Source organism: Polyangium sp. 6x1 (assembly GCF_029946515.1).
Classification (GTDB): Bacteria; Myxococcota_A; Polyangia; order Polyangiales; family Polyangiaceae; genus Polyangium.
In genome coordinates this window covers 115,344-172,863 of the sequence record NZ_JARZHH010000016.1, presented here as the reverse complement: position 1 = coordinate 172,863, position 57,520 = coordinate 115,344, and the positions used below count along the sequence as shown (strand labels likewise).

Annotated in this window: 49 protein-coding genes and 1 tRNA gene (2 of these 50 only partly in view); 15 read left to right on the top strand and 35 right to left on the bottom strand. The window is 70.1% G+C overall.

Going from position 1 to position 57,520, the window contains the following annotated elements; all coding sequences use genetic code 11:
* From QHF85_RS17750 to QHF85_RS17740, 3 genes are all read left to right on the top strand, one after another.
* A protein-coding gene (locus QHF85_RS17750; protein WP_281328391.1) for a sensor histidine kinase KdpD crosses the window boundary here: on the top strand, window positions 1–17 show its 3' portion. 2,689 nt of this gene lie to the left of the window's left edge; 17 of the gene's 2,706 nt are visible here — the last part of the coding sequence; its start codon lies off the left edge, out of view; the stop codon is at window positions 15–17.
* Entirely contained in the window at window positions 14–733 is a 720-nt protein-coding gene (locus QHF85_RS17745; protein WP_281328390.1) for a response regulator, read from the top strand. The genes QHF85_RS17750 and QHF85_RS17745 overlap by 4 nt, the downstream gene beginning before the upstream one ends.
* A gap of 96 nt (window positions 734–829) precedes the next feature.
* Window positions 830–1,120 carry a hypothetical protein gene (locus tag QHF85_RS17740; RefSeq protein WP_281328389.1) on the top strand — a complete coding sequence of 97 codons (291 nt, stop codon included), beginning with the start codon at window positions 830–832 and terminating at the stop codon, window positions 1,118–1,120.
* A 350-nt stretch (window positions 1,121–1,470) separates the two neighbouring features.
* Here QHF85_RS17740 and QHF85_RS17735 read toward each other — a convergent pair whose 3' ends face one another.
* From QHF85_RS17735 to QHF85_RS17720, 4 genes are all read right to left on the bottom strand, one after another.
* Window positions 1,471–2,793: an STAS domain-containing protein gene (locus QHF85_RS17735; RefSeq protein WP_281328388.1), complete on the bottom strand. Its 1,323-nt coding sequence runs from the start codon at window positions 2,791–2,793 to the stop codon at window positions 1,471–1,473.
* Between the two features lie 136 nt (window positions 2,794–2,929).
* Window positions 2,930–3,526, bottom strand: a complete 597-nt coding sequence (locus QHF85_RS17730; RefSeq protein ID WP_281328387.1) for an SRPBCC family protein — start codon at window positions 3,524–3,526, stop codon at window positions 2,930–2,932.
* Between the two features lie 111 nt (window positions 3,527–3,637).
* The gene (locus tag QHF85_RS17725) at window positions 3,638–4,699 is read right to left on the bottom strand and encodes a DUF2156 domain-containing protein (RefSeq protein ID WP_281328386.1); all 1,062 of its coding nucleotides are present in this window, start codon (window positions 4,697–4,699) and stop codon (window positions 3,638–3,640) included.
* Window positions 4,696–5,214 (bottom strand): MarR family winged helix-turn-helix transcriptional regulator, encoded by a 519-nt coding sequence (locus QHF85_RS17720; RefSeq protein WP_281328385.1) that lies wholly within the window; start codon window positions 5,212–5,214, stop codon window positions 4,696–4,698. Before QHF85_RS17720 ends, QHF85_RS17725 begins: the two co-directional genes overlap by 4 nt.
* 96 nt (window positions 5,215–5,310) lie before the next feature.
* On the opposite strand from QHF85_RS17720, the gene QHF85_RS17715 reads away from it, so the two are divergent.
* From QHF85_RS17715 to QHF85_RS17705, 3 genes are all read left to right on the top strand, one after another.
* Window positions 5,311–6,312: a zinc-dependent alcohol dehydrogenase family protein gene (locus QHF85_RS17715; protein WP_281328384.1), complete on the top strand. Its 1,002-nt coding sequence runs from the start codon at window positions 5,311–5,313 to the stop codon at window positions 6,310–6,312.
* Between the two features lie 348 nt (window positions 6,313–6,660).
* The gene (locus tag QHF85_RS17710; protein WP_281328383.1) at window positions 6,661–7,263 is read left to right on the top strand and encodes an HAD family phosphatase; all 603 of its coding nucleotides are present in this window, start codon (window positions 6,661–6,663) and stop codon (window positions 7,261–7,263) included.
* 251 nt (window positions 7,264–7,514) lie between these two features.
* Window positions 7,515–8,027, top strand: a complete 513-nt coding sequence (locus QHF85_RS17705; RefSeq protein ID WP_281328382.1) for a hypothetical protein — start codon at window positions 7,515–7,517, stop codon at window positions 8,025–8,027.
* Here the strand turns inward: QHF85_RS17705 and QHF85_RS17700 are convergent.
* The 17 genes from QHF85_RS17700 to QHF85_RS17620 all read right to left on the bottom strand — a co-directional run bounded on the left by QHF85_RS17700 (window position 7,993) and on the right by QHF85_RS17620 (window position 28,482).
* Complete coding sequence (locus QHF85_RS17700; RefSeq protein WP_281328381.1) at window positions 7,993–9,372, bottom strand: glycogen/starch synthase; 1,380 nt, start codon at window positions 9,370–9,372, stop codon at window positions 7,993–7,995. The two genes, QHF85_RS17705 and QHF85_RS17700, sit on opposite strands and share 35 nt — an antisense overlap.
* A 7-nt stretch (window positions 9,373–9,379) precedes the next feature.
* Window positions 9,380–10,840 carry a hypothetical protein gene (locus QHF85_RS17695; protein ID WP_281328380.1) on the bottom strand — a complete coding sequence of 487 codons (1,461 nt, stop codon included), beginning with the start codon at window positions 10,838–10,840 and terminating at the stop codon, window positions 9,380–9,382.
* A gap of 48 nt (window positions 10,841–10,888) precedes the next feature.
* Window positions 10,889–11,566 (bottom strand): hypothetical protein, encoded by a 678-nt coding sequence (locus QHF85_RS17690; RefSeq protein ID WP_281328379.1) that lies wholly within the window; start codon window positions 11,564–11,566, stop codon window positions 10,889–10,891.
* Complete coding sequence (locus QHF85_RS17685; protein WP_281328378.1) at window positions 11,566–12,351, bottom strand: hypothetical protein; 786 nt, start codon at window positions 12,349–12,351, stop codon at window positions 11,566–11,568. Before QHF85_RS17685 ends, QHF85_RS17690 begins: the two co-directional genes overlap by 1 nt.
* Window positions 12,351–13,961, bottom strand: a complete 1,611-nt coding sequence (locus QHF85_RS17680; protein ID WP_281328377.1) for a serine/threonine protein kinase — start codon at window positions 13,959–13,961, stop codon at window positions 12,351–12,353. The genes QHF85_RS17685 and QHF85_RS17680 overlap by 1 nt, the downstream gene beginning before the upstream one ends.
* Window positions 13,962–14,055: 94 nt before the next feature.
* Entirely contained in the window at window positions 14,056–15,213 is a 1,158-nt protein-coding gene (locus QHF85_RS17675) for an SUMF1/EgtB/PvdO family nonheme iron enzyme (RefSeq protein WP_281328376.1), read from the bottom strand.
* 40 nt (window positions 15,214–15,253) lie between these two features.
* Window positions 15,254–16,681 (bottom strand): carboxypeptidase-like regulatory domain-containing protein, encoded by a 1,428-nt coding sequence (locus tag QHF85_RS17670; protein WP_281328375.1) that lies wholly within the window; start codon window positions 16,679–16,681, stop codon window positions 15,254–15,256.
* 199 nt (window positions 16,682–16,880) lie between these two features.
* Window positions 16,881–16,953 (bottom strand) — tRNA-Phe (locus tag QHF85_RS17665).
* Window positions 16,954–17,015: 62 nt separating this feature from the next.
* Window positions 17,016–18,125, bottom strand: a complete 1,110-nt coding sequence (locus tag QHF85_RS17660) for a hypothetical protein (protein WP_281328374.1) — start codon at window positions 18,123–18,125, stop codon at window positions 17,016–17,018.
* Window positions 18,126–18,130: 5 nt separating this feature from the next.
* Window positions 18,131–20,194, bottom strand: a complete 2,064-nt coding sequence (locus tag QHF85_RS17655; protein ID WP_281328373.1) for a M1 family metallopeptidase — start codon at window positions 20,192–20,194, stop codon at window positions 18,131–18,133.
* Complete coding sequence (locus QHF85_RS17650) at window positions 20,191–21,750, bottom strand: hypothetical protein (protein WP_281328372.1); 1,560 nt, start codon at window positions 21,748–21,750, stop codon at window positions 20,191–20,193. Before QHF85_RS17650 ends, QHF85_RS17655 begins: the two co-directional genes overlap by 4 nt.
* Window positions 21,751–21,778: 28 nt before the next feature.
* On the bottom strand, window positions 21,779–23,608 hold the full coding sequence (dnaK, locus tag QHF85_RS17645) for a molecular chaperone DnaK (protein ID WP_281328371.1): 1,830 nt from the start codon (window positions 23,606–23,608) through the stop codon (window positions 21,779–21,781).
* A 75-nt stretch (window positions 23,609–23,683) separates the two neighbouring features.
* A complete protein-coding gene (locus QHF85_RS17640; RefSeq protein WP_281328370.1) occupies window positions 23,684–25,363 on the bottom strand; it encodes a DnaJ domain-containing protein in 1,680 nt (559 codons plus the stop codon).
* 41 nt (window positions 25,364–25,404) lie between these two features.
* Window positions 25,405–26,379: a lysophospholipid acyltransferase family protein gene (locus QHF85_RS17635; RefSeq protein ID WP_281328369.1), complete on the bottom strand. Its 975-nt coding sequence runs from the start codon at window positions 26,377–26,379 to the stop codon at window positions 25,405–25,407.
* Window positions 26,380–26,387: 8 nt separating this feature from the next.
* Window positions 26,388–26,978, bottom strand: coding sequence for a hypothetical protein (locus tag QHF85_RS17630; RefSeq protein ID WP_281328368.1), 591 nt, complete (start codon window positions 26,976–26,978; stop codon window positions 26,388–26,390).
* Entirely contained in the window at window positions 26,975–27,685 is a 711-nt protein-coding gene (locus tag QHF85_RS17625) for a hypothetical protein (RefSeq protein WP_281328367.1), read from the bottom strand. The genes QHF85_RS17630 and QHF85_RS17625 overlap by 4 nt, the downstream gene beginning before the upstream one ends.
* Window positions 27,682–28,482 carry an RNA polymerase sigma factor gene (locus QHF85_RS17620; protein WP_281328366.1) on the bottom strand — a complete coding sequence of 267 codons (801 nt, stop codon included), beginning with the start codon at window positions 28,480–28,482 and terminating at the stop codon, window positions 27,682–27,684. Before QHF85_RS17620 ends, QHF85_RS17625 begins: the two co-directional genes overlap by 4 nt.
* A 144-nt stretch (window positions 28,483–28,626) precedes the next feature.
* Between QHF85_RS17620 and QHF85_RS17615 the strand changes: the two genes are divergently transcribed.
* The 3 genes from QHF85_RS17615 to QHF85_RS17605 all read left to right on the top strand — a co-directional run bounded on the left by QHF85_RS17615 (window position 28,627) and on the right by QHF85_RS17605 (window position 31,966).
* Complete coding sequence (locus QHF85_RS17615) at window positions 28,627–29,517, top strand: rhomboid family intramembrane serine protease (protein WP_281328365.1); 891 nt, start codon at window positions 28,627–28,629, stop codon at window positions 29,515–29,517.
* A 134-nt stretch (window positions 29,518–29,651) separates the two neighbouring features.
* The gene (locus tag QHF85_RS17610) at window positions 29,652–30,365 is read left to right on the top strand and encodes a PA14 domain-containing protein (RefSeq protein WP_281328364.1); all 714 of its coding nucleotides are present in this window, start codon (window positions 29,652–29,654) and stop codon (window positions 30,363–30,365) included.
* A 116-nt stretch (window positions 30,366–30,481) separates the two neighbouring features.
* Window positions 30,482–31,966: a gliding motility protein gene (locus QHF85_RS17605; RefSeq protein ID WP_281328363.1), complete on the top strand. Its 1,485-nt coding sequence runs from the start codon at window positions 30,482–30,484 to the stop codon at window positions 31,964–31,966.
* A gap of 134 nt (window positions 31,967–32,100) precedes the next feature.
* On the opposite strand, the gene rodA is transcribed toward QHF85_RS17605, so the two are convergent.
* The 7 genes from rodA to QHF85_RS17570 form a co-directional block, all read right to left on the bottom strand.
* Complete coding sequence (gene rodA / locus QHF85_RS17600) at window positions 32,101–33,234, bottom strand: rod shape-determining protein RodA (protein ID WP_281328362.1); 1,134 nt, start codon at window positions 33,232–33,234, stop codon at window positions 32,101–32,103.
* On the bottom strand, window positions 33,231–35,180 hold the full coding sequence (gene mrdA / locus QHF85_RS17595) for a penicillin-binding protein 2 (protein WP_281328361.1): 1,950 nt from the start codon (window positions 35,178–35,180) through the stop codon (window positions 33,231–33,233). Before mrdA ends, rodA begins: the two co-directional genes overlap by 4 nt.
* A complete protein-coding gene (mreD, locus tag QHF85_RS17590) occupies window positions 35,177–35,704 on the bottom strand; it encodes a rod shape-determining protein MreD (RefSeq protein ID WP_281328360.1) in 528 nt (175 codons plus the stop codon). Before mreD ends, mrdA begins: the two co-directional genes overlap by 4 nt.
* Window positions 35,705–35,728: 24 nt before the next feature.
* The gene (mreC, locus tag QHF85_RS17585) at window positions 35,729–36,616 is read right to left on the bottom strand and encodes a rod shape-determining protein MreC (protein ID WP_281328359.1); all 888 of its coding nucleotides are present in this window, start codon (window positions 36,614–36,616) and stop codon (window positions 35,729–35,731) included.
* Between the two features lie 114 nt (window positions 36,617–36,730).
* Complete coding sequence (locus tag QHF85_RS17580) at window positions 36,731–37,765, bottom strand: rod shape-determining protein (protein WP_136930736.1); 1,035 nt, start codon at window positions 37,763–37,765, stop codon at window positions 36,731–36,733.
* Window positions 37,766–37,985: 220 nt separating this feature from the next.
* Complete coding sequence (gene rpmG, locus QHF85_RS17575) at window positions 37,986–38,147, bottom strand: 50S ribosomal protein L33 (protein WP_136930735.1); 162 nt, start codon at window positions 38,145–38,147, stop codon at window positions 37,986–37,988.
* Between the two features lie 235 nt (window positions 38,148–38,382).
* Window positions 38,383–39,282, bottom strand: a complete 900-nt coding sequence (locus tag QHF85_RS17570; protein ID WP_281328358.1) for a hypothetical protein — start codon at window positions 39,280–39,282, stop codon at window positions 38,383–38,385.
* Window positions 39,283–39,728: 446 nt separating this feature from the next.
* Here QHF85_RS17570 and QHF85_RS17565 point away from each other — a divergent pair, with 446 nt between their 5' ends.
* Complete coding sequence (locus QHF85_RS17565) at window positions 39,729–40,613, top strand: acyl-ACP desaturase (protein ID WP_281328357.1); 885 nt, start codon at window positions 39,729–39,731, stop codon at window positions 40,611–40,613.
* Window positions 40,614–40,683: 70 nt separating this feature from the next.
* Here the strand turns inward: QHF85_RS17565 and QHF85_RS17560 are convergent, their stop codons facing one another.
* A complete protein-coding gene (locus QHF85_RS17560) occupies window positions 40,684–41,655 on the bottom strand; it encodes a prolipoprotein diacylglyceryl transferase family protein (RefSeq protein ID WP_281328356.1) in 972 nt (323 codons plus the stop codon).
* A gap of 128 nt (window positions 41,656–41,783) precedes the next feature.
* Here QHF85_RS17560 and QHF85_RS17555 point away from each other — a divergent pair, with 128 nt between their 5' ends.
* The 3 genes from QHF85_RS17555 to glp are packed head-to-tail and all read left to right on the top strand — an operon-like array spanning window position 41,784 to window position 44,303.
* Window positions 41,784–42,536, top strand: a complete 753-nt coding sequence (locus tag QHF85_RS17555; RefSeq protein ID WP_281328355.1) for a patatin-like phospholipase family protein — start codon at window positions 41,784–41,786, stop codon at window positions 42,534–42,536.
* A gap of 4 nt (window positions 42,537–42,540) precedes the next feature.
* Window positions 42,541–43,101, top strand: coding sequence for a MogA/MoaB family molybdenum cofactor biosynthesis protein (locus tag QHF85_RS17550; protein WP_281328354.1), 561 nt, complete (start codon window positions 42,541–42,543; stop codon window positions 43,099–43,101).
* Window positions 43,101–44,303: a gephyrin-like molybdotransferase Glp gene (glp, locus tag QHF85_RS17545; protein WP_281328353.1), complete on the top strand. Its 1,203-nt coding sequence runs from the start codon at window positions 43,101–43,103 to the stop codon at window positions 44,301–44,303. The genes QHF85_RS17550 and glp overlap by 1 nt, the downstream gene beginning before the upstream one ends.
* Window positions 44,304–44,306: 3 nt before the next feature.
* Here the strand turns inward: glp and QHF85_RS17540 are convergent, their stop codons facing one another.
* Genes QHF85_RS17540 through QHF85_RS17525 form a run of 4 tightly spaced genes read right to left on the bottom strand, consistent with a single transcriptional unit; the run spans window position 44,307 to window position 47,054 of the window.
* The gene (locus QHF85_RS17540) at window positions 44,307–44,801 is read right to left on the bottom strand and encodes a molybdenum cofactor biosynthesis protein MoaE (protein ID WP_281328352.1); all 495 of its coding nucleotides are present in this window, start codon (window positions 44,799–44,801) and stop codon (window positions 44,307–44,309) included.
* On the bottom strand, window positions 44,798–45,736 hold the full coding sequence (moaC, locus tag QHF85_RS17535) for a cyclic pyranopterin monophosphate synthase MoaC (RefSeq protein WP_281328351.1): 939 nt from the start codon (window positions 45,734–45,736) through the stop codon (window positions 44,798–44,800). Before moaC ends, QHF85_RS17540 begins: the two co-directional genes overlap by 4 nt.
* A gap of 12 nt (window positions 45,737–45,748) precedes the next feature.
* Window positions 45,749–46,798: a GTP 3',8-cyclase MoaA gene (gene moaA / locus QHF85_RS17530; protein WP_281328350.1), complete on the bottom strand. Its 1,050-nt coding sequence runs from the start codon at window positions 46,796–46,798 to the stop codon at window positions 45,749–45,751.
* Window positions 46,799–46,802: 4 nt separating this feature from the next.
* Complete coding sequence (locus tag QHF85_RS17525) at window positions 46,803–47,054, bottom strand: MoaD/ThiS family protein (RefSeq protein WP_281328349.1); 252 nt, start codon at window positions 47,052–47,054, stop codon at window positions 46,803–46,805.
* A gap of 107 nt (window positions 47,055–47,161) precedes the next feature.
* On the opposite strand from QHF85_RS17525, the gene QHF85_RS17520 reads away from it, so the two are divergent.
* Window positions 47,162–50,683 carry a protein kinase gene (locus QHF85_RS17520; protein ID WP_281328348.1) on the top strand — a complete coding sequence of 1,174 codons (3,522 nt, stop codon included), beginning with the start codon at window positions 47,162–47,164 and terminating at the stop codon, window positions 50,681–50,683.
* A gap of 249 nt (window positions 50,684–50,932) precedes the next feature.
* Here the strand turns inward: QHF85_RS17520 and ftsH are convergent, their stop codons facing one another.
* Together ftsH and QHF85_RS17510 are read right to left on the bottom strand one after the other, a co-directional pair.
* A complete protein-coding gene (ftsH, locus tag QHF85_RS17515) occupies window positions 50,933–52,645 on the bottom strand; it encodes an ATP-dependent zinc metalloprotease FtsH (RefSeq protein WP_281328347.1) in 1,713 nt (570 codons plus the stop codon).
* Window positions 52,646–52,924: 279 nt separating this feature from the next.
* The gene (locus QHF85_RS17510; protein ID WP_281328346.1) at window positions 52,925–54,100 is read right to left on the bottom strand and encodes a hypothetical protein; all 1,176 of its coding nucleotides are present in this window, start codon (window positions 54,098–54,100) and stop codon (window positions 52,925–52,927) included.
* 34 nt (window positions 54,101–54,134) lie between these two features.
* Between QHF85_RS17510 and QHF85_RS17505 the strand changes: the two genes are divergently transcribed.
* A protein-coding gene (locus QHF85_RS17505; RefSeq protein WP_281328345.1) for a protein kinase crosses the window boundary here: on the top strand, window positions 54,135–57,520 show its 5' portion. The gene runs 1,084 nt beyond the window's last position; only the first 3,386 of its 4,470 coding nucleotides appear in the window; its start codon is at window positions 54,135–54,137; its stop codon lies beyond the right edge, outside the window.

Here is a 57,520-nt window from a genome sequence, read left to right as displayed (position 1 = left end):
AGGAGGCGCGGCCATGACGGATTTTCGTCCGCTGGTCCTCCTCGTCGAGGACGAACCCCAGATGCGAAGGTTCATGCGCGCGACGCTGACGTCGCACGGCTATCGGCTGCTCGAAGCAGGCACCTCCGCAGAGGCGCTCATGCTCGCGAGCACCCACAATCCCGAGCTCCTGCTGCTCGACCTCGGCCTGCCAGACGGCGACGGAATCGAGCTCACGCGCCGGATCCGCGAATGGGGTCGGATGCCCGTAATCGTCATCTCGGCGCGCGGGCGCGAGGACGACAAGGTCGCCGCACTCGACGCAGGGGCAGACGATTACCTGACCAAACCCTTCGGCGTGAACGAGCTACTCGCGCGGATGCGAGTCGCGCTGCGGCACGCGCGCGCGGGGGCAGCGCCAAGCGGGGCGCAAGCCATCGAGGTCGGAGAGCTCAGCGTGGATCTCGTGCGGCGCGAGGTAAAACGAGGGGGCCAAGAAGTGCACCTCACCCCCATCGAATACAAGCTGCTCGTCTTGCTCGCACAGAACGCCGGCAAGGTGCTGACCCACCAGCACATCCTGAAGGAGGTCTGGGGCCCGGCCTACGCAAACCAGCCCCATTACGTCCGCGTCCACATGGCCGAGCTGCGGAAGAAGATCGAAGCAAACCCAGCGCGGCCCAAATGGCTCGTGACGGAGCCAGGAGTCGGGTATCGGCTCCGGGATCGCAGCGTGGACGACGCAGGCGCCTGATACCGACGGACACGGAGGTCACGCGCGCCACAGGGCACCTCTTTTCGTCGCGGTGGCATACTCTCTGCTGCAACCGCGCGTCTGGAGGTCCGCCACGTGAAACCTTCCTTCACACGCTGGTTCGTCCTTTCCGTCGGAATGGTCGTCGCCTGGGCGGCCTGTGTGCCCGAGCCGAAATCCGTGCCATGCTCGAACCAGCGCGATTGCGAGGGCAAAAACGCGGCGTTCCAGTACTGCGTCGAAAACCACTGCGTCGAATGCCTGAGCGACGCAAGCTGCGGCATGGGCAATGCGTGTGTCGCCGGCGTCTGCGAGCGCTCCTGCAAGGACGGTCGCGATTGTCTCGACGGCTACGCCTGCACGAGCACCCGCTGCACACAGCTGTAAGCGTCGCGCCGGGGCGCTGCCCCGGACCCCGCGGGGGCTATTCGCCCCTCGACCCGAACCAGGGCCAGCCCTGGACCTTTGGGGGAAAAACTGCGCGATGCGCAGTTTTTCCCACAGGCCGTTGGCAAGACCATCGAGGGCGTCTCACGCTTCAACGGGCGTTGCCAGTCGAACCGTCGGCGAGGCTGTCTCGGCTGGCAGGATCGTGGCTGGTCTTGAACCCGGCTGTTCGATGAACTGCGCGGAGCGCAGTTCATCGACCCCGAGTCCAGCGCTTGCGCTGGTCCGGGTCCAGGGGCGGATAGCCCCGGTGGGGCCTGGGGCAAAGCCCCAGCGAAGCGCCTTCCAGCTCAATTCGACGCGAGCTGTCGAATCGCGAGACCGAGGCCGTCGCGCAGGGTGGCGAGCGTGCGCACGCGCGACAGGTCGAGGCCGAGAGAGATCATGGTCTGGGCGACGTTTGGCTTGATCCCGGTGATGATGCCTTCTGCCCCGAGGAGCCGGACGGCGCTGATGATGTTCAGCATGTGCCCGGCTGTGGCTGTATCGACCACCTCGACGCCTGTCAGGTCGAGGATTGCGAAGCGTGCTTGCGTGCGGGCCACCGAGGCGAGGAGGTCGTCTGTGACACGCGCGGCGCGACGGCTGTCGACGACGCCTACCATCGGGAGCGTGAGGACACGATCCCAGACCTGGATGATGGGCGTCTCCAGATTGAAGATGACCTCCTGCTGCCTTTGAATCAGCGCGAGCTTTGCCTCGAGGTCTGTCTTGATCTGGTGCGCCTCGTTGATGTTCAGGCTCATGCCGATGACGCCCGAGATGCGCTTGTCTTCCTCGGTCACCGGGATCATCCAGTGCTCCCAGACGACCCCGTCCGACTTGCCGATCACGTGGACGGGATGGCCCGCGAGCGCGCGGCGTACGTGCTCGTCGGATGCGATGAAATTTTGCCCGACGAGCTGACCGCGCGCGACGCCTGCCGAGAGTGCTCCGCGGCCGTCGTGGAAGTTGCAAATGCCTTTTTCGTCGGTCGCCCAGACGACCACGTCCAGGTTGTCGAGCAGCCCCTGGAGGATCCGCGCCATCCGAAGCCTGTCCTTTTCGGCGGCGATGCGTTGCTCGTCGGCGCGTCGCCGACGCTCGCGCTCGGCCTCGTATCGCTTCCGCTCGCTGATGTCGCAGAATACGACCACGGCGCCGACGAGCTCGCCCTTTTCGTCGCGAATGGGCCGGCCAGAGACCTCCATGGCCACGCCTTCGGGCCGCGCGTCGTTCCGCCCGAACATCTCCACGCCGTCCGTGACCTCTCCCCGCAGTGCGCGGGCGAGGGGAAGCTCGCCCGTCGGAAACGGGGTCACGCCGTCCGGCAGAAAGAGACCATATCGCTCGAACCAGTCCCAGGGCCCGGCGTCGCTCGCGCCTTTCCCGAGCATCATCATCGCCGCGTCGTTGAAGTGGACGAGCTTGCCCTCACGATCGCAAAGGACGACGCCCACGGCGAGGCTTCGCAACGCCGCCCGGAGAAGCATGATCTCGCCGTCCTGAGCGGACGCGCGACTTTCACGAGGCGGGCCGCCATCGGCGGGCGCTGCTTCTGCGAGGCGCGCCTCCAGCTCGGCGACCCGCGCGCGCAGCGCCGCGCACTCCTCTTCCAGTCCGGGGTACGGCATGAGGTCCCTCCCTGCGCCCGCGTTTGAATCGGTGGACACAGGAGCGGTTGACAATGCCAGGATATCCGCTTCTTCGTCAACGGACCGACGGTGCCAGAAACGTGCCCCCGTCACGGGCTCCGTCTTCGGGGGCCGGTCACTTCGGCGCGGCGGCGTTCACCGTCTCGGGCTCGGCAGGCGTTGGGGGCGCCTTCGCGGCCTCTTCGGCGACCTTTTTGAAGTTCCCGAGGCCATTCTCGAAGTCCTTCCCGATCATCGCGTCCATGTCCATGAAGAGGCCAAATGCCTTCCCGAGAAAATCGTTCTCGCCGCTCATGAACCACGTGATCTTGGTCTCCTTTCCTGCCGCCTCGACAGCGAATCCATTGTCGGCCTTGGACGCGAACGGCTTCAGGAACTCGAGCTTGATGTCCACGCGCTCGTTCGGCTTGACCGCGGCGATCGTCATCCGGCCCGCGCCGACGTCGTCGTTGCCCTCCCATTCGTACACGGCGCCGACCTCGCCTTGCTTGCCGTCGAACTTCGTCTTCATCTTCGGATCGAGCTTGGCCCACGGAGACCACGACGCCCACGTCCGGAAGTCCTTGACCTGGGCAAACACGAGGTCCACCGGCGCCGCAATGGTGGCATGACGCTCGACCCGGTACGTGGACGGGCGCGTCGCGATCACGATCAAGAGCACCACGATCACGGCCGCGAGCCCGATGCCCACGCGAATGGCGATTTTCTTCAACGAGGCCTCCGAGGTGTAGGGACAAACCTTCCTACGGTGGCTGGAAAGTCGCGTCAAGACTGGAACTGTCGCTGTCGATCGCGCACAGGTTCGTCCCGGTCAAACCGTGCGTCAGCCGGCCGGCGCTCCACCCGGCGCGCGTCGAGGCCGGCCTCTCCTGCCCTCGGCCCACGCGCGAAACGCAAAACGAAGGGGATGCCCGCCCGTGAGCGCCGAGGCCACGTCCCACAAGGCGACGATTTCACTCGTGTCGCGCGGGCGGACGAACCAGACCGGCTCCCACGCCTCGGGCGCAAAGCGGGCCCGGAATGCGCGCAGGCCCTCGAAATCGTAGACGTTGTGCCCGATGCGCCGCAGGAGCCGCAAGCCCTGCGGCAAGGGCCCCGCGAGCGGGACGAGGCCCATCGTCACGCGCCCGCACGCCGCCGCCCCGAGCCCCTTCATCGCCGCGTCCACGACGAGCTCCACGGTCCCGTTCGGCGCGTCGTCGGCGCGGAGGATGTCCTCGAAAAACCAGCCGCCCCGGCCAGGCACCGGCACCGCCGCGAGCACCGCGCAGAGGCGAGCGCCCCGCTCGGCGACGACGTAGAGCCGCTCGGAGGGCCTATAAAAGAGGTCCACCGAGAGCAAGAAGCCCAAGGCGCCGCCCCGCCGCCCCGCGCACCAGCGCGCCGAGAGGGCCGCGATCGCAGCGCCGAGCTCGCCCCCGAGCTCCTCGGCATTCACCACGCGCGCCCGCACGCCTTTGGCGCGCGCGCGGCGGATCTGCTCGCGAAGACTCCTCCGCCCGGCGAGCACGCGATCCCATTGCAGCGGATCCCATACCGGCTGCCGACCCAGGAGCAAACGCTCGAAGAACGCGTCGCGCGGAAAATCCTCGACCGCGCAGAACCCAGCGCGCCGGCCCACCCCGCGCGCAGCCTGCACGAACGCGCGCGCCGTCCGGCCCGTATGCTCGGGCGCGCAGAGCGGCGAGCCGACCGCGATCCACGCCCGGCCCGTGTCCGCGAACGCGACCCAACCCCCCGCGCCGTCACGCCACGCGCGCATCCCGGGCGCGAGGGACTGAAACGCCACCGTGTCGCGGCCGAAGCGATGCACCGCCTCGGCGAGCGTCGACGGGGCGGCAGGGCGTGGGGCGTGCAGCACCGAGGGCTCCGCGCAGGAGATCATGCCTTCCGCCGGGACGGGCGGTCCGACTCCGGCTCGAAGAACATGGGCGCAGGCCCCTCGGCGCCGACAGCGGCGGCCACGCGCCCGAGGCCACGCGTGAGGGCGGCAAGCTCGTCCGCGGGCAGGTCGGCGAGCGCGGCGATGAGCTTGAGCTGGACGGGCGGGGCGGCCTCGCGGAGCAGGACGCTGCCGGCGGGGGTGATGGCGATCTCGGCGCGGCGCGCGTCGTCCGGAGAGACGTGCCGGTCGACGAGGCCGCGCTGGACGAGGCGCGCGACCACGACCGAGACGGAGCTCGGGTCGGTGGCGGTGCGCGCCGCGAGCTCGGCGATGGAGTAGCGTTTTCCGCTGGCCAGCTCGCCGAGGACGAAGAGCTGCGCCCCGCTCACGCCGTGCGCCTTTTCCACGGCCGACGACGAGAGCCGAAGCGCCCGGATGATGTGACGGAGCGAGTCGAGCACGGCGGTCAGCTCGGCCTTCTCGGCGGACGGCGATTCCGATCCATGGGATCCCATGTTTTGACCCAACAGGGTAGAGCCGGACGGGCCCGCCGGCAACCACCCGGTGCGCGTGGGGGCTTGCGCGGCCCGTCTCCCGCCCATGTTGAAGGCATGCGCGCTCTCGTCCTGACCGAACCCCGCCGCCCGCTCGCGCTCCTCGAACGCCCCGAGCCGACGCCCGGACCGGGGGAGGTGCTGCTCGACGTGCGAGCCTGCGCGGTCTGCCGGACCGACCTTCACCTGGTCGACGGCGAATTGCCCGATCCGAAGCTACCGCTCGTGCCCGGCCACCAGATCGTGGGCGAGGTGCTCGCGGAGGTGCCGCAGCCGGGCCAAACGCCGCGCTTCGCCCGCGGGGCGCGCGTGGGCGTGCCCTGGCTCGGCTTCACCTGCGGAAAATGCTCGTATTGCCTTTCGGGACGCGAGAACCTCTGCGACGCAGCGCGCTTCACCGGCTACCAGATCGACGGCGGATTCGCCGAGCGGGCCGTCGCCGACGCCCGGTATTGTTTTCCCATTCCCGAGGGATATCCCGATCTGCAAGCTGCGCCGCTCCTTTGCGCCGGTCTCATCGGCTATCGGACGCTGCGCATGGCGGGGGACGCGGAGCGAATCGGCATTTACGGTTTCGGCGCGGCAGCGCACCTCGTGGTGCAGGTGGCGCGGCATCAGGGTCGTCGCGTCTTCGGCTTCGTGCGGGCCGGCGATGAAAAGGCAAAAGAATTCGCGCTCCAGATGGGAGCAGAATGGGCCGGCGCATCGAACGAGCCGCCGCCGGTGGAGCTCGATGCGGCCCTGATCTTCGCGCCCGCAGGCGAGCTCGTCCCGGCCGCGCTGCGCGCCGTGCGAAAAGGAGGGGCCGTGGTTTGCGGGGGGATCCATATGAGTGACATCCCCTCGTTCCCCTATTCGATCCTGTGGGGCGAGCGCGTTCTGCGGTCGGTCGCAAACCTGACGCGGAAAGACGGCGAGGAGTTCCTCGCACTCGCCCCTCGCGTGCCGCTACGAACCGAAGTGAACGTCTATCCGCTGGAGGAGGGCGCCAGAGCCCTCGCGGACCTCCGGCACGGGCGCTTCTCGGGGGCCGCGGTGCTGACGCCGAAGCGAGCGTAGGAGGCGTCGCGCCGGGGCGCTGCCCCGGACCCCGCGGGGGCTGTTCGCCCCTCGACCCGAACCAGGGCCAGCCCTGGACCATTTGGGGAAGAACTGCGCGATGCGCAGTTCTTCCCACAGGCCGCCGCTGTACCGCGTCGCCAGTTGAACCGTCAGCGCGGCTGTCTCGGGTTGCGGTCTTGACCTGGCCCGTTCGATGAACTGCGCATCGCGCAGTTCATCGACCCCGAGTCCAGCGCTTGCGCTGGTCCGGGTGCAGGGGCGGACAGCCCCTGCTGGGGCCTGGGGCAAAGCCCCAGCGAAACGCCTCCCCTTCCCCACCCCGACGCCCGCTGCCATCCTCCCGGCGTGTTTCCCAGGCCGCGGCTCGTCTTCTTCGACGTCATGGACACGCTCGTCCGCGACCCCTTCCGCGACGTCATGCCCTCGTTCCTCGGGATGAGCCTGCCCGAGCTGCTCCGGTGCAAGCACCCGACGGCGTGGGTCGACTTCGAGCTCGGGCGCATCGATGAGCGCGCGTTCCTCTCGATGTTCCTGCCCGGCCGCTCCTTCGACGCCGAGGGGTTTTGCAAGGTCGTCCGCGAGAGTTACGCGCTGCTGCCCGGCATCCGCGAGCTGCTCGCGGACCTCCGAACGAGCGCGCCTGACGTGCGGCTTTACGCGCTCTCGAATTATCCGCCCTGGTACCGCTGGATCGCGGAGCGCTGCGAGCTCGACATGCTGCTCGACGGCGCGTTCGTCTCGTACGAGACCGGCGCGCGCAAGCCCGATCCCGAGGCGTACCTCGTCCCTTGCCGGAGGCTCGGCGAGCGGCCCGAACAGGCGCTCTTCGTCGATGATCGCGAGAAAAACTGCGAGGGCGCCCGCGCCGTCGGCATGCAGGCAATCGTGTTCGACTGCGCCATGAAGCTCCGCGAGGCGCTCGCGCAGCGGGGGCTCGTCGCACCCTGAGGCTGCGCGCTTGACCCGGCCCGTTCGATGAACTGCGCATCGCGCAGTTCATCGACCCCGAGTCCAGCGCTTGCGCTGGTCCGGGTGCAGGGGCGGACAGCCCCTGCTGGGGCCTGGGGCAAAGCCCCAGCGCGACGCCCACGGAATCTTGCGGGCCTTCCGCCCCTGCTTCTATGCTGGCGCTGTTCTGCTGGGTTTTTGCGCGGAGAGCCATGTACGCGTCGCTGGTCGAGCACGTTGGGACGGGGAAGATGATTCGCCTCGAGCGACGTTTGTCGGGCGAGCCGTCGCTGCACGGGTACCTCCTCGGCCTTGGGCCCGAGCTTGGGCTCATCCACTGCTTCGATGACTTCGAACCCGACGGCTACACGCTCTTCCGCCTGGAAGACGTGCTCGCCCATGAGCGCGGCGCTCACGAGGAGCACTGGGATCGCATGCTCGAAAGCGAGGGGCTGCTCGGCGGGCTGCGCTTGCCGTTCGAGGTCGATCTGCGAGGTTTTCCCGCGGCGCTTCGCTCGATCCAGTCGCACCACGCGGACGTCATCATCGAGTGCGAGGACGAGGGCGAGGACGACGGCGACTTCTACCTCGGTCGGCTGCTCGAGGTCGGCGGTGAGACGGTCCTCCTGCACTACGTGGACGCGCTCGGGCGCTGGGACGAGTCGCCGACGATGATCTCGGTCGAGCGGATCACGAAGGTGCAGTTCGACACGCCCTACCTGCGGCGCTTCATGCGGTACACGGCCCCGTTCCCGACGCACTGAGCCGGCCGTAGAGGTGCGCGTAGAGGCTCGCTGGGCGATCCCATCCCGGTGAGGCGAGGAGCACGCGGCGGCGCAAGGACGCGCCTTCGGGGCCGGCGAGGTGCCCGAGGGCGCGGCGGACCGCGAGGACGAGGGCTTGTGCGCTCGGCGCGTCGAAGAGGAGGCCCGTGCCGCGGCCCGGATGCTCGTCTTCGTCGACGAGCGTGTCCGCGAGCCCGCCCGTGCGTCGCGCGACGGGCACTGCGCCGTAGCGCTGGGCTTCGAGCTGCACGACGCCGCAGGGCTCGAAGCGGGAGGGCATGATCAAGAGGTCCGCGGCCGCGAGCAGGCGGCGCGCGCGCGCGTCCGTGACGGCGCCGAGGAAGCGCGCATGTGCGGGGTGCGCCGCGGCTGCGGCGGTGAGGGCGCGTTCGAGTGGGTCGTCGCCGGCGCCGGCCACGACGACGGTCGCGCCGGCGCGGCAGAGGTCGGGGATCGCCGCGGCCATGAGGTCGGCGCCTTTCTGCGGCACGACGCGGCCGAGCGAGGCCACGAGCGGGCGCGTCGCGTCCGCGTCGAGGCCGGTCTCCGCGAGGAAGGCGCGCTTGCAGAGCGCCTTGCCGGCGAGATCGTCGGGGCCGAAGGGCGCGGCGAGGGCGGGATCACGCGTGGGGTCCCAGGCCTCGACGTCGATGCCGTTGACGATGCCGACGATGCCCTTTCCGTCGCGAGCGACGCGCGCGCGCAAGACGCCGTCGAGCAGCTCGCCGTGCGCAGGATCGAGGATCTCGCGCGCGTACGTGGGCGAGACCGTGGTGACCGCGTCGGCGGCGAGGAGGCCGGCCTTGAGCAGGTTCACGCGTCCGTGAAACTCGAGGGCATCGGGGCGGAAGTGCGAGGGGCCGAGGCCGAGGAACGCGAGCGTCTCCGGCGGGAAGACGCCCTGAAAGGCGAGATTGTGGATCGTGAGCACGGTGCGCGGCCTTCGGCCTCGGGCCTCGCGCACGAGGTACGGGACGGCTGCGCCCGGCCAGTCGTGCGCGTGGACGACGTCGAAGCCCTCGGCCATCGCGGCGGCGGCGCGCGCGAAGAAGGCGAAGCGGCGCGCGGTGTCGTGCTCGCCGTCGCCCTCGCGGCCGTAGATGCCGAGGTGCGCGGGGACGTCGGGAACCGAGACGACGCATGCGCGGACGCCGGGCGCGATCGGGATCTCCGGATCGAGGCGTTTGCCCGGCGGCGCGGGGATCACGACGGTGACGTCGTGCCCGAGGCGAGCGAGGGCGCGCGCGAGCCCGGCGACGCCGTCCGCGATGCCGCCGAAGCGGACGACGGGCGCGAGCTCGGCCGCGACGTGGAGGATCTTCACGGGCGGATCAGGGCGGGCACTTGCCGCAGTCCCCGGGGCAGGTGCACGCGTTCTCGCTGCCCACGGTGCAGACGCCGTCGCCGCACATGCCGGCGCACACGCCGCAGTCCCCGGGGCAGGTGCACGCGGTCTCGAAGGGCTGGCAGGTGCCGTCGCCGCAGATGCCAGAACAATCGGCCGGGCAGGTGACGGCCTCGCTGCAGTGACAGACGCCGTCGCCGCACTTGGGCCCGCAGTCCGCCGCGCAGCTCGAGCATGTCTCGCCGCTCTCGCACGAGCCGTTGCCGCAGCACGCGCCGGGGCAGTCCTTCGAGCAGGTCAGGCATGTCTCGCCGAAGTTGCACGTGCCGTCGCCGCAGCAGGCGCCGCAGTCCGCCGCGCAGCTCTGGCAGGTCTCGCTGCCGCCGCAGGACTTGTTGCCGCAGATCTCGCCGCAGTCCTTGGGGCAGTTCGACTTCGACTCGGTCCCGTTGCAGTTGCCGTTGCCGCAGCCGGCGGGGCAATCGGTCGGGCACTTGTCGTTGTTCTCGTAGTTCTGGCAGACGCCGTCGCCGCAGTTGGGGCACGCGCCGCAGTCCTCGACGCATGCGCCGCAGAGGATCTCTGCCGGCTCGCAGACGGCGTTGCCGCAGCAGTCGCAGTCGTCGTAACAGGTCGAGCACGTCTCGCCGAAGTTGCACGTGCCGTCGCCGCAGCAGGCGCCGCAGTCCGCCGCGCACGTCGAGCAGTTCTCGCCGAAGCTCGTGTCGCACGTGCCGTTCGGGCAGCACGCGCCGCAATCGCCCTCGCAATTCGCGCACGTCTCGCCGAAGCCCGTGTCGCACGTGCCGTTGCCGCAGCAGGGCTTGCAGTCGGCGGGGCAGTTCGCGCACGTCTCGGTGCCCTCGCAGGTACCGTCGCCGCAATTGCACGGGCAATCGGCGAGGCAGCTCCCGCACGACTCGCCGGGTACGCACGCGCCGTCGCCGCAGTTCGGCTGCGCGGCGCAGGAAGGCGTGCCGCTGCCCGGCGGATTCTCGACGCAGACGTACCCCGTCGGACAAGGATGCTCGAGGCAAACACACGGCAAGCTGAGCGGGACGACGCCCGTCGTGCCCGCGGGAAACTCGTTCACGACCGTCTCCGTGACGATCGAGGCATCGTCCCGCGCGAGGTCGAACGTGGCCGACGCGCGGTGCTTCGTCCCCTCGGGATCCGAGAGCGTGATCCGACGCGCGATCGGGAGCTCGGCGGCGCTCGTGACGGGGATCGTCTCGCTTTCGTCGACGCGCTCCCCGGTCTCGACCTTCATCGTGATCGAGCGAAGGCGCGCCGCGCATTCGGTGCCGACGCCCATCACGAGCGTGACGTCGGTGGTCGCCGAAGGCGCGACGTCACTGCCGCAATGCAAGCCGAACACGACGAGGAGAAACGCGAGCACCGCGACGACGGCGCCGCGCAGCGCGAGAGGAGCGGCCTTCCGGGACATGTCTCATCGTCGCGCCGATCGTGGGGCGCGCGCAATGTCCGGACGGGGCTAGCTCCCGAGCGCGCAAGCCGACGATACGGTCGTGCCGCAGCACGTCGAAGGTCCACACGCCTGACCCGTGGTCGTGAGGCCCGCGCCGCAGGAGAAGCCGGGGCTGCATCCACACGAGGACGGGCCCGCGTCGACGTCGCCCGCGTCGGTCGGGCCCGCGTCGCCAGGACCCGCGTCGGCGTCGTTGCATCCGCACACGGAGCCGACGTGGAAGACGAGCTTGCGCGTCGCGGCCTCGCAGAAGTCGATGTCGATGGTCTGCACGTCGCCGAGGACGGGCGGGAGCGCGGTCGGGCAAGCGAACTCCTTGCCCGGCCCGGCGTTCTCCTGGCCCTTCAGGGTCGCGAACGAGAGGACTTCGATGTTGACGCGGTCCGCCGCAGGTTTGCCCGCGTCGCGCTTGAGGACGAAGCTCGCGGGGCTGTCCCCCGCGAGGCTCACGCAGAGCGCGGCGATCTCCGCGCCCCCCTTGGTGACGACGACCCGCGCCGCGCCCGGCTTCGCGGGCGTCTCCACGGGAGCGAGCTCGACGAGGAGGTAACTCGGATCCTCGGAGACGTCCGATCCACACGCCGCGACGAGGCCGCCGGCCCCGATCGAGACGAGCGAGCCCACGGCGAGCGCGAGGGCCGCGCGCCGGCGAGGACGGGGCGTTTCGCGAGCGGCGTCCGGCATCAGAACCTCACGACGGCAGGAAAGACACGGTCGATGGTGCTCGTCGGAGGCCCGGCGACGGAGGACCCGTCGGGGCGCGTGACCACGACGATCACCGTGACCGCGGCGGCGCCCGCCGCGACGGCGCCGACGGTGCCCCAGAACCAGCCGCGCTTGTAGAAGGGCGTGTCCTTGGGCTTGGGCGCCTCCACGGTCGCGGCCCGCGGCGCGGTGAGCGTGAGGGTCGTGTCGCCCTGCGAGAGCGTCTTCGTGACCGTGGTCGTGTCGTACCCCTTGGCGCTGATCACGAACACGTGCTTGCCCGGGTCGAGGTCGACGCGGCCGTCTTCGGCGAGCTTGACGGGCGCGCCGTCGACGGTGACGTCGGCGTCCGTGGGGCTCCTCTGCAGCTCGATGCGCACGATCTTGCCGGCGACCTCTTCGCGGAGCTTGTCGATCTCGGTCTTCAGCGCGGGCTTGATGGGCGCCTTGCGCGCGTCGGCGTCGGCGACGGCGCCGTCGAGGGTGTCACGCGCCTCGACGTAGCGGCCGAGGGCGCGGAGCGAGGCGGCGATGTTGAAGCGGACGCTCGTCGAGGGGCTGATGTCGTCGGACTTGCGGAAGACCTCGAGGGCCTCGGCCCATTTGCCCTCGTCGCTGAGCGCGAGGCCCTGATCGAAGAGGGCGCGCGCTTCGCGTTGCTCGGGCGTGGGTTTGGCAGGGCCCGCCCCGAGCGCGGCAGGCGCGACGAACAAGCACGCGACGACAGGGGCGATGGCGAGCCATCGCAGCGGCGAACGACGCATCAATCGTAGCTCCGGACGAGAGGTCCGCCCTTCTTCACCGAGGTCGGGCCCGCCTTCGGGGTCGTCGTGCCGGGCTTCGTGGAAGGCTTGGCGGACGCGGCCAGGGGCTCCTGCGCGGCCGACGACGAGGGCGCGACGAGCGCGGCAGGGATCGTCGCGGGCGACGGCGCGGGCACGGGCGAGAGGGCCGACGGAGGCGCCGCGGCCGCCGCGAGCGTGTCGTCGCCCCGGCCGCGCGTGCTCAGGAGGAGGAGCGCGCCGCCGCCGAGGAGCAGCGTGACGAACACGCCGAGGAAGACGTGCAGCATCGACACGGCGCTCCGCGTTGGAGGCATGCCCTGCCCGAGCGCCTGCGGGTCGCTCTGCGCGAAGCCCGGGATCGACGAGCTCGACGTGCCGCTCTGCTCGGGGCCGAGCGGGAAAGGCACGTAGCTGCTCGGCGCCGGGGTATTTCCGTGCGGCGCGGGGATCTGCGGGGCCTGCCCGGGGTTCAGCGTGCCCAAGCGCGCCGACCCTGGGGCCGGCGTCGCGAGCCGCGCGGAGGGTTGCGACGGCGGCGGCGTGAACGAGCCTGGCGTGAGCGTGTTGATGCGCGGCGACGAGCTCATCTGCGCGCGCGTATGCGGCGCATTGCTCGCCACGCGCGCGAGCAGGGCCTTGCGCCACGCGCACCGGTCCCGGAACGTCTCGGCGATCCACGCCGCGGCCGAGGCGGCGTCGTGCGGGGCGCCGCGGGCGCGCGCCCACGCGCGGAGATCATTCTCCACGGCGAGGGCCGTCGGATATCGCTCGGCCCGCTCGCGCGCCATCGTGCGCATCACGATGGGATCGAGCGAGGCGTGGATCGCGTCGCGCACGTGGCTCGGCGGCTCCACGACCGCGCTCTGCAGGGCCATGATCGTCTCGAGATCCGAGTTCCGCGCGAAGGGCGAGTTGCCCGTGCAGAGCTCGTAGAGCATCACGCCGAGGCTGAAGACATCGACGGTCCGATCCACGTCCTGCCCGCGGAACGTCTCGGGGGCCATATACGGGAGCTTGCCTTTGAGCTCGCCGTGCGAGGTCTGCACCATGCGCTGCTTCGCCTTCGCCACGCCGAAGTCGAAGAGCATGGGGTGACCCGCGTCCGAGAGGATCACGTTGGAGGTCGAAACGTCGCGGTGGATGATCTCCAGCGACTCGCCTTCGAGGTTCTTCGCCTCGTGCGCGGCGTGCAGCGCGGAGGCGACCTCGGCGCCGATCCAGGCGACCATCCAGTCGGGGAACGCCGTCCCGTGGTTCTTCCGGATGTCCCGCAGCATGCGCTGCAGCGGGTCGCCGTTCGCGTAGTCGAGGACGACGAAGTGGTTTCCCGCCTCGGAGCCGACGTCGATCGTCGAAATGATGTTCGGGTGTCGTATCGCCGCAGCGACGTTGGCCTCGTCGTGCAGCATGTGGATGAAGGTCTCGTCCTCGGCGAGGAACGGGTGGATGCGCTTGACCGCCACGGGTTTGACGAACCCGCCGGGCGCGACGAAACGCGCGATGAAGACCTCACCCATGCCGCCGGACGCGAGCCGCTCTACGATCTCGTAGCGGCCGAGGCGCTCGGGGACGTCCTGGGACTCCGACATGGGAACGCCACGGTACACCTTTGGCGCTCTCGCCACAAACACCCGGCGATCCCGCCTCGGGGGCGGTCACTCGAATTTCCGGCTGACCCGACGGTCAGTGTTTCGCGTCGACCGCGCCAGGGCCGAGCAACGTGCCGCACATGGTCTTGCAGAGGATGTCGTGCGCGGCGCAGGTGCACTGGCCCTGCTTCTTCTGGTCGAGCTTCTTCTGCATCTCGGTGATGGTGAAACCGGCCCGCTTCTCGACCTTCTGGATCGTCCACTTGTCCCGGATCTGCCACGGCGTGCGCGGATCGGTGGCTTTGCCGTCGGCCTCGGCGCAGCAGCGGAAGCTCAGGAAGTAATAATAAAAGTCCTCGTCGTGCGTGTAGACCTTGGGGCGGCACTGGTTGCGGACGCCCTTGTACCAGGGGCCGCCGGTGTGGACGCTGTCGTAGAGCGCGTGCCGCGAGCCCTTGGGTTGCTCGCTCGCGACGACCTCGTCGGTGTTCGCCGGCATGTCGGCGACGCCGAAATCGCTGATGCAATTCGGCTGCGAGCCACTCGGCACGCCCTTCCAGAGCCGCGCGAGCTCGTCGCCGTCCCGCGCGGCGACCTTCTTCATGTTCGGATCGTCCCAGAGGTGGTCGCCGTTGCACTTGGCCGCGTCGCGCACGTAGCCGTGCGGGAACGGCTTCATCTCGGGGCCCTCGCACGCGAAGTTCCACTCCGACTCGGTGCACATGCGCTTGCCCACGGAGGCGCACTTGATCTGCGCCTGGTGGAAGCGGTTCATCACCTCGGGCCGCACGCCCTTCTGGTTCGGCCATTCATAGGTGTCGACGCAGTAGCGCTTCTTCACCTTCTTGCCGACGCATTTGCTGACCGGCTCGAACTCCTCGCAGACCGTCTTCTTGTTCGATTTGTCGAACCAGCTCTTCTTGCACTTGTGCTCGACCTCCGTGCAGTACTCGCCCTCGACGAGCTTCATGTCGGGCGGGCACGCCGAAGGCTCGGCCGAGGCCACGGGCGTCGGCGCAGGCGTGGCCATGGCGTTCGTCGTCGCCGGCGCAGGCTCTCCGGTCTTCGGGGTCGTGTCGGCGGGCGCCGCGTCCGCGGGCTTCTCGGTGGGGATCGCGGCCGCGGGCGGGGGCGCAAGCGGCGCGGGCGGCGGCGGAGGGCCGCCCGTCACGGGCTCGGGGGTCGCGGCGGAACACGCGGCCACGAAGACGACGGCCGCGACGATCGAAGGGAGGGACGAGACGATCCGCATACCCGCCCTCCCATAGTCGAGCGGGGATCGGGCGCCAGCCTCATTTCGGCGGGATGGGCGGCTCGTCGTCGGGCTGCACGCAGGCCGAGAGGTCGAAGAGCATGAAGAGCAGCGCCTTCTCCTGCGGCGAGAGATCAGTCGACTTGCAGCCGCTCGGGAACGCGACGCCGACCTCGTCCCCCGAGGAGACGTGAATGTCGCTGAAGACCACGCGCCCGCACTGGTTCTCCTCGGCCACGCCGATCGGCGTGTTGAACGTGAGGTACTGGACCGATCCCGGGTTTTCCCCGTAAATCCAGCGGCGCGAGATGGCCGGGTTGACCTCGTCGACCGTGTGCTGTCCTTCCTTGACGACGAGCTCGCCCGGGGTGGTCGAGGCGTTCACGTTGACGAGCCAGTCGCGGAGCGCGGCGCCCTTGGGGAAGGTGTCGTCGATCTTCGCGGTGAAGGGGTTTTCGAGGTCGGCCTGGTGGTTGAAGACCGCGGTCTGCGGGAAGGGCTCGGGGCCCTCTTCGAGCCAGTAATTGTGCCAGTGCGAGGCGAAGATGCGCCCGCCCTGCGAGGCGTAATCGAACATGGCCTGCCGGGCGGCCTGGGGCTTCTGCGAGCCGTTCTGGGCGGCCTCGCAGGCCATGAGGACGATGTCGTACTTCTTGAGGCTGTCGACGGTGCCCCAGAGCGTGGTCGCCGCGGCAAACGAGGCGCCGCCATTGAGCGACGCGGCGTACTTGTTCGAGCCGCCCGGGCCCGAGAAGAGCTGGACGCGGCCGCCGCCGTCCGCGGGCGTGAACTCGGCGTCGTCGATGCCGATCTTGCGCAGGAGGCACTCGAGCGGATCGGCGCCGCCCGTGGTGAGCGCGATCCGCGGGAGATCGCCCTCGGATTGGTTGCGCGGGAGGCGCGTGAGGTCGGGATCGGTGAGGGCGTTGTCGACGCACTCGGCGACCTCGGGCAGCACGATCTGCCGGCGCCACTTGCCGACCTGGATGACGAGCGGGATGTCCTTGCCGACCGGGACGTCTTCCAGGACGAACCTGCCCTGCGTGTCCGTGAGCGCGGTGACCACCGGGTCACCGGAGAGCACGGATCCGCATTGATCGCAGCTCGCGCCGTCGGGGAGCGGCTTCAGCGGCGCGTTCGGGATGTAGACGGTGATGTTGTAGAGCGGGGTTTTGCCGGCCGGATCATAGACCTTGCCGGTCACCGTGGTCTTCGCGCCGCCGGCGCAGCTCACCTGCTGGCATTCGAGGTTCGAGCAAGGCGGCCCGCCACCCGTGAAGGAGCCGCCGACGCCGTCGCCGCCCGTGCCGCCCTGGCCCATGCCGCCCTGCGCCACGCCGGTGCTGCTCGCCGTGCCACCCGAGCCCCCGGTCGCCGCGTCGCCGCCACCACAAGCGCCCGCAGAAAGCCCGATGAGGAGCGCGAAGGTCGCGCCGATCCCCACGCAAAGCGCGTGTTTGTTTCTCATGTTGCCGCCTCTCTCCCGGCGCCGCGGCGCCAAGCAAAGAACCCGAGCCGCGCCGAGCAAGCAGCGATCGTCGCTCACCCGGCCGTCATGCATTGTGCATGAGCCGAGGGAACGCTGCATCGCCGTCCTACGAAGGGCGTGGCCCCCCCGGGCCAGACGCCACCTCGATGGGGAGGCGGCGTCTGGAATCGAATCGTAGTGCCCAGGGTCGGAATCGAACCAACCACACGCGGATTTTCAATCCGCTGCTCTACCAACTGAGCTACCTGGGCATCACCGCGTGGGCCCTTGCGAGCTCCGCGGACCGCGTACGTTACGCGGAACGTCACCCAAGTCAAGCACCCAATTGTTCTTCCCCGACAACTTTTTCATCCGCGGGAAGAGGCAACGGGCCCGGGGCCTCCGACGCAGGGTTTTTCGCGGGGTCTCGGGCGAGGACGTCGAGCGACGCGGGGGGCTCGGCCGGACCAGCCGCGGAAGGAAGCGCGGCCCGCGGAGGGTCGGCGTCGTCTTCGGCAGGGGATTCGGAGGGCGAGGTCGGGTCGACGGGCTCGCTCGTCGCGGGGGTTTGGGGGTGGAGCTCGGCTTGGCTGGGCAGGACGCGATCGACGTGGCGGATGGCCGCCGCGAGCCAGGAGGCGCGGAGGAACAAGACCGCCAGCACGGATGCTTGGTGCACCAAGAATCCGGCGAAGACCTGCGACGTGCGCTCGACGCCGATGCGGGAGCCAACGACTAGCGCAGCGCCGAGCAGCGCAGCGCCGAGCGCGGCGCGCCAGGACCAGCCGACGAGGAGCGCGAGCGGAGCGCTCCGAACGGCGGCGAAGGCGCGCTTGATGGACGCGCGCACGCCGAGCTCGCCGCGCACGACCGCGACACGCGCGAGGTCGTGGAAGACGGAGACGAGCAGGACGAGGACGACCGCGCCAGCGACGAAGCCGACGCGGATCAGATCGGCGGCGCGCGTGTCGATCGCCTCCTTGCGCGCGACGGCGTTGCCGATGGCGATCACGACGCCGCCGAGGAGCACCTCCACGAGCGCCGCCGCGCCGAGCAGGAGCGAGAAGGCGCCGATCGGGCGGAGCGCCCACGCGCCGAGATCACGCGCGGCGACGCGGCCCTTCGCGCCGAGCGCGCCGAGGAGCGCGGCGAGCGGGAGGAGGCCGAAGAAGCAGACGAGGACGAAGAGCAGCAAGCTCGTCGCGCTCGAAGGGCGCAGGGCGCCGGCCGAACGGCGCATCGCTTCGAGGAGGAGCAGGCCGCCTTGATCGAAGAGCACGGCGTCGCCGCGCGGGTAACCGGAGACGGCGCCGCCGAGCGTGACGGCGAAGGGCCACGCGAGCAGCGCCGCCGCGACGAGGCGGAAGGCGTAGACGAGCAACACGACCCCGGGGCGCTTGCGCGCGAGAGGTCTCTCTTCGATCGTGCCTTGCGCGTGGTTCATGGTGCTCACGGAGCGAGGAGCCAGAGGAGGAGCTCGGCGCCGAACGTGCCACGCTCGAGCACACGCGAGCCGACCCCGCCGCCTCGCTCGCTCTGCGCGTTGTTCAGGAGGTTGTCGTCGAGCTGCACGCGATGCTCGGGATCGATGACGGCCGCGACGAGCTGGCGCTCGCCTTCGTAGTCGACGTCGTGCGTGACGCCCTTGCCGTCCCAGCGCACGCGCTTCGTCGAGCCGTCGTCCATCACGAGGTCGATGTCGACGGGGAAGACGAGCGTGCCGCGGCGCCGGACGAGGACACGGCCGCGGTAGCCGTACGTGTCGAGCACGGGCGCCGCCGAGGGTTTGTCCGGATCGCCGAACACGCCGCCGATGGGCTCCATCCGGCTCGAGCTGATCTCGGCGACGGAGTAGTCGACCCAGCCGCGCTCGAAGATCGCCTGGCGCGCAGCGAGCTCGGCGTCGGGCCCCATCGTGTCACGGAGGATGCCGAGCAGCTCCTCGGGCCCGGGGTGGCGGAAGCGGTAGCGACGCGTGTAACGGCCGATCGCCTCGCGGACGCGATCGGGGCCGTAGACGCCCGCGAGCGTGTTCAGGATGGTCGCCGTGCGCGAGTAGACGAGCGAGCCGTAGTCGCTGCCGCTCGCGAAGCGCGCGGCGGACTGCGCGACGGCCTCGTTGTGCTCGACGTCCGCGGCGGCGACGCGGTGGACCGCGGGGAGCGCGAAGCCGAAGCCTCCCGGCAAGCGGGCGCCCGAATTCTCGGGCCAGCGCGCCTCCATGGACTCGCCCTCCGCGTACGTGTTGAGGCCCTCGTCGAGGAACGGGAAGGCATGCTCGTTCGTCGCGACGAGCCCGTAGAACCACTGATGTCCGAGCTCGTGGATCGTGACGCCTTCGATGGCGCGCACGCCCGTCTCGGGCGTCCACCACGCGCCGCCCGTGGTGATCAGCGTGGGGTACTCCATGCCGCCGGCCCCGCCGGCGCCGCGCGGCGGATGCACGATCGTGACCGTGCCGTACGGGTATTTTCCGTAGGCCGCGCCGAAGTGCTCGAGCCCGTACCGGACCGCGTCGAGCTCGATCGTCGCGACGCGATCGAAGCCCGGCGGATAGAGGCAACGGAGCGCGACGCCGTCCGCCGTCGTCGCCGAGACCTCGCGGAAGTGATCCCACGCGGTGAACGCGAAGTCATGCACGTCCTCCTGCAGGAAGCGACGCTCGACGCGGCCGTCCTTCGCCGTCTCCTTGTCGAGCCTGCCGGTCGCGCCGATCACGAAGCGCTCGGGGGCGTCGATGGTGACGTCGTAGTTGCCGTAGTCCGCGTAGAACTCGGAGAAGCGATAGAACGGGAAGTGCGCCCAGCGCCCGTCGGGCTCGATCTTCGCGAGCTTGGGGAACCACTGCGCGACCATGTGGAAGCTCTCGTCGAACCCGGTCCGCAGCGTGACGCTCGGCAAATCGGAGACGAACGCGACGTCGAGCGTGAGCGTCTCGCCGGGCTCGATCGCGCGCGGCAAGGGCACGCGGATGTCGGTCTCGTCGTCGGGATCGCCGGGCGAGTGACGGTCCGCCTTGTCCCAAAGCTCCGAGTCCAGTTCGCGTGCGAATAACTTCGAGACGCGGATCCAGCCGTAGTCGGCGAGCGTGCTGCCGCCGCGGAAGCCCCGCGCGCGCTGCCGCATGTAGTTCGTCTTCTCGTTCTTGAAGGCGTTCAGGTAGAGGTGCAGCCAGAGCTCGCGCTGCGGGATGCGCGAGGCGTTGCGCCAGACGATCGTGCCCTCGCCACGCACCTGGTGGAGGTTCGGATCGAGCGAAGCGCGCAGCGTGTAGCTCGCGACGGGATCGGCGTGCGCGGCCATGGGCTCGGACGCGAACACGGGCAGCGCGCCGGCGGGAGCGCTGCTCGGAGGGATCACGGCCTCGGCGAGCTCGACGCCCGCCGCTTCGGAAGGCTCTGCCGACACGCCCGCGGTCGCCGCGAGCGCCGCTCCGTACGTCGCGCCGAGGCCCACGGCGATGGCGAGGACCGTCCGGCCCCATCCACCCCACCCCCCCTGTCGTTTGCTCATCGTCTGCCTCTCGGGAACGTCGCGAGATCGAGCCTGTGCGCCACGAGCAGATCGTGGATGACCCGTAGCACCTCGATGGTCGGCAGGCCCGAGGCGCCGATGATGTCCTCGATCGACGCCACGCCGTCGATCGACGCGACGACCATGCGCCCGCGCTCGTCGAGGCTCCGCGCGAGCTCATCGGCGGAGGTCTTGAGCCGCGGCACGAGGCTCATGTCGCCGATGCGCGCCATGTACTTCTGCTTCAGGATCTGCCGCGAGCTCTCGGCGTAGCTGAGCGCGCCGATGTTGTCGGGAGCGTCCGTCAGGATCGCCTCCGCGAGCGCGAGCGCGCCGCGATGATCCCCGGCCTCGTAGCGCGACCGCACCTCGTTCAGCCGTTCGCTCACGGGCACGTGCGGAACAGGCGAGGAGCGCTCGCCCGACATGAGCGACTCGGCGCTGCGCGCTCCCGTCTCCGATCCGCGCCTGCGATGCGAGCCTGGACGACCCGCCGTGCTCGGCGGCGGAGGCGGCGGCGCATCCAGCGTGGGCTTCACGGTCCTCGGCGGCGTGAGGCGCGGCGCGAGGCGCGGACGCTCGTCGATCGGGCGAGGGCGAGGCGTCTCCTCGGGCGACGGCGCGGGCGCGGGCACGGCCGCACGCGCGCGCATGAACTCGTCCGAGGGGCGCGAGCGCGGAGGTTCTTCCACGGGACGCGAGCGCGGAGGTTCTTCCACGGGGCGCGAGCGCGGAGGTTCTTCCACGGGGCGCGAGCGCGGAGGTTCTTCCACGGGGCGCGAGCGCGGAGGCTCCGTTTCGAGCGTGCGCGGCGGCGGTTCGGTCTCGAACGTGTCCCGCGCGCGGAAGAGCTCGACGCCGAGCTCTTCGAACACGGCCTCCGCGGTGTCGAGCGCGCGCGCCGTGAGCGACGACGACGACTCGCGCGCGGCGATGCCGCGGTAGAGCGGCTCGTGCTCCTCGAGCAGGTTCGGCGCCACGCCCGGGAGCGTGTCCTGATCCATGAGCGGCGGCGGCAACGTGGCGAGATCGTCCTGCCGCATGTCGACCGTCGTGTCGTCGCCGCGCGGCGGCATCGTCTTCGCTTCGTCGCGCTGCGGCGGCTCGGTGTCGTCGCCCTGCGGCGGGATCGTCTTCGCTTCGTGAAGCGGCCGCGGCGGGATCGTGTCGTCGCCGCGCGGTGGGATCGTCTTCGCTTCGTCGCCGCGCGGCCGCACCGTGTCCACGTCGCTCGCCGGCGGCGGGATCGTCTCGGAAACCGCGGACGTGGGGCGCGGCTCGTCGTTCTCCTCGGACCGCATCATCTGCTCGACGAGCTGCTCCATCGGGATGGGCGGCGGCAGCGTCTCGCGGTCCTGGAAGACGTCCGGCAGCGGCTCGGCGTCGCCGAACGAGACGACGGGCTGCGGCGGACGCACGGTGTCGCCGGCGAGGCCGAGGCCCCGCGGCACGACTGGCTTGCGTGCGCCGGCGCGATCCGCGGGGCCCTTGCCTTCCGGGCTCGGTCCCTCGTCTCCGGTCTCTTCGTTCGATCGTTCGGGAGGCTTTTGCGACATCACACCCCGAAAAAGCGCCGCGCCGTGCTCACCCCTGCGGCCTGGCGATGACGCCCTTGAACATGCGGTGCGTGCGGGCGAGCGAGTCCATCTGACCACGAAGCGCGGTCAAATCCTTGCGGGCGATCGCATCGCGGCAACGCTCGAGGATCGAGCGCGCCTTCTCGATGGCGTCACGCCCGAAATCGCTGGATTGAACGATGGCCTGTACCTTCGGGAACATCTTCTCGATGTCCGCGATGACCTTCTCCGCCTCCTGCTTGACCCCCTCGAACTCGTCGTTGGAGCGACGCTCGACGAGGTACTCCTTGGCGGCCTCCATCATCGCGCCGACCTCCTCCTTCGTCAGGCCGCTCGAGGCCGTGACCTGGATCGACTGCTGCTGGCCGGTCTCGAGGTCCTTTGCGCCGACCGAGACGATGCCGTCGCTGTCGATGGCGAACGTCACCTCGATCTCGACCTGACCCTTCGGCGCGCGCCGGAGCCCCGTGAGGACGAACTCGCCGAGCAGCTCGTTGCCCTCGGCCTGCGCGCTCTCGCCCTGCATGACCAGGATCTTCACGGCCGTCTGGTTGTCGCGGCTCGTCGTGAAGATCTTCGACCGGCTCGTCGGCACGGTCGTGTTCATCGGGATGAGCTCCTCGAAGTTCGACCCGTACGTCATGATGCCGAGCGCGTGCGGCGTGACGTCGAGCAGCACCATCTGCTTCGACTCGTCGACGAGCGCGGCGCCTTGCACGGCCGCGCCGAGCGCGACGACCTCGTCGGGGTGCACGCCCTTGCAAGGCTCGCGGCCGAAGAACTGGCGCACCGCCTCCTGCACGCGTGGCATGCGCGTCATGCCGCCGACGAGGATCACGTCCTCGATCTCCTCGCGCTCGATGCGCGCGTCTTCCAGCGTCTGGCGGCAGATCTCGACGCAGCGCTCGACGAGGTCGCCGCAGAGCGACTCCATCGCGTCGCGCGTGAGCGTGCGCTGGAGGTGCAAGGCCTCGTTGCGTCCGCTCGAGATGATGAACGGCAGGTTGATCTCGGTCTCGCGCACGCCCGAGAGCTCGCACTTGGCCTTCTCGGCGGCGTCCTTGAGCCGCTGCAGCGCCATGCGGTCCTGCCGCAGATCGACGCTCGTCTGATCGCGGAAGCCCTGCACGAGCCAGTCGATGATCCGCGCGTCGAAATCCTCGCCGCCGAGGAACGTGTCGCCCGCGGTGGCGATGACCTTGAAGACGCCGCCCGCGCCGATCTCCAGGATGGAGATGTCGAACGTGCCGCCGCCGAGATCGAAGACCGCGATCGTCTTCTCGACGTTGCGCTCGAAGCCGTACGCGAGCGCGGCCGCGGTCGGCTCGTTGACGATGCGGATGACGTCGAGCCCCGCGATCTGCCCCGCGTCCTTCGTGGCCTGGCGCTGACCGTCGTTGAAGTACGCGGGCACGGTGATGACCGCCTTCGTGACGGGCTCCGAGAGGTAGTCCTCCGCGAAGAGCTTCATCTCCTGCAGCACCATCGCGCTGATCTCGGGGACCGAGTACGTCTTGTCGCGGAGCTGGATCCGCACGTCGCCGTGCGGCCCCTCGACGATCCGGTACGACGCCGAGAGCATCGCGTGCTTGACCTGCGAGGACGAGAACTTGCGCCCGATGAGGCGCTTGGCGGCGTAGACCGTGTTCTCCGCGTTCGTGATCGCCTGCCGCTTCGCGATGTGACCGACGAGGCGCTTGCCGGCCTCGGTGATCGCCACCATCGAAGGGGTCGTCTTGTAACCGCCGCGGTTGGGGATGACGGTCGGTACGCCGTCCTCGACGATGGCCACGCACGAGTTCGTGGTGCCGAGATCGATTCCGATGACGCGCTCCATCGATTCAGGTGCTCCGTGGAGGTGGGTGCCGGGGAGAGACGTGCAAAAGTACGGCGAGACCGCCGCCGCCGGGGATCATTTCTCCGGTTCGCCGCCGTCTGGTTTCTTCATCTGCGCGCGAAGCTGCGCGATCGCCTCACGCATCCTAGCATCGTTCGGCGAAAGCTCGGCGGCGCGCTCCATCTCGACCCGCGCGCTCGTCTCCAGCCCGGCCGCCATGTAAGCCCGCGCCAGGGTGAGCCTGTACTCGCCGACACCGGGCGCGAGCTTCACCGAGCGCCGGGCGAAATCGATGGCGCGGCGGTTGTTCTGGCCAGTCTTGAGCGTGCAAAACGCCACGCCTTCGTGGGCCCGGGGGTCATCTCCCCTCGCTTTGCAGACGTTCGCGAAGCTCACGGCGGCCTCCGACCAGCGCCCCTGGCTGGCCTCGTACTCGGCCTGCCGCAAGAACCCCTCCGCGAGCTCCGCCGCCGCCTGCTGCTGGATCTCGGTCGCCTTGCGCGCGAGGCCCTCGTCCTCGGGCGCGAGCGCCACCGCGAGCCGGTAGGCGTTCGCCGCCGCCGCGAGGTCCTTGCGCTCGAGGGCCACCTTCGCGGCCAGCACGTACCGCTCGAGCTGCAGCCGACGCGCCTCGTTCCGCGTCGCGTCGTAGCGGCGGAAGGAATCATTCGCAGGCGGGGGAGGCGTCGCCGGCACGGAAGAAACACCTGCCGCGTCGGCGACCGCGCGCCGCAGGGGGTTGCTCCCGAGCTTCGTGTTGAAGGACCGACGCGACCGCACGCTCTCCGGGCTCGCGCCCGCTTCGTCGAGGCGAACGGGCGACGTCGGCGGTCCGCTCTGCGGCGCGTCCTCGGCGGCCGCGACGACCGCGGGGATGTCCGTCGGATCGTGCTCCAGGAGCGCGGCCATCGTCCGGTTTCGCCGCGTCTGCTCGAGATACGCGTCGTACTCCGCGCGGCGCTGCTTCGACGTGAGCACGTCGTGCGCGAGCGTGAGCCTGTCGAAGATCGCCTCGATCCGCTGCTTGTACGTGCCGAGCTTCTTCCGGAAGTACTTGTCGGGATGGAACTCCGGCGCGAGCACCCAGTACGCGCTCTTGATCTGCTTCTTGTCCGCGTCGAGGGCGACGCCGAGCAGCTCGTAGTGGTTGCGCTCGTCGAGCGCGTCGTAGAGCTCGAGGACGCGCTTCTTCTTCGCGTGATCGAGATCGACGGGCTCCTCGAGCTCCGGATCGACGATGCGCGGTTGCTCGACCGTCAACTCGATCGCACGTCGCGTCACCGGCGGGGCGTCGACGGTCGTGTCGGGGCCGCTGCGGCGCTCGGCGGAGAGCTCGATGCTGCGCCGGGTCGGCGGCGGCAGATCCGCGAGCGGCTCGAAGCTCCGACGACTCGCGGGCGGCGCGTCCACCGTCGGCTCGAACCTTCGCGACGACGGCCCGGCGCCGAAGCCTCCCTCGAAGCTACGGCTCGACGGTCCCTCGGTCCCTCGGCTCGACACAGCGCCCGAGGACGGCGCCACGCTCGGATGGGCGCGGCGAGACACCGGGGCCCGCGGCTCGTTGAAGTCGACGGCGCCGAGCACGAAGAGTCGATCGAGCGCGGTCGTCACCTCGGCTTGCGAGAGACCGGTGATGAGCGAAAGCTCACGCTCGCTCACCACGCCGTCGATGCGCGAGAGCAGGTAAGCCTCGTCGGGCCTGAGCGGCAGCGACTTGATGTCGCACCCGGGCACCGGCCTAGGAACACGCACCATGGGGGAACCGGACGTAGCGGACGCGAAACCGAGCGTTCAGTCTAGTGAGGATCGAGCGCGCCCCGCAACGCAGCCGGACGCCCGGGAGGAACGAAGCTGCCGAGCCAAGCCTCCGGCCATGCCGCGATGCGTCGTTCGAGCTCCGCCGCGATTCTCGTCATGAGAACGTCCTCGGCGCAAGAATCCGGACCAAGATCCTCCAGGAGAACGCGGGAGATCCGGACGATCGGGTGGGATGAACCCGAGGCGCTCGGCGTCGACGCGGCAGGCGCGCACGTGCCCACGACCACCGCGGCTCGACGCGCGAGCGCGATCCGCGCTGGGCCGATCGGGACGAGGACCTCGGCGCCGAAGAGGCGTCGGGTGGCCGAGGGCACACGCGCGGGGATGTCGACGAGAAATCCCACGGCCCGGCCCTTCGCGAGCTCGCGCGTGATGGAGAGCGCGACGCCGGGCCGGCCTCGGTAGAGCGAACGAACGCCGCGCGGACGGCGCAGCCGCTCGTAAAGCTCGGTGAAGCGCGGGTCGTAGCTCTCGCGCGCGACGGTGGCCACGGGAAATCCCTCCTCGACGAGGAGCGCGGCCATCCGCTCCCAGGGCCCGAGGTGCGCCGCGACGAACACCACGCCGCGCCCCTCCGCGAGCGCCTCCGCGAACACGCGACGCGACGCCGGATCGAGCGAGAGCCGCGCGCCCGCGCGCTCATCCGGTCGGAGCAGATCGAGCGTGTCGGCGAGCATCTCCGCGACCGTCGTGAATACCGTTTGAGCACGAACGTTCGAGTGATTCAGCCCGGCTTCGAGCCTCGCCGCGACAGCGCGCCGCGTGCGCGGGAGGACGACGTACGCGACGAACCCGAGCGCGCGACAGACGGCGCGGAGGGCGCGCCGTGGGAGGAGCAACGCGAAGGCGAGGAGCGCCCGCACGAGCAGGTACACGGCGTCGTTCTTCCGCCGTTGCCGCGGGGTCCACGTCCCTCCCTCGCGGACGTCGGCGACAGGCTCCTCGCTCGCCACGCGCGTGCTCAGCGCGCGCCAGCGTCGCCGAGCGCCGAGGAGATCACCTGATCCTGGATCCGCACGGCCTCGTCGAACGCATCCATCGCGGCCTTGCGCGCGCGCTCGCGATCCGCGCCCTCGGGTAGCGACTTCGCGCGCCGCTCTTCGACGAGCCCACGCACCTCGAAGAGATGGCCACGGAAGTACGTCGTCTCCTTCGCCAACCCGAGCCCCGCATCGACGTCGCGTAGCCCCGTGTCGTACTCGCCGCGCGTGCTGCGCAGATCCGCGAGGCGCGCGTACGTGTCGGAGAGGACCTCGCTCACCTCGGGCAGAGGTGTTTCGCCGCCGGGACGCGCGCCGCCCGTGAGCGATTCGAGCGCGGCGATCGCGCCTGCCACGTCGCCCGAGGCCTCCGCGAGATCGGCCTTGTGGTGCGCGGCGCGCGCCTTCGAGAGGAACGCGAGCAGCACCGAGTCGACGACCGGCGCGGCGCCGGGCTCGCACGCCGAGGGCTGCATCGCCGCGCGCTCCGATCGCGCGCAGCTCACGCCGACGGCGCTCGCCACCGCGAGCGCGAGCGCCGCGATCGTGATCTTCGCCGAGCGGCGCGTCATCGCACACCCCACAAGGCAAAGCGGTTCTGCCGGAGCTCCGTGGCGCGCGCGCCCGCGATGCGATCGACGCGCGCCGACGCGCCGCCCACGCGCGGGAACGGCGTGTCGAAGAGCTCGCCTGCCGAGCGAGAGCGCTGGAGCTCGGGCGCCTCCGCGACCTGGCTCTCCGTCGAAGAACCCACCGTGAGCACGAAGCCCGCGGCCGCCGCGGCTGCCATGACGACCGCGGCCGTCACGACCGACAGCACGCGCCCCTTGCGCGGCTGCGCCGACGTTCGTCCGAGCGCGCGCGCGATGAGAGCCTCGTTGCGAAGCGGCTCGATCGCGCGTGGCTTGTGCGCCGCGACGAGCGCCTCGGCGAGCTCCGCGAGCGGCGCCTTCCGCTCCTCTCCACGAGGCGCATCGAGCGCGTCACGGAGCCTCGTGGCCCCCGCGCGCTCGGAGGCCGTGGGCGGCTCGTCCTCTCCCTCGGCGCGCGCCTCGCTCTTGCCGAGCGCGCGCTCGATCAGCGCGTCGTTCAGCGCATCGTCGAGCGACGCGGGCGCGCTCGCCGATCGCAGCACCACGGCGAGCGGGTGCTCTCCCTTCTCCAGCGACGCGCGGAGCGCCTCCGCCTCCGCGAGCTCCTCGGGCGACGGCGGCGGCTCGTCCTCGAACGACACGCGCTCGTCCGGACGAACCAGCCTGAGTTTGTGCTCCCTTTTCATCGCGGAGCCTCCCTCGACGCGAGCTTGCCCTCGGCCATGCGAGGCACGTCGATCGCCTTCTTCAACGCCGCGAGCGCGCGGTGCAGCACCACGTCGAACGTCGAGACGGTCACGCCGAGCGCGCTCGCCACCTCTTCGCGCGATCGCTCCTCGAGCACGCGCAGCCGGATCGCCTCGGCGTACCGCGGATGGATCGATCGCAGCGCCGCCTCGACGCGCGCGCGCGCCTCGGCGAGGTCGCGCTTCTCGCAGAGCTCTGCCTCGCCGTTCGCCGTCGGATCGGCGTCGGCCGCGTCGATCTCGCGCTGCAGATCGTCGGGCTCGTACAGCGTCTCGCGCTTGCGCGAACGCAGGATGTCGTACGCGATGCGCAAGCCCACGACGCGCAGCCACGGGTAGACGCCCGCGTCTTGCCACTGGAACTGATGAAACCGCTCCACGACGCGCGCGTACGTCTCGGCGAGCGCGTCCTGCGCGAGCGCCTCACGCCCGAGGCGCGGCAGCAGCACGGAGCGGTAGAGGATGGGCCCGTAGCGACGCAGGATCTGCCCGAGCGCCGCGCGATCACCGGCCCTCGCGCGCTCGCAGAGCTCGCGCTCTGCTTCGAGATCCGTACGCGCAACGGCCACGGACGCCACCATACCTGGACTCGGCCTCGGCCGCACAGCCTGGACCGGCGACGGCTTCGCCGCCTGCGGCAGCGGACGACGACCGAGCCCGACCGCGAGCAGGAGCGCCGCCATCGGATCCTGGGCGGGCGGCGCGAGCGGACGGAACGCGAGAGCTAACGCTTGCACGCCCGGAGAACGGCCTTTGCCGCTCGACCTTACGGGCGATCGCCACCACATTGAGCCCCGGCGCGCCGCCGTGCGCCGCATCGTCCGGCCTCGAACGGATTTTCTCGTCGGAAAGGCCGGAATTTCCACCAAGGGAGCGTCGACTTGGCTGAAGAAGCTCACTCCTCGCGGACGAAGGCGGTGCCCTGCGCGCGCTGCGGCGCGCTGAACGGAGCCGGCTTCGATCGCTGCGTCCGCTGCGGGCAGGCGATCTCGACCGTCGCTCGCTCCGTCGATCGCCTCGGCGCGCGGATCGATCCAGAAGCCTTGCTCGCCTCGAAGTTCGTGATTGGACTCACGATCCTGGTCTGCACGGCGCAGATCTACGTCGCGCTCCGTACACGAGGCGCCGACCTCCAGAGCGCGCTGCTTCGTCCGGAGGCCACCGATCTCGTCCGGTTCGGGGCCCTGCGCCCGTCGCTCGTCTTCGAGGAGCCTTGGCGGCTCGCCTCGGCGATCTTCGTGCACATCGGCGCCTTGCACCTGCTCGGCAACATGTTCGTGCTCTCGTGGCTCGGCCGGATCGCCGAGCCTGCGGTGGGGCCGGCGCGTTTCCTCCTGACGTACGTCACGACGGGCGTCTTCGGGTTCGTCGCCTCGGCGGCCTACACGCTCCTCTTCGATCCCGTTTTCGCGGGCCATGCGCTCACGGCGGGCGCGAGCGGCGCCGTCTTCGGGATCATGGGGCTCGTGGTCGCGATGCTCTACCGGCAGCGAAACCCGCAGTGGAAGCGGTTCGCCGTGCAAGCCGTGCTCCTCAACGTGGTGCTCGGCTTCGCGATCAACCAGGCGAACGTCGGCTTTGCCATCAACAACATCGCCCACCTGGGTGGGCTCGCGGCCGGCATCGTCTTCGGCGTGATTTTTGCCAGGCCCGTGCGTGTTTCCGACCGGAACGGTAAATCCGACCTCGGGATGAACGTCGCCGCGGGGCTCGGCCTGCTCACGTGCGTGGCGTCGCTCGTCCTGGCGCAGCTCTCGCCGACGTGGCGCTAGCAGGAAGAAAGCGGAGAACGTTCGTCCTGGCGTGGGTCCGAGACGGGGCAAGTCGATTTCCCGACGAAGCGGTGATTGCAAATTCGGCTCCGACCGTCTACCGCCTCGTATCGATTTCTTCCCCAGGAGACGCCATGTCGCACAGCTCGCTCCGGCTCGCCCTTCTTGCCTCCGCGGTCGCCCTTGGCGGCTGCACGGTCTACGTCAACAACAAGCCCCCGTCGAATCAGCAGCAGCAAGCGCAACCGACGACGCGGCAGCCGTCCCGCGGCATCCGCCGCCCGACGAACGCGCAGCGGCCCACCACCACGACGCCGACCAACACGACCGGGACCACCAAGCCCGTCGTCGAGCCCCCGCGCATCAACGGCCGCATCGCCTTCGGCAACGGCTCGATTGGCGCCTTCAAGGGCTACGCATACGTGATCCCCAACACGACGTCGAAGATGCCGGACCTCTCCACGATGGTCCCCTTCGCGACGCTCCTCACCGACAGCTTCATCGTTCAGCGCCAGGAGTTCTCGGGCGGCTTCCCCGGCGTCCTCGCCCAGGAAGAGTGGTTCGCCATCCGCTACGAGGGCCCGTTCGAGCTCGCCAAGGACGCGAGCTACCTCTTCAAGCTCGTCTCCGATGACGGCGCGATCCTCTACATCGACGGCGAGAAGGTCGTCGACAACGACGGCGTGCACGTGCCCCAGGAAGCCACGGCCAAGAAGACCCTCAAGGCTGGCCGCCACCAGCTCCGCCTCGATTACTTCCAGGGCCAGAAGGGCACGGTCGCCCTCGCGCTCTCGGTGACCGAGGCCATCGGCGACGCCGTGCCGCGTCCCCTCGTGGGCGTTCGCTAGCTCGCGCCTCCCCCAGCTCTCTCCACCCTTCGTTCGTCCCGACACCTCGCAAGCACCTTCGATCCTGCGGCTTATTCGACGCGGCGGGTGGCCATGATGCTATCGTCGCCTCGCGTATGGCGTCGGTGAACCCGCTCTCGCGGGAGCTCGTCTTCAAGATCGTCTATTACGGCCCGGGGCTCGGCGGAAAGACGACCACGCTCGAGTACATCCACGCGACGGCCAAGCCCGAGCACCGCGGCAAGCTCGTCTCGCTCGCGACGCCCGTCGACCGCACGCTCTACTTCGACTTCCTGCCGATGCGCCTGCCGCCCATCCGCGGGATGAACGTGCGGCTTCAGCTCTTCACCGTGCCCGGGCAGGTCTACTTCAACGCGACCCGCAAGCTCGTGCTGACGGGCTCCGATGGCATCGTGTTCGTGAGCGACTCGCAGATCGCGCGCGCCGACGCGAACCTCGAGAGCTTCGACAACCTTCGCGACAACCTCGCCGATCAAGGCCGGAACGTCGCGGACATGCCCATCGTCTTCCAGCACAACAAGCGCGACCTGCCCGACGTCCTCCCCATGGAGGAGCTCGATCGGATGCTGAACCGCTTCCACGTGCCGTCCCTGCCCGCGTCCGCGAAGACGGGCATGGGCGTGTACGAGACGCTGGAGCGCATCACGCAGGTCGTGCTCGCGGCGTTCGAGTCGCAGATCCCCGAGTCGGTGCGCGCCGCGGCCGCAGAGGCTTACGATCCGGCCGAAGAAGGGCTCGCGGCAGCCCTGCGCGACGCCTCGCGCAGCGATCGTCCGCCCGTGAGCGCCGCGATGGTCAACCGCGTGGCTCCGAGTCGCGCCTGGGGCAGCGTGCCGCCCGATACGGGCATCGAGGATCCCGAGGAGTTGAAGAGCGCCGCGATGCGCCCGCCTCCCCTGCCCGTCACGAGTTTCCCCGAGGCCCAGGAAGAGGCCACGCCGTCGAGCGCGCAGCTCGCGATCGCGCCGCCTGCGGAGGCGCCGATCCTGCCGAAGACGGAGTCCGTGCGGCCCCCGCCGCCTGCGTCCGTGCAGGCGCCGCCTACGGTCGGCAGGCCGCGCGCGCCCGAGTCGGTTCGAAGTCGGACGCGTGGATCCGTCTTCCCTCCGCCGAAGCCGTTTGCGCCGCTCGTCCCGCAAGCGCCGGCGCCTCCGCCTTCGGCGCCGGCGTCGAACCATGCGCCTGTGAACATTGCGGCGAAGGCTGAAGGGGCTGTGCACGTCGAGGCGCCGAGGGGCGCGGGGCTCTCGTTCGCGGAGCTCTGGCCTGACGGCGATCACGCGCTCGTGCAGAGCGTCGAGGCGGCCATCGCGGGCGGGCGTTACGCCGAGGCGATCGAGCAGTGTGATGGTCTCGTGGCGCGCCAGCTCGCGAGTGCTGCGAGCTTGTTTGGCGCCTCGGATGCGCCGCGGGATCCCTCGACGGTGCCGCTCTTGCTGGGGCTCGACGGCCGCCGGTACCTGTCGTTCCGCTCGACTGTGCGCACGGCGCGCGGGGGCGGAAAGATGAGCGCGCGCGACGCGCTCGCGGCGTATGCGTTCGCGATCGACGCGCGGCTCGCACGAAGCTCGATTCGCTGAAACTGCTCGAATCGAGTGCATCGACCGCACCGCGGTCGATGCAACTTCGGTCCAGGCCGCGCCTGGTCCGGGTCCAGGGGCGGACAGCCCCTGGTCGGGTCCGGGGTGAAACCCCGGCGCTATGCTTGCGCCTGCTAGAGACGTTCCGGAGCGGGGACGACCGAGTAGCGGCGCATGGACACGTTCATGAGCAGCGCGACGCACATGAGCATCGTGGTCACGCTGGAGCCGCCGTAGGAGAAGAGCGGCAGGGTCACGCCGACGACGGGGAGGATGCCGCAGACCATGCCTGCGTTGATGAACGCGTGCCAGAAGAGGATCGCGCCGCAGCCGATGCCGAGCACGGCGCCGAAGCGATCCTTGGCCAGCGAGGCGATGCGGACGGCCCACAGGCAAAGGAACCCGTAGAGCAGGACGAGCAACACGCTGCCGGCGAAGCCCCACTCCTCTGCGAACACTGGGAATGGGAAGTCCGAGAACTGGTCGGGCAGGAAGTTGAACTGGTTCTGCGTGCCCTTCATGTATCCGTTGCCGAAGAGCCCGCCGTTGCCGATGGCCACGCGGGAGTGATGCGCGTGCCAGCCGGTCTTGAGGATGTCGTCCTCGGGCCGCAAGAAGACGGTGACGCGCGCCTTCTGGTAGTCGAGCAGGACGTAGTTCCAGATGATGGGGAGAGCGCAGGCGACGGTCACGATGAACGTGACCACGCTCTTCCACCGGACCCGCGTGAGCGCGGCGATCATCAGGAAGACGAGGACGTGGATCGACGCGGTGCCGAGATCGGGCTGCTTCAGGATGAGCAGCGCGGGCACGCCCGTGAGGAGCGCGGGCACGAGGAGATCCTTCAGTGTGCGCCCTTCGCTGCGTGGATCGTCGTGAAGGAACTTCGCCAGTGCGATGACGAGGAAGACCTTCATGAACTCGCTCGGCTGGAAGCGGAAGGATCCGAACTCGATCCAGCGCTTGGAGCCGCGTAGGTCCTTCGCGAAGACGAAGACCAGGATGAGCGAGAAGACGCCGAAGGTGTAGATGGCGTAGCCGAGACGCTCGAGGTGGCGATAGTCGATGGCGACGAGGATCCCGCCGAGGATGCCGCCGAGCACGAGCCAGTAGATCTGGCTGATGTAGAGCTCGGCGCGCACGCCCTGGTAGACGCTCGTCGCGCTGTAGAGGTTGACCACGCCGAGCACGGCGATGAGCGCTGCGGCGATGAAGAGCGGCCAGTCGAAATGATCCCTCGCCCGGGGCGAGACGTCGCCGCGAATCAAGGCGTGCCTCCACGATCGGGCTTTGGCTGCGTGCGTGCGCTTCCGCCGTTGTTTCCGCCGGCGCGCGTGACGCGCTCACGCGCGAGCTCGTTGTATGCGCGCACCACCTCGAAGGCGACGGGCGCTGCGTGCTTGCCGCCCGCGCCGCCGTGCTCGACGAGGACCACGACTGCGACCTCGGGCGCGCGTGAGGGCGAGTAGCCTGCGAACCACGCGTGCTCGCGGTTGAAGTACCACACGCGCTCGGCCTCGGCGCCGCGCGCGAGCTTGTGCGAGACCTGCGCGGTGCCCGTCTTGCCCGCCATGTCGACGCCGAGCACCCTCGCCTTGAACGCGGTGCCGGCCTCGGAGTTCACGCCCGCGTAGAGCGCCTTCTGCACGAGCGAGAGGTTCTCGGGGCTCACCTCGATCTGCCGCCGCACGCGCGGCGCAAACTCTTGCACCACCGTGCCCGCGCTCGTCTCGACTGCGCGCACGATCTGCGGCTGGTAGAGCGTGCCGCCGTTGGCGAGCGCCGCGTAGGCGAGCGCGAGCTGCAGGACGGTCACCGTCGTCGCGCCCTGGCCGATCGCTGCGTTGAGGCCGAAGCCGAGCCGGAACTGACCCTTGTTGCGCAGGGTCATCCAGGCGCGCGTCGGCATGCGCCCCGCCGCCTCCGCGTTCACGCCGAGGCCCGTCCGCGCGCCGAGGCCGAAGCGCTGGCCCATCTCGGCGATGACGTCCATGCCCACGCCGAGCTCAGCCGCGAGCCGATAGAAGTAGACGTTGCACGACTCCGCGATCCCCTGGTGGAGATCCACCGGCCCGTGGACGTGCGTGCACCGGAACGTGCGCTTGCCGAAGGTGAGCGCGCCGCGGCAGTTCGTCGCCTGGCGCGGATCGATGAGCCCCTTCTCCAGCGCCGCGAGCGCGGTGAACGGCTTGAACGTCGAGCCCGGCGGATACGCGCCCGAGATCGTCTTGTCGAGCGCGGGCTTGAGCGGATCCGAGTAGAGCCTGCGGAACGCGTCGCGGATGACCTGCTTGCCCGATCCGCCCGAGAGCGCGTTCGGGTCGTAGCTCGGCTTCGAGTACAGGCCGATGATGCGGCCCGTGCGCACGTCGATCAGCGCGACGCCGCCCGCGAGCTCGCCGCGCATCGCCTTGTCGATCGCGCGCTGGATGTCGGCGTCGAGCGTGAGCCGGAGATCGCGGCCCGGGATCGGATCGACGCGCCGCGGATCCTCGATGATCCCCTCGCCGCCCGGCCTTCGCCGACCCCTCGCGTCGACGAGCACCTTCTCCCAGCCACGCGAGCCGCGCAGGTAGCTCTCCCACGCGCGCTCGATGCCCGTCGCGCCGACGCGATCGCCCTCGACGTAGCCCGCGCTGCGGAGCTGGCTCAGCTTCTCCGCGTCGACCTCGACCATGTAGCCGAGTGCGTGCGCGCCGACCTCTTCGTACGGGTAGTAGCGGACCGGCACGGGCACGACGTCCACGAAGGGCAGCTCCGCGTCGTGCGTGCGCAGCGTGGCCACGGCGTCGCGCGAGATGTCTTCCTTCAGCAGGATCTGCTGGCTCTTCCGGGGCCCGTCGCTCGCGCGGATCGTGGTGAGCAGCGTCTCGAGTCGCGCCCGCTCGTCCACGCCGACGCCGAGGTACTCGACGAGCTTCGGCCAGACGACCTGCATGTCGATCTTCTCGGGGACGACGTAGAGGTTGTACGAGGGCCGGCTCGCCGCGAGGATCTTGCCGGCTCGATCGCGGATGAGGCCGCGCGTCGTGGCGAGCGTGACGCGACGGACGATGTTCTCGCGGGCGATCGCCTTGTTGTCGTCGCCTTCGATGATCTGGAGCTGGAACAGGCGTCCGATCAGGACGAGCTGCAGCACCGCCATCGCGAGCGCGATCCAGCGGAAGCGGCGCCTGAACTCGCTGACGTCGGAGCGCTGAACGACGAGGCTCATCGCTGGCCTCCTTCCCCGGGCCTCGGCACGTTGATGGTCGCCTGGTGCACGCGCTCGGCGAGGCTGAAGACGAGCGGCGCGAAGAGCGCCGTGCCGATCGCGTGCGGCGCGACGAGCGTCGCGAGCGCGCGCGGCCTCGCCGTGTCGGTCCCGAAGATTGCCGTGAGCACGATGATGAGCACGCCTTCGAGCAGCGCGAACGCGAAGGCGAGCGCGACCTTCGTGAGGAGCGTCTGCGCGGCGAGGCGCACGCCCGCGGCGCGCGCCACGACGAACGTGGCGACCGTGATGAAGGTGAACAGGCCGATGGGCGAGGCCGAGAACAGATCGAGCAGGTAGCCGAGCAAGAACGCGAGCGCCGCGCCGCGCGCGATCGAGTACTCGTGCACGCCCATGAACACCACGAGCGGCAAGAGCAGGCTCGGCGTGATCCCCGCGATCTGCAGCCGCCCGATCAGCCGGTAGAGGTTCGACTGGATGACGAGAAGGGCGATGCCGACTGCGAGAAATGCGGTGTTTCGCATCGTCCTCTCTCCTCCCCTCCGACCTTACCGCCGCGGCGTGGAAGAGCCAGCCGCGCCCGGCGCGGGCGCCTGAGGCAGCGCCTCTTCCGGAGGCGCAGACGTGACGATGAGCACCTCTTCGAGCCGCGAAAAATCCACGGCAGGCGTCGCGTACACCTGCTGGTAGATGCCGAAGTCGCGCTTCACGACCTGCGTCACCTTGCCGACGGGGATGCCCTTCGGATAGCGCTTCCCGACGCCGCTCGTGACGAGCAGATCGCCGACCTCCACCTCGTCGGTGCGCTGCACGTACTCCACGCTGCAGAGGTACTTCGTCTCGTCGCCCGTCCCGCGGACGAACCCACGCGCCCCCGTCCGCTGCACGACGACGTCGACGCCGCTGCCCGCGTCGACGACGAGCCGCACGTCGATCGTGTCGCCCGAGACCTTGAGCGTCGTGCCCACGACGCCGTCGGGCGAGATCACGGGAAGGTTCGGCTGCACGTCGCGCGCCTCGCGATCGAGGCTGACGCGCGCGACGCGGAAGAACTCGTTCGTGTTTTTTCCGACGACCTGCGCGCTCACGACGTCGGTGCGGACGCTCGTGCGCAGATCGAGCAGGCGCCGGAGCCTCCGGTTTTCCTCTTCGAGCGCTTCGAGCTTGCGCACGCGCTCGCGGAGGCGCGCGTTCTGCGAGGCGATCCGCGCGTTGTCTTCCTTGACGTCGACCAGGTAGATGTAGTCGCCCCAGATGTTCGAGAGCCCGCGCGCGAGCGTCGCCGCGGCGTACTGGAGGGGCGTGGCGATCCGGACGATCACCCTGTCGGCGCCCGTGACCTTGCCGGGATCACGCATGCTGGCCCGGAGGAACCAGAACGGCACCGCCAGGGCGAGCAGGACGATGGCCAGGTCGCGGTATCGCTTGAAGTTCATGCGTCGGCCGGCGCTGCCGCTGGGAAAGCGGCTCGGGTCAAACGAGGGAGGTGCCCCCGCTCATCCCTCGATGCCACGAGAGACGCGCGGGCGCTACCTGCACACGCGCTCCGGTCAGCTGATCGTGACTTCCTTCAGCAGCTCGAGGTGATCGAGCGCTTTTCCGCTGCCCAGCACGACGGCGCTGATCGGATCGTCACAGACCATCACCGGCAGGCCCGTCTCTTCGCGAAGCAGCACGTCGAGATTTTTCAGGAGGGAACCGCCGCCGGTGAGCACGATCCCCTTGTCCACGATGTCGGCCGCGAGCTCTGGGGGCGTGCGCTCCAGCGCGACGAGCACCGCGTCGACGATCGCGTTCGTTGGTTCTGCAAGCGATTCGCGGATCTCGTCCGAGTTCACGACCACGGTCTTCGGGATGCCCGCGACCATGTCGCGTCCCTTGACCTCCATCGTGAGCTGCTGCTCGAGCGGGTACGCGTTGCCGATCGTGATCTTGATCCGCTCGGCCGTCTGCTCGCCGATGGCCATGTTGTACTTGCGCTTCATGTACGCCATGATGGACTCGTCCATCTTGTCGCCACCGACGCGCACGCTCTGCGAGTAGACGATGCCGGCGAGGGAGATGACCGCGACCTCCGTCGTGCCGCCGCCGATGTCGACCACCATGTTGCCCGAGGGCTCGGTGATCGGAAGGCCGGCGCCGATGGCCGCCGCCATGGGCTCCTCGATGAGGTACACCTCGCGCGCGCCCGCACCCTCCGCGCTCTCTTTCACCGCGCGCTTCTCGACTTCGGTGATGCCGAAGGGCACGCAGATGATGATGCGCGGCTTGACGAGCGTGCGGCGGTTGTGCGCGCGGGCGATGAAGTAACGCAGCATCGCCTCGGTGATCTCGAAGTCGGCGATGACGCCGTCGCGCAAAGGCCGCACGGCTTGGATGTTCCCAGGCGTGCGCCCAAGCATCTCCTTCGCCTCACGGCCGACCGCGAGCACCTTCTTGCCGCCGCGGTTGTCGCGCTGCACGGCCACCACGGAAGGCTCGCAAGAGACGATGCCCTTGCCCTTCACGTAGATGAGCGTCGTGGCGGTGCCGAGATCGATCGCGAGATCGTTCGAGAACAGGCCGTAGAGCCAGTCGAAGATCATCGCATCGCCCTTGAAGCTTGAGGTCCGGTCCGCCCGAGACGTGCATTCATGCCGCACGGGCAGGCGGCGGTCCTATCATCCATGGTGGGGTGTCGCAACGAGAGCACCTGCTCAGGTCGGGCACACCCGTTCAGCAGCAAGCACGGGCGAACCCATGGCCATGCCATGGATCCACCCGTCAATCACGTTCGCACATGCACAGGCAGATCCGCGAAGGCCATCAGCCCTTCGAGATCTTGCCTTCCTTGTGCTCGTAGTGCTTGCGGCACACCGGACAGAACTTCTTGATGACGAACTTGTCCGACATCGTCCGCTTGTTCTTCGTCGTGTGGTAGTTCGCCCGGCTGCAATTGCCGCACGTCAGCTTGATGATGTCGCGCATGGCTGTCTCCTGAAACTCACCGGTTTCGCGCCGGCTCGGTCACGGGCACGCTCGCGTGAGGCGCCGCGAAACCCGCCCTCCACGACCCCACCACGACGGGGGGGCGCAAAGGAGGGCGGTAACCTACGGAATTTCCCGCCGCTGTCAACGTCGGCGAGCACGACCTTGGGCAAAGATCGCAAGCGAGCCGGGACGGGCGAGCCCGAGCTGACGCTCGGGCGCTCGCCGAGCCCGATCACTCGTCGTCTTTTCCGCCGTCCCTCCAGTCGTCGTCGCGGCCCCAGTTCTTGTTGTTGGAGCGACGTCCACCACCGCCCCCCGGGCCGTCCCCGTCGTGACCGGCACCGCCGCCACGACGACGACGATCGTCGAACGTCTTGCGTTGCGGAGGCGGAGGAGGCGCGGGAGCGTAGCCGCCCGGCCCACCACCACCGCCGCCATAACCGCCGCCGCCGCCGCCGTAACCGCCGCCGCCGCCGCCATAACCGCCGCCGCCGCCGGCGTAACCGCCGCCGCCGGGACGCTCCGCGCCAGCCGGACGTTCGCCCTTGGGATGCGCAAGGTTGACGACGAGCCGACGGCCACGCACGTCCACACCGCGCAGCGCTTCGATCGCGCCCTTCGCCGCCTCGGCGCTCGCCATCGTGACGAAGCCGAAGCCGCGCTTGCGTCCGTCCGCGTCCATCGGCAAGTGCACACGCACGACGGGGCCTCCGCCAGCCGAGGTGATCATCGACTCGACCTCCTCGATGCTTGCGTCGTACGGGAGGTTGCCGACGTAGAGAGTGCGGTCAGGCGCTGCCGCAGCAGGCCCACCGCCGCCCATGCCACCACCTCCACCACCCATCGGCCGCGGGCCGCCCATGCCGCCGCCCACGCCACCTTCACGGCGCGGTGGCTCGGCCTGGAAGGGCCGCACGGAGATCGACTTGCCGCCCTGGAACGAGCCGTCCAGCGACTCGCGAGCGGCATTCGCCTCCTCGCTCGTCGCGAGCGTCACGAACCCGAAACCACGCGGCCGACCCGTCGCGCGATCCTTCGGAAGGCTCACCTCGACGACGTTGCCGCCTGTCGCCTCGAAGAGCCCACGGAGAACATCTTCGGTAATGGAGTCGGGCAGTCCTGCTACGAACAACTTACGAGAATCTTCAGCCATCGAAAAACCTGCGCACCATCGATCCTAGCGCCTCGCCTCCGAGGCTCGCGCCCTCTTGCTCGCCTCGAACGCTCTCCCTGAGAGGCGCGTCTCGCATCACGATGGCGAGGAGCGTACCTCCTGGGACGAGCTACAGCCCACGATATATGGCCCACTTCCCGCGTCAAGGGAGCCTCTCTCGGCACGTTCGTCCCCGAGCGTGTCGATTCCTCCGCGATGGGCCCCTCGAGCCCCTGCTCGACCCGCTGCGTCACCTCCTCCCCGCGTCGTCGTTCGCTCGCTGAAAACCGCGTCGCGAAGCGCTCTACGCAGCGAAAAAACACCGATGAGGAGCACGTGGGCGCCCGAGCGACCGGGACGGAGGATCCGCTTGCGTCGCCAGACGTAAATCGTGTTACGACCCGTTTCCCGAGGTTCAAAACGCGATGGCGGAGCACTTCAACATCGAGCGCTTGATGGATTCGTCCGGCAGGGTCGACCTTTCGGACATCGACTGGTCCGAGGTCCCGAAGCACCCGATGACCCCCGAGGCGATCCGTTGCCTGCGGTATTTCCTGCTCACGGAGAACTCGACGTTTTTCTACACCAAGGCCCTCATGTCCACGAACGCCGTGTACGAGGAGCCGGAGATCGCGCCCTTCCTCTGCGTGTGGATGTACGAGGAGGAGTTCCACGGACGTGCCTTCCGCAGGTTCATGGAAGCGCTGGGCGAGCCGCTTTCTCCGACATACCGGCGTGACATGTTCCTCTCGCGCAGCCCCGGCGAGCGCATCGATGAGTGGGGGCAGAACATGCTCGGCAAGCTCTTCCCGACGCACTGGCCTGGCGTGCACATGGTCTGGGGCACGATCCAGGAGTTCACGACGTACAGCGCCTACCAGGCGCTCATCGAGCGGATCGATCACCCGATCCTGAACAAGATCTGCCAGCGGATCATGAAGCAGGAGCTCCGCCACTACGCGTTTTACCGCGAGCACGCGAAGCGCCGCCTGCAGCGCGATCCGATGACGGCGAAGATCGTCTCCGCGGCGCTGAAGCTCGCCTGGACCCCCGTCGGCGACGGTATGTGCTCCAAGGAAGACGTCCTTCACACGATCCGCTTCCTCTTCGACGGCCTCGACGGCAAGGCGATCGCGCGCGTCGATCAGAAGATCAGCGAGCTGCCCGGGCTCGAGTGGTTCGACCTGTTCACGAAGTTCGCGGAGCGCCACAACATCCGCCGCGCGCCCGACGCGTGGTTCCCGCGGAACTTCCGCACCAAGAGCCAGCCGAAGGTCGAAGCCGAGCCCGCGCTCTTCGACGCGGAGTGACGCGAGGCAGGTCCGCTCGACGCGAGCCACGATCGACGTGGATCGCGTCGAGCGATACGCCGACCAGCCTCTAGCTCTCCTGCCCCGCCGCGCCGCTGCTCTCGCTGCCCTCGCTGCCCTCGTCCGCAGCCGTGTTCTCCACGGAGGCAGCCTTCTTCTTGCGCTTCTTCTTGCGAGCCGCGGGAGGCCCGCCGTCCGTGGGCGCCGCCTTGTTCTTGGCGATCACGAACGTGAAGTACGCGCCGACCGCGAAGAGGCCGAAGCACGCCCACTGCGCGGGCGTCAGGCCGCCGTACCGCGGATCGCCGCCGAGCATGCTCGCGCCCTCGACCTCGCGGAAGAAGTCGAGCACGAAGCGCACGGGCGCGTAGGCCATGCAGATGACGCCCGTGAAGTAGCCCGGCGGGCGCGGTCCACGACGCCAGAGCAGCGTGACGATGATCGCGAGCGGGATCGTCAGGACGAACTCGTAGAGGCCGAGGTCGAAGCGGCCGACCCAGCCGCTCCCCATCGGGTAACGAACCGCGAACCACGCGTCGGAGAGGCGGCCCGGATGATCGTGCACGACGGAGCAACCGGCGCGGCCGAAGATCCACGCGATCGGGAACGTCGCGACGACGACGTCCGCATACGGGAGGACCTTCTCGCGCTTGATGAACTTGTACGCGAAGCAGCCGATGATCGCGCCGATGAAGCCGCCGTAGCTCGACAGGCCGTCCCAGAGCATCAGCAGGTAGAGCGGATCGCGGGCGACGCGCTGCGGGTGGTAGAAGATCGCGTCGAGGACGTGCCCGCCGATGAACCCCGCGGCGACGACCCAGAAGATGAACTCGTTCATCTTCTTCGTGTCGAGGTTGCGCTCCTTCGCGCGGTGCATCGTGATGACCGAGCCGATGTAGACGCCGAGCGCGACGAGCGTGCCGAACGGCTTGATCGACGGCGGATGCGCCGGGTCGAAGAGCTTGCCCAGGACGGGCACGTCGAGCAGGAAACCGAGCGGGATCTCGGGGAGCGAGATGTAGGGGATCAGCGGCTCTGCCACGCGAACGTGCGTAGCGCAGCGCGCGCGCCGACGCCATGGACGCGCGCGATGAGCTTGACGCTTCCGCGCCGAGGGCCCCCACCCCGGCGAAGGGTGACGTCGAACACGGGCTCTGATAAGACCTCGGCGTGCGAGCGCTGTCCTTGCCCGGCTGCGCCTGCCGGGCGGCGTTCCAGTTCGGCGTGCTGTCGCGCCTCGTGGCCGCGGGCGAGCGCTTCGATCTCGTGGCGGGGGCCTCGTCGGGATCCATCTCCGGCGCGGCGCTCGTCGCGGGCCTCGCAGGCGTGGGCCCGGACCTCTGGCGCTCGATGGCGAAGACGCCGGTCGTGTCGCGGCGCTACCTGTCGAGCGAGCGGAGCCCCTTCGGGATGAGCTCGGTGCTGCGCGGCGCGCTCGAGCGCTTCTTGCCGGAAGAGAAGCTCCACGGGACGGAGACCGAGCTGCTCGTGGCGACCACGCACGCGGGGCGCTTCTTCGCGCGGAAGAAGGGCGCGCTCGTGGTGCACTCGAACCACGAGCGGCGCGACATGCACGACGTGCTCGTGGCCTCGTGCTTCATCCCGGTCGTGTACGCGCGCGTGCCGCGGCTCGACGGGGAGGTGCACCTCGACGGAGGCGCCACGGACAACACGTTGATCGACGCGCTCGTCTCGCGCGGCGCGACGGACATCACGGTGATCTCTCCCTTCCCCGGCGGAAAGATCGCGCGGACGCTCTTCTCGCCCGAGGAGCCTCCGACGGCGCCGCCCCACGTGCGCCTCCGCCTGCTCTTCCCGGAGCGTCCGCTGAGGCAGCGTCACTTCGATTTCGATCCTGGGCCCATGGAAGAGGCGCTGACGATGCCGCACCGCTCGGTCGTCATCGAGCCGAGGAGCCGTTAACGTTATGAGCACCAACGAAAAAACCGAAGTCTTCAAGGTCGCCACGTTCACGCTCAGCGATACGCGCACGCCGAACGACGACGAGGGCGGCCGCCTGCTCGTCGATCGTCTGCGCGCGGCGGGTTTCTCCGTCGTGTCGCACGCGATCCTGCGCGAGGAGCCGGACGTGCTCCGCGAGGCCATCACGTACGTCTGCGACGCGGACACGGCCGACGCGATCGTGCTGACGGGCGGGACGGGCATCGCGCAGCGCGACCGCACGCTCGAGGTGATCGAGCCCATGCTCGACAAGACGATCGACGGCTTCGGCGAGGCGTTCCGCAGGCTCTCGTGGGAGCAGATCGGGCCCCGCGCGATGCTGTCGCGCGCGATCGCCGGCGTGGTGCGAGGCAAGGTGATCGCGGCGCTGCCAGGCAGCCCGAGCGCGGTCGAGCTCGCGGTGGACGCGCTGCTCGCGCCGACGCTGTCGCACGCGATCGCGCTGGCCTCAGGGCGAGGCGGCAAGCACGCCGCACACGGTCATCATCACGGTCATCACCACGGCAAGCACGGGAGGAAGCACTGATGCTGCCGTACGGCGACGCCCTCGCGCGCCTGCTCGCCGCGGCGCGCCCCGTAGGCAAAGAGCGCGTGAGCCTGGATCAGGTCGCCGGGCGCGTGCTCGCCGAGGACCTCGTCGCGCGCGCGCCGATGCCGGCGTTCGATCACAGCTCGATGGATGGGTACGCGGTGCGCGCGGCGGACTTCGCGGGAGGCGGGCCCTTCGAGTTGCCCGTGGTCGGGGAGAGCTCGGCCGGCGGCGAGAGGCCCGCGCTCGCGCCGAGGACGGCGTGCCGGATTTTTACTGGCGCGCGGCTGCCCGAAGGTGCGGATGCCGTGATCATGCAGGAGAACGTCGAGCGGCGCGGCGACGTGATCCTGGTGCGGGAGGCGCCACGCGCGGGCGCGTGGATTCGCCTGCGTGGATCCGATCTCGCCGAGGGCGCGGTGGCGATCGCGCGGGGCACGCGGATGACGCCGGGTCATGCGGCGCTCGCGGCGGCGCTCGATCGTCCCTTCGTGCTCGTCGCGCAGCGACCCGTGGTGACGATCCTGTGCTCGGGCGACGAGCTGCGGTCGCCGGGCGAGCCCGGCAAACCCGGCTCGATCGCGGAGTCGAACGGCGTGTTCGTCGCGGCGGCAGCGCGGCAGATCGGGGCGATCGCGCGCGTCGGCGCGTATGTACCGGACGACCTCGACGTGGCGCGCGCGGCGGTCGTGGAGGCGCTGCGCGGCAGTGATCTCGTGGTGACGATCGGCGGCGTGAGCGTCGGGGATCGTGACGTGATGCGACCCGCGTTCGAGGCGGCCGGCGTGACGCTCGATTTCTGGCGCGTGGCGATCAAGCCGGGCAAGCCCATCGCCGTCGGTCGCGCCGGGGACACGCACGTGCTCGGGTTGCCCGGTAATCCGGCAAGCGCATCGCTCACGTGGCTGCTCTTCGGCGCGCCGCTCGTGCGCGCGTTGCAAGGGGATCCAGCGCCGCTCCCGCGGCGCGAGCGCGTGACGGTGGTGGGCTCGTACGATCGCGCGCCCGGCCGCGAGGAGTTCGTCCGCGCGCGGATCGAGCCGGGCGCGGGTCCGTCGCGCGCGCGGCTCCTGCCGAACCAGGCGTCGGGCGCGGTGACGAGTTTTGCGGAAGCAGAGGTGCTCGTGGTGGTGCCCGCGAGTCAGGGCCGCGTCGAGGACGGGAGCGAGCTCGAAGCGATCCGGATCGACGCGTTCTGAGCGTCAGCGCTTCTCGTCGTGCGCGTGCTCGTGATGCGCGTGCTCGTGATGCGCGTGCTCGCCATGATCGGGCGCGCACCGCGCGTCTTCCCAGCCGACCCAGTAAGGTCCGTCGGGGCCGTGCTCGCGTTTCCAGATCGGGAGCCTCGCCTTGATGCGGTCGATGAGCTCGCGGCACGCGCGGAACGCCTCGCCGCGGTGCGGGGCGCTCGCGGCGCAAACGACGGCGGCGTCGCCGACGTGGAGCGCGCCGATGCGGTGCGTGGCTGCGACACGAACGCCGGGGATCTCGCGCTCGAGCTCTTCGAGGATCCGCTGAAGCTCGGCCTCGGCCATGGTGCCGTAGGCCTCGTATTCGAGCAGGCTCACGCTGCGGCCGTCGTTCGTGTTGCGAACGACGCCGAGGAACGTCGCGATCGCGCCGGCCTCGGGGCGCGCCACGATCTGGGTGACCTCGTCGAGCGAGAGCGCCTCGCGGCGGATGCGCGTCGCGCTCACGAAGACCTCCGGAAGTGGCCCGATCGGCCGCCGCTCTTCTCCACCAGCATCACGTCCTCGACGACCATCTCGCGGTCGATGCCCTTGAGCATGTCGTACAGCGTCAACGCGGCCACCGACGCGGCGACCATCGCTTCCATCTCCACGCCGGTGCGATCCGTGGCCTCGGCGCTCGCCGTGATCGTCACGCGCGCAGCGGCCTCGTCGACGTCGAGCGCGATCGCCACGTGCGTCAGGGCGATCGCGTGGCACATCGGGATGAGCTCCGGCGTGCGCTTGGCGGCCATGATGCCGGCGATCCGCGCCGTCGCGAGCACCTCGCCCTTCGGCGTGTCGCCGCGCGCGAGGCGAGACGCGGTCTCGGGCCGCATGCGCACGCACGCGACGGCGACCGCGCGCCGCTGCGTGGGCTGCTTCTCGGCGACGTCGACCATCCGTACGTCGCCGCGCGGACCGAGGTGCGAGGAGAGGCTCGTCGCGTCGGATGCTTCCGCCGGAGCGCGAGGCACGAGGACGTCGAGCGCGGCCCAGAGGATCGCCGGATCGCTGCGCTTCGCCGCGCGGCGGACACAGTGCACGAGGGCGAACCGAACGAGGCCCGAGAGCGCGGCCCACGTCCGCGCGTCGATCGTTCGGCCTTTCGGCAAGGCGTCGGCGAGGCCTTCAGGCAGATGCTCCGGGCTCGGATCGGCGGCGAGCGGCATCGGGAGCGCGGGCGGGTGGGCTTGCTGCACGATCTCGTGGACGGTCGCGGTGTCGACGACGGCCTCGGCGCCGGCGCGCGTGATCCGCCTTCGATCCTCGAACGAGAGAGAGCGCCATCCTTCGAGCGGCAGCCGGAGCCCGGCGTGATCGAGCGCGCGTCGCGCGGCGAGGGGGACGAGCTCCAGCGCGGGCCCGATCTCTTCAGCTTCGAATGAAAATACTTCGTTCACGGCGACCGCATCCTACCCGCCGATCGCGCGCATGGACACGCCCGCGGCGGTCTCCTCGGTGCAGCCCTTCCAGATCGTGCCGTCGGGCTTCATCGACCAGGCGAGCCCGATCTGCTCGACGATCGCCGCCGCGTCGCCCGCGCGCGCAGGCGACGATGCATCCACGCCGTCGTCCGTGGCGAGGCAAGGACGCAGGACGCCCGTCGACGAGACACGCAGGCGATCACAGGTCTCGCAGAACGTGTCGCTCGTGCCCGTGATGAACCCGACGCGGAGCGCCGGATCGTGGCGGGCGCGCACGTACTTCGCGGGCCCGAGGCCCGGATCGGTGACGGCCTCCTCGGCGAGGAGGTGCGCGGCGAGCGTACGGCGCATCTCGGCCGCGGTGACGAGGTGCTCCGCGACGAGCTTCGCCCCCTCGGCGATTGGCATGACCTCGAGGAACCGCGGCAAGAGGCGCTTTTCCCAGGCCCAGAGCAGGATGCGCTCGAGCTCGTCGTCGTTCACGCCGCGCAGGACGACGGTGTTCAGCTTGATGGGGGAAAACCCCGCTTCGATCGCAGCGTCGATGCCCGCGAGGACGGCGTCGAGATCCCCGCCGCGCGTGACCTCGCGGAAGCGCACGGGGTCGAGCGTGTCGATCGAGACGTTCACGCGATGCAGGCCCGCGTCGCGCAGCGGACGCGCGAGGCGCGCGAGCTGCGAGGCGTTCGTGGTGAGCGCGAGATCCTCGAAACCGAGCGAGGAGAGGTGCGCGACGATCGGGACGATCTCGGGATGCACGAGGGGCTCGCCGCCCGTGAGTCGCACGCGCCGCACGCCCGCGCGGCGCAGCGCCTCGAACATCGTCCTCCACGCCGGCGTCATCAGGCGCCCGTCCGCGTAGCCGTCGTTCCGCGAGGGCCGGCAGTACGTGCAGGCGAAGTCGCACCGATCGGTCACGGAGACGCGCACGCTGCGCGGCGGCGGGCCGGCCGAGACGCGCGTCGGCACGAGCGCGCGCGCGCCGAGCACCGGCAAGGATCGCCGCCTCTCGGCTGCCGGATCGTTCGTCACCCCCATCGCCTCACCCTCCCGCGACGGGCGGGATCAACGCAACCTCGTCCCCCGAGCGGACCTCCTCGTCGGGGCCCGCATACGCGCCGTTGACCGCGACGCGAATCGATCGCCGGTACGGTACGAGCGCGGGAAATCGGCTGCAAACGTGGTGAAGAAGCTCCTCCGCGGTGCACGGCGCTTCAAGCGGAAAGGCGAGCTCCGAAGCACCGAGCACGTCCCGCGCCCCCGCGAACGCGAGCAGCCTCACCGTGTTCGACATGTTCCGTAACGTAGCATTGTTGGATCGAACTTGACAGATCCGGGCCCAAAACAGGCCGACGCGTGGCTGTGCCGAGCGGCCGGGGGCGCGATATAGTCGCCCGTCCGATGAGCGAGCAAACCGGCACGATCGGCAAGATTCTGGCCGGACGTTACCAGGTACGGCGGGAGCTCGGGCGTGGCGGCATGGGGGTCGTGTACCTCTGCCGCGATCTCGTGGCTGACGACCGCGTGGCCGTGAAGGTCCTGAGCCGACCAGGGGCGCGACCACGCGCCGAGGAAGCGTGGTGGTTCCACGAGGAGGCGCGCGCGCTCGCGGCGCTCGCGCACCCGTGCATCGTACGTGCGCGCGACTTCGGCGCGCTCGCCGATGGGACGCCGTTCCTCGTGATGGACGCCGTTCCGGGTCGCTCGCTGCACGAGTGGCTCTACCTCGCGCAAGAGGAGGGCGGCCTGCCGTGGCCTCTCATCTGGAAGATCACCGACGACGTGCTCGCGGCGCTGGCGCACGCGCACGCGCGCGGCGTCATCCACGGGGATCTCAAGCCCTCGAACATCCTCGTCGACATCCCGCACGACGACACGGAGCCGCCGACGGTGCACGTGCTCGATCTCGGGCTCGCGTGGCTCATGCAGGATCGCGTCGACCACAGGCTCGACGGCTCGCCCGCATCGAAGCCGACGATCCGCTGGGGCGCAGGCACGCCGGGGTGGATGGCGCCGGAGCAGATCCGTTATGCCGCGCCGCACGTGGGTCCGTCGACGGACCTCTACTCGCTCGGCTGCGTCCTGTTCACGATGCTCGCGAACCGCGAGCCGTACGAGGGCACGGACGAGGAGCTGCTCGCCAAGCACAAGAGCGCGCCGCTTCCGGATGTGCCGCTCCGTCCGGGGATCCCGCCGGACATCGTGCCGCTCGTGCGGCGCCTGATGAACAAGCGGCCGTGGCAGCGCTTCGAGTTCGCGGCCGACGCGCGCACGCTCCTCTGGCGGATGCGGCCGCGCAGCGGAGATCCGACGGCGACGCCGAGGCCCTCGGCCGCGCCGCCGATGTCCATGCCGCTGCGCGACTCGCCGCTGCTCCTCGAGAGCACCTACCTCGACTCGCAAGTGACCACGACGGGCCTGCTCGGCCTGCGTCCGAGCCCCTTTGTTGCACGCGCGGCGGAGCGTTCGCGCCTGCTCGACGTGGCGAACCAGATCGCCACGTCGGAGAGCGCGGAGCACCGCTTCTTGCTCCTCTCGGGCGAAGCAGGCGTGGGCAAGTCGCGCCTCGCGGAGTGGTTCTGCGAGGAGGTGCACGAGCGTGGCCTGATGGTGCCGCTCCGCGCGAGGTACCGGAAGATCGCCGCGCCGCTCGACGGCGTGGTCGGCGCGATCGTGCAGCACTACCGGCTGGAGCGTGAAGGGCGCGACGTCATCGAGAAGGTCCTCCTGAACCAGTGGGAGGTCGCGGCCGACGACGACGACGGCAAGATGTGGGTCGCGGCGACGGCGGAGTGGATCCGGCCCTCGTCGCAAGGCGACGCGATCGGCCCGACGGGCAAACGCTTCGCGCTCTCGTCGGAGACGCGCTGGCGCGTGATGCAGTACGCGCTGCAGAAGATCGCGAAGAACCGCCCGCTCCTCTTGATGCTCGACGATCTGCATCACGGCTCGCCGACGACGTTCGAGGGCATGGCGCGGCTGCACCGCGAGACGCCGGGCCTGCGGCTGCTCATCGTGGGCACGGTGCGCGACGAGGCGATCATGACGGACCCGGTCGCGCGCGAGTGGGTCGAGTGGCTCCTGCGCGAGCTCGGCGGCGATCGCCTGACGCTCGAGCCGCTCGACCCCACGCAGACGCACGCGCTCCTGCGCGAGACGTTACCGCTCGACGAGGCCGCCGTGGTCGAGGCGGCGCAACGCAGCAAGGGCAACCCGCTCTTCGCGTTGCAGATCGTTCATGCGTGGGCGACGGGCGGGCACATCGAGCTGCGCGACGGACGGTACGTGGTGCCCGAAGCGAAGCTCGCGATGCGAGCCGCTACGACGGCCGAGCTCTGGGAGGAGCGGCTGCGCGCGATCCCCGAGGATCTCCGGCGCGGCGCGCGCGCGGCGGCGGCGCTCGGCGGCGACATCCGCGAGGACGTGCTGCGGCTCGAGCTCGGGGCGCTCGGCGTAGATGCAGAGCGCGCGGTGGCCGCGATGAAGCGCGCGCAGATCCTGCTCGCCTCGGGTGAAGAACGGCTGCGGTGGCCGCACGCGCTCCTGCAAGAGCACCTGCTCGGACAGCTCTTCGCGCAGCCGGACGCGGCCGCGGTGCTGCGCGCCGCCGCGAACGCGCTCGCCCATCACCCCGACGCGAGCAGCCGGCGCATCGTGCGTCACCGCGTGATGAACCTCCTCCGCGCGGGCGACGTGAACGTCGCCGCAGAGCTCCTGCACCGGTCGATCGCCGAGTCGTGGGGTCGCAAGCGCGACGTGCAGGCGACGCTCCGCGATCTGTCGCTCTTCGACGGCCGGCTCGAAGGCCTGCCGCTCGCGAGGCATCGCAGGTGGCGTGCCGAGGCGCTGCGGCATGCGGGCCGGCTCGAAGACTGCCGGCGCGAGGCCGAAGAGGCGCGCAGGCTCTTTCACGAGGCTGGTGATCCCGAGAGCGAGGCCGCGTGCCTCCGGCTCCTCGGTCACGTCGCCAGTGATCTCGCCGCGCCCGCCGAGGGTCGCAAGCTCGTGGCGAAGGCGCTCGACATGTTCCGGTCGCTCGGCGACACGCACGGGCAAGCGCTCTGCGAGGTGATCCTCGGGGAGATCGACTTCCTGCTCGGCGCGCACCTCGACGCGGCCCGCATCCTCGAGAGCGCAGGGCCGAAGTTCCAGGCCGTCGGAGATCGGCTCGGCCACGCGCAGTGCCTCGTGCTGCACAGCTTCGTCGAGCAGGCCGGCGGCTCGCCCGAGAAGGCGCGCGCGCTCCTGCGCACGGCGCGCGCCGAGTTCGACGCGATCGGGTATCGCCTCGGCATGGCCCAGTGCGACGTGACGCTCGCGCACTCGGATCATCGCGAAGGTCGGCTCGAAGAAGCGCGGCGGGTGGCGCTCCTGTCGCGCCGGAGCTTCCGCGACCTCGGCAACCCGCGCGGCGAGGGCGCCTGCGAGCGCCTGCTCGCGATGACGGCGTTCGACGCAGGTCAGCTCGACATGGCGGACGCGCACGCGCGCGCCGCGACGGCGCTCTTCGATCGGCTCGCCGATCCGTGGGGGCAGGTCGAGATCAAGATCATCGTCGCGCAGATCGCGCTCGAGCGTGGGCAAGCGGAGGTCGCGCGCGCGGCGCTCGCCGAGTGCGAGGCCACGGGGCTCGCCGAGGCCGAGCCGAAGCAGCACCTCGCGCTCACGCGGGCGTGGCTCGCGTACCACGAGGGCCGGTTCCAGGACGCCGCGAACGAGCTCGATCTCGCGCGGAAGACGTACCAGGACCCGAGCCGCACCGGGGATCACACGCCCGAGCTCCTGCGCAGGTTCAGCCGCATGGGCTGGCCCGCGCCCGCGAGTGAGACGATTGCGGCGTGGATGCGCGCGCTCTCCACGCGGAGCCCGCTCTCGACGCCGCCGCCCGTCGATCCGGCGTCGCCGCAACCAAGCAAACCGTAGACAAGCCCCACACCGAGGGGCGCATCGCGGACGGGGCGAAGGACACTCGGGGAGCACCCGTTCGAGCCAGCAGAAACGGCGACTCGGGATCCCCGCGTCGCCGTTACCCACCGTCGAGATCGCCGACTTGCCCTTCTCGGGTCGACAGCGCGCGATGCGCGCTGTCGTTTTCGGTCCAGGCCGCGCTTGGTCCGGGGTGAAGGGGGCGGACAGCCCCCTTCTGGGGTGCGGGGCGACGCCCCGCTCCGCTCAGCCTGCCGCTGCGAGCTCCTCGTGCTTCGCGAAGCACGCGACGATCGCGTCGCCGACGAGCGTGTCTTCTTCGAGCAGCCGCTCGGAGAGGAGGAGGACGCCGTCGCGCGTCTCGCGGACGATGCGGCAGGCGCGCTCGAGCTGATGCTCGACGAGCTTGCGCGCGACCTCGTCGACCCGCGCGTGCAGGTGCTCGCTGTGCGTCACGTGGCCCGGATGATCCGTCACGTTGATCGGCCCGAGCTCACTCATGCCGAGCTCGGCCACCATCTTCCGCGCGAGCGACGCGGCGCGCTGGATGTCGTCCGCCGCCCCCGCGGTCATCGTGCCGAGCACGACCATCTCTGCGGCGCGCCCGCCCATCAGCATGCAGATCTGATCCTCGAGGTACTCCTTCGTGTAGAGCAGCCGATCCCGCTCGGGCAGCGCCTGCGTCACGCCGAGCGCGCGGCCGCGCGGGAGGATCGACACCTTGTGCACCGGATCGGCGTGCTTCGCCGCGAGCGCCACCGTCACGTGCCCGGCCTCGTGGATCGCCGTCGCGCGTCGCTCCTCCGCGTCCATCACGAGGCTCTTGCGCTCCTCGCCCATGAGCACGCGATCCCGCGCCTTGTCGATGTGCTCGAAGTCGACCTTGTCCGCCCCGCTGCGCGCCGCGAGGATCGCGGCCTCGTTCAAGAGGTTCGCGAGCTCCGCGCCGGAGAAGCCCGGCGTCACCTTCGCCACGTGCGCGAGGTCGATGTCCTCTTTCAGCGCGATCGGCCGCGCGTGCACTTCGAGGATCTCCCGACGGCCGCGCAGATCCGGCAGCGGCACCACGACCTGACGGTCGAAGCGGCCGGGGCGGAGCAGCGCAGGATCGAGCACGTCGACGCGGTTCGTCGAGGCCATGACGACGATGCCCGTCGTGTGATCGAAGCCGTCCATCTCGACGAGGAGCTGGTTCAAGGTCTGATCGTGATCAGCCGACGCCGAGTCGCCCCCACGACCGCGTGAGCGGCCGACGGCGTCGATCTCGTCGATGAACACGATGCAGGGCGAGACGCGGCGCGCCTCGGCGAAGAGGTTGCGCACGCGGGAGGCGCCCACGCCGACGAACATCTCCTGGAAGCTCGATCCCGACGCGGAGAGGAAGGGCACGCCGGCCTCGGTCGCGACCGCGCGTGCGAGGAGCGTCTTGCCCGTGCCGGGCTCACCGGTGAGCAGTACGCCGCGCGGCGCGCGCCCGCCGAGACGCCCGAAGCGCTCGGGGTTCTTGAGGAACTCCACCGTCTCGGCGAGCGCCTCCTTCACCTCGTCCATGCCGGCGACGTCCGTGAAGCGGACCTTGCCGACGCCCGGCGCCTGTCCCTCCGAGAAGTGCGCACGGCTCTTCCTGCGGTGCATCCCGATGCCGACGGCGCCGAGCGCGAGCATCACTGCGATCGGCGCGAGCGCCGTCGCCGCGCGCGCGCCCGTCGAGCCCTCGCGCGAGCCGTACTCGACCGCGACGCCCGCGGCCGCGAACTTGTCGACGAGCGCGTGACGCGCCTCCTCGTCACCGACGATGCCCACCCGAAGCGAACCGTCCGTGCCTCGGATCGAGAAGCGTTCCCCCTCCACGCGCACCTCGGAGACCGCTTGCGATCCCGTGATTTGCGTGAGCTCGGTGTAGGAAATCGTCCCTTCGCGCGGTCCTCGCAGCGAGTAGACGAGGGCACCGATCGTCACCGCGATGATCAGAACGACCACCGGACCGACCACACGCCCCAGCCGCTTTTCGAATCTCGAGAGCCATCCCATCGCGTCGCACCTCGTCGCCCGGCACATCCGTCGCGCAGCTGACCAAAACGGTCGCAGCGGCCGGTGGTTTGCAGCCGGGGCGAAGGACGATAGCTGCGAGGAGGTTGTCCGCCAGCGTGGACGATGATGTTTTATCTTCTGATTTCCGAGACTTACAGACTCGGTGAGCGGCCTCTTCCGGGGAGCTCTCCGGGTTTGTCCCGGAAGTCAGAACGCGAGGCCGGCGCGAACACGGAATCCATTGATGGTCGCGCTGTTCGAGCCGCCGATCGGACCGCCGAGCGGGACGAGGAAGCCGAGCCCGGCGCGCACGGCGAGCGACTTGCCGACGGGGATCGTGCTGTTCACGTCGGGCTCGATCACGAACTGCGCGCCGGAGTAGTCGCTCGTGCCCTTGGTGACCGGCTGCTGCGAGACCGCGAGCCACGCGCGCAGGCCCGGCGAGACCATGCCGTCGAGGAAGTCGTAGAAGAACGAAGCGCCCGTCACCCAGTTGTACGCGGGCGAGTGCAACGTGCCGGCGGCGTCGCTCTCGGGCGCGCCGCCGCCCGTCTTGATCATGAGCTCGAACTTCGTGCTCGCCGCGAAGTGCAAGAGGCGCGTGTCGTAGGCGAAGCCGACGCTCGGCGTGGCGCCGAGGCGGTTCGGCGTGTAGGGCGCTTGCTCCTCCCAGCCACGCGCGCCGGCGACGGCCTGGTTCACGAGCGCCTGCGGCCTCGCGCCCGCGGCGTCCTGCTCGGGGAACATGTCGCCCTGCGCCGAGGGCACGGCGATCGCGAGGCTCACGGGAAGCGTCATGCGCCGCTTCAGCTTGAAGCGCGCGTGCACGCTCGCCTCGATGTTGCCGAGCGCGAACGAGTCGACCGGGTTCTCGATCGGACCGTCGATGCTGCCCGTCGCGAAGGGCACGCGCGCGCCGATCGCCCACGTCTCGTTCAGACGCCAGAAGAAGTAGGGGACGAACGAGACGACGGTGACGTCGGTGGGATTCGTATCGCTGAGGACATCGCGGATCTCCCCGAAGCCGATGACCATGTCGACGCCGACCTCGCGCGGCGGCAGCGCGCGGTAGTCCTCGGCCTTCGCCTCCTCGGCCTTCTCGTCCTCTTCCCGCTTCGCCGCTCCGGTCTTGCCAGAGGGCGCGAATTTGCCTTCTTCCTCCGAACCGCCGACGCCCCAGTCGCCCTCTTGCGTGGGCGGGAGCGGCGGGGGCTCGGCCGGCGGCGGCGGCTTCGCATCGGGGTCGTACTCCATGTCGGTCCCCTTGCTCGGCGGCGCCTGGCCGAAGGCGAGCGCGGGCACGGCGACGAGCGCGAGGGCAAAAGCGGAGAGGCCGACGGTGAGCTTCCGCTTGCTGCGGTAGAAAGGCGTGGGGCGTAGCATGCTCGATGTCACGGGAGTGGGCTGCGACGCTACCATGCAGCCGCGGCGTCCGTCTCCCGGCGCGCGCTCGATGATGGCCATGCACCCCGACCAGCTCGCCGACTTCGAGATCCTGCGCCGCCTCGGCGCGGGCGGCATGGCCGAGGTGTTTCTCGCCAAGAAGCGCGGCGCCGAGGGCACGTACAAGCTGCTCGTCGTCAAGCGCGTCCTGCCCGCGCACGGCTCGTCGCGGCGGTTCCGCTCGATGTTCGTCGAGGAGGCGCACCTCGCGACGCGCCTGAACCACCCGAACATCGTCCAGGTCTACGAGTTCAGCGACCACGGCGACGACGGGCTGCTCCTCTCGATGGAGTACGTCGAGGGCTTCGATCTCGGCAAGATCATGTCGACGGCGCGGCGCATCGGCGCGCGGATCCCGCCGTTCGTCGCGGCGTACATCGTCTCCGAGGCGGCCAAGGGCCTGCACTACGCCCACGAGCGCAAGGACGAGGGCGGCGTGCCGCTCGCCATCGTCCACCGCGACATCTCGCCGCAGAACATTTTGGTCTCGTACGAAGGCGCGGTGAAGATCGCCGACTTCGGCATCGCGAGCGCGAACCTCTTCCGCGAAGAGGCCGGCGTGCTGAAGGGCAAGTTCGGGTACATGTCGCCCGAGCAGGCGCGCGGCGAGCGGGTCGATCGGAGGGGCGACATCTACGCGCTCGGCGTCGTGCTGTACGAGATGCTCACGCTGCGATCGCCGTACGGGAAGCTCGACGACGACGCGCTGCTCGAAGCCGTGAAGACGGGCGCGTTCCAGCCTCCGTCGGCGCACGCCGTCGACGTGCCGCCCGAGCTCGAATCCATCGTCCTCAAGGCGATGCGAGGCCCGCGGGAGCACCGCTTCCAGACCGCGCGCGACATGAGTGCGGCGATCATGCGCACGCTGCTCGCGAAGCAGGAGCTCGTCGACTCGGCGTCGATCGAGGCGATGCTGCTCGAGCTCTTCGGCCGCGAGATCGAGCTGCCGATCGCGAGCCCGCGCGAGGCGCCGGAGGCCGCGACGCTCGCCGCCGTGCCGCTCGCGCGGACGCCGTCCGACGGCACGAACGGCGAGAAGCCCACGCGCGTCGCCCGCGAGGTCCGGCACGTCGCGGTCGTCACGCTGCGCATCGACGGCGCGGTCGATCTCGAGAGCGCGCACGGAAAACAGGCGGCGCGGCGGATGGGCGCGTCGATACGTCAGACGCTCGACGACATCGCGTTCAAGCGCGGCGCGGTGTGGTCGTGGGAATCTTTGTGGTCGGCGCGCGCCGTCGTTGGCCTCATGGCGAACCCGTCACGCGCCGCGGCCGACGCCGCGACGCTCGCGATCGACGTGCACGAAGCGCTCGACGGCGCGAGCGAGGATCTGCCCGCGCCGCTGCGCGCGTCGATCGGCATCGTGCGGGGCATCGCCTCGGGGGAGCGTGATCCGCAAGGCCACCTCGTCCGGCACACGCTGCAGGAGCCCGCCGATCTGCTCGCGGATCGCGTGGGCGCGGCGACGCCGTTCGGAACGACGTGGGTCGCGGGCGGCGTCTACCGCCTCGTGCGGCGCGACTTCCGCTGGGGCGAGGCGCCGAGCCTCACGCTCGGCGATACGGGCGGCCACCGCGTCCCCGCGCAGATGCGCCTCTACGCGCTCGATCGCTTGCTGACGCGCGAGGAGCGTACGGCGGAGCTCGTGCTCGGCCAGAGTGACCTCGTCGGACGTGACGCCGAGAAGGCCGACCTCTACGCCGCGTATCACCGGGCCGTCTCGCCGCCGCTCGGCGGCGTGCCGGGCTCACCGCCTTCCTCGGAGGCGTACAGCTCGCAGGAAGCGCCGAGTGGTCCGAAGACGCAGGCGTTCGACGCGCCGCCCATGTCGCGCCGCACGTTCGGCGAGCTCGTGGCGCGCGTGGTCGTTGGCGAGATGGGCATCGGCAAGACGGCGCTCGTCTCGACGTTCCTCTCGGAGCTCCCGAGCGGCGCGCGCGTGGTGCAGGTCGAGTGCTCGCCCGTGAAGATGGAGCTGCCCCTCGCCACCGTCGCCGACGTCGTGCGCGACGTGACGGGCATGGGCCTCGACAACTCGCTCGACGAAGCGCAAGGCGCGCTGCGCGACGTCTTCGGGCCGTTCGGGCGCAGCGCGAGCGGGCCGCGCGAGATCCAGCGGCTCGCCGAGCTCGTGACGGGCAAGCACGGCGATCACCAGGAAGAGGACGCGAGCAACTACCGCCATGACCTCGTCGTCCAGGGCATGCGCCACCTGCTCGCCGCGCTCGGGCGTAGACAACCGATCGTCGTCGTCGTCGACGGCCTGCAGTGGGCGGACCGCGCGAGCCTCGAGCTCCTGAAGGAGCTGCTCCGCAGGGCCGAGCCGCTCCCGATCCTCGTCGTGCTCGTGACGCGCGCCGACGAGCGCGTGCTGCCGTACGTCGAGGGGCTCGTGCGGATCGAGCTGCGTGGGCTCGAACCCGAGGAGCAAGTGCGCCTCGTCGAGGCGCGGCTCGGCGTCCGGGAGGGCGTCGCGGCCGTGTGCAGCGAGCTCGTCCCGCGCGTCGCGGGCAACCCCTTCTTCTTGCTGGAGATGGTCGACGCGCTGCTCGAGCGCGGCACGCTGGAGATCGTTGAACGCAGCGAGGGCTTGCACGAGCTCGTGCGGCACGAGCGCCCCGGCGAGCGCAGCGAGGCCCTGCCCTCCACGCTCGAACAGCTCATCGGCGATCGCTTGCGGGAGCTGCCGCTCGCCGAGCACGACGTCGTCGACTGGCTCGCCGTCGCCGGCGGACCGCTGACGGAGACCGACATCCTCGCGCTCGCGCGCCTGCCCGACGACGAGGCGATCACGCGCCTCTGCGCGCGCGGCCTCTGCGATCGACGTGCGGGCTCGGTCGATTTTCGCCACCCGCTCGCGCGCGACGTCGCGTACCTCGCGCTCGACACGGCCAAGCGCTCGCGCATGCACCTCTCGCTCGGCGAGCACCTCTCGCGCACGCCGCTCGCGCGTGGCCTCTCCGCGGCGATCGTCGCGCGCCACCTCGCGCGCGGCGAAGCCGCCGTGCCCGCCGCGGAGATGTACCTCGAAGCCGCGGCTGCCGCGCGCGCGACGCACCAGGAGCAGCTCGCGCTCCGCTATTACCTCCGCGCGCTCTCCTTGCTCCCGCCCGAGGATCCGCGCCGCATGAACGCGCACGCCGCGCTTGAAGCGATCTACCGGCACCTCGGCCGCCGGAGCGAGCGCCGCAAGCACCTCGAAGCGCTCCGCAAGCTCGCGCGACAGAGCGGCAAGGCCCGCGGCGTCGCGCTCGCCCTCGTCCGCACCGCGCGCCTCGACTGCGACGACGGCCACCTCGCGCGCGGCTTGCCCGTCGCGCAGCGCGCCACCGAGATCGCGCGCCTCGCGCGCCTGCCCGC

Coding starts and splice junctions, on each gene's coding strand:
- QHF85_RS17745 (WP_281328390.1), top strand. CDS start 14: ATGACGGATTTTCGTCCGCTGGTCCTCCTCGTCGAGGACGAACCCCAG.
- QHF85_RS17735 (WP_281328388.1), bottom strand. CDS start 2,793: ATGCCGTACCCCGGACTGGAAGAGGAGTGCGCGGCGCTGCGCGCGCGG.
- QHF85_RS17725 (WP_281328386.1), bottom strand. CDS start 4,699: ATGATCTCCTGCGCGGAGCCCTCGGTGCTGCACGCCCCACGCCCTGCC.
- QHF85_RS17720 (WP_281328385.1), bottom strand. CDS start 5,214: ATGGGATCCCATGGATCGGAATCGCCGTCCGCCGAGAAGGCCGAGCTG.
- QHF85_RS17715 (WP_281328384.1), top strand. CDS start 5,311: ATGCGCGCTCTCGTCCTGACCGAACCCCGCCGCCCGCTCGCGCTCCTC.
- QHF85_RS17705 (WP_281328382.1), top strand. CDS start 7,515: ATGATTCGCCTCGAGCGACGTTTGTCGGGCGAGCCGTCGCTGCACGGG.
- QHF85_RS17695 (WP_281328380.1), bottom strand. CDS start 10,840: ATGTCCCGGAAGGCCGCTCCTCTCGCGCTGCGCGGCGCCGTCGTCGCG.
- QHF85_RS17690 (WP_281328379.1), bottom strand. CDS start 11,566: ATGCCGGACGCCGCTCGCGAAACGCCCCGTCCTCGCCGGCGCGCGGCC.
- QHF85_RS17685 (WP_281328378.1), bottom strand. CDS start 12,351: ATGCGTCGTTCGCCGCTGCGATGGCTCGCCATCGCCCCTGTCGTCGCG.
- QHF85_RS17680 (WP_281328377.1), bottom strand. CDS start 13,961: ATGTCGGAGTCCCAGGACGTCCCCGAGCGCCTCGGCCGCTACGAGATC.
- QHF85_RS17675 (WP_281328376.1), bottom strand. CDS start 15,213: ATGCGGATCGTCTCGTCCCTCCCTTCGATCGTCGCGGCCGTCGTCTTC.
- QHF85_RS17670 (WP_281328375.1), bottom strand. CDS start 16,681: ATGAGAAACAAACACGCGCTTTGCGTGGGGATCGGCGCGACCTTCGCG.
- QHF85_RS17660 (WP_281328374.1), bottom strand. CDS start 18,125: ATGAACCACGCGCAAGGCACGATCGAAGAGAGACCTCTCGCGCGCAAG.
- QHF85_RS17655 (WP_281328373.1), bottom strand. CDS start 20,194: ATGAGCAAACGACAGGGGGGGTGGGGTGGATGGGGCCGGACGGTCCTC.
- QHF85_RS17650 (WP_281328372.1), bottom strand. CDS start 21,750: ATGTCGCAAAAGCCTCCCGAACGATCGAACGAAGAGACCGGAGACGAG.
- dnaK (WP_281328371.1), bottom strand. CDS start 23,608: ATGGAGCGCGTCATCGGAATCGATCTCGGCACCACGAACTCGTGCGTG.
- QHF85_RS17640 (WP_281328370.1), bottom strand. CDS start 25,363: ATGGTGCGTGTTCCTAGGCCGGTGCCCGGGTGCGACATCAAGTCGCTG.
- QHF85_RS17630 (WP_281328368.1), bottom strand. CDS start 26,978: ATGACGCGCCGCTCGGCGAAGATCACGATCGCGGCGCTCGCGCTCGCG.
- QHF85_RS17625 (WP_281328367.1), bottom strand. CDS start 27,685: ATGAAAAGGGAGCACAAACTCAGGCTGGTTCGTCCGGACGAGCGCGTG.
- QHF85_RS17610 (WP_281328364.1), top strand. CDS start 29,652: ATGTCGCACAGCTCGCTCCGGCTCGCCCTTCTTGCCTCCGCGGTCGCC.
- QHF85_RS17605 (WP_281328363.1), top strand. CDS start 30,482: ATGGCGTCGGTGAACCCGCTCTCGCGGGAGCTCGTCTTCAAGATCGTC.
- mrdA (WP_281328361.1), bottom strand. CDS start 35,180: ATGAGCCTCGTCGTTCAGCGCTCCGACGTCAGCGAGTTCAGGCGCCGC.
- mreD (WP_281328360.1), bottom strand. CDS start 35,704: ATGCGAAACACCGCATTTCTCGCAGTCGGCATCGCCCTTCTCGTCATC.
- mreC (WP_281328359.1), bottom strand. CDS start 36,616: ATGAACTTCAAGCGATACCGCGACCTGGCCATCGTCCTGCTCGCCCTG.
- QHF85_RS17580 (WP_136930736.1), bottom strand. CDS start 37,765: ATGATCTTCGACTGGCTCTACGGCCTGTTCTCGAACGATCTCGCGATC.
- rpmG (WP_136930735.1), bottom strand. CDS start 38,147: ATGCGCGACATCATCAAGCTGACGTGCGGCAATTGCAGCCGGGCGAAC.
- QHF85_RS17565 (WP_281328357.1), top strand. CDS start 39,729: ATGGCGGAGCACTTCAACATCGAGCGCTTGATGGATTCGTCCGGCAGG.
- QHF85_RS17550 (WP_281328354.1), top strand. CDS start 42,541: ATGAGCACCAACGAAAAAACCGAAGTCTTCAAGGTCGCCACGTTCACG.
- glp (WP_281328353.1), top strand. CDS start 43,101: ATGCTGCCGTACGGCGACGCCCTCGCGCGCCTGCTCGCCGCGGCGCGC.
- moaA (WP_281328350.1), bottom strand. CDS start 46,798: ATGGGGGTGACGAACGATCCGGCAGCCGAGAGGCGGCGATCCTTGCCG.
- QHF85_RS17525 (WP_281328349.1), bottom strand. CDS start 47,054: ATGTCGAACACGGTGAGGCTGCTCGCGTTCGCGGGGGCGCGGGACGTG.
- QHF85_RS17520 (WP_281328348.1), top strand. CDS start 47,162: ATGAGCGAGCAAACCGGCACGATCGGCAAGATTCTGGCCGGACGTTAC.
- QHF85_RS17510 (WP_281328346.1), bottom strand. CDS start 54,100: ATGCTACGCCCCACGCCTTTCTACCGCAGCAAGCGGAAGCTCACCGTC.